Below are 55524 nucleotides of genomic sequence, written 5' to 3' on the forward strand. Positions count from 1 at the left end.
GGGCCGGTGTCGAACGGCCTTTCCGACAGGGCCGCAGGATAATCAAATCTGGTTTTCACGAAGGCTGTCCGGCTCATCTGAAATTAGCGGACTATTACAGTTTCGTGACGGTGTTTCCTCGGCCCGTGGTTGCACCGACTGTTCTGCGCGCACGGCGCAAAAGAAAGGCCCGCACGGTTGCGGGCCATTTCCGGAAATCTGTGCGGGCCGGTTCAGTGCAAGACCACGCGCGTCCCGTTGGGCACACGGTTGTAAAGGTCGATCACATGCGCGTTGATCATTCGCACACACCCGTTTGAAACGCGGGCCTCGACCGTGTGCGGTTTTGGCGTACCGTGGATGCGCAGGTAGGTGTCGCGCCCACCGCTGTAGAGATAGAGCGCACGCGCCCCCAGCGGGTTCATACCCCCGCCGGGCATGCCGCTTGCGTGTTGTGCGTATATCTCGGGCTCGCGGCGGATCATGGCCTTGGTCGGTGTCCAGCTTGGCCATTCGGCCTTGCGGCGGATGGTGAAGGTCCCGGCGGTGTAGCGGCCTTCTTGGCCGATGCCGACGGGATAGCGGATCGCCTCTCCGCCCGGAAGGATCCAGTAGAGCGCGAATTGGCCGGGATCGACGTGGATCTCGCCCGCCTGAAAGCCGTCCTTGACCGGCACGATGCGCGGTTGCAGATGGGCCGGCACCTGATAGGTGCCGGTGGCGGAAAGGGCAGGGCCGGCAGCGAAAGCGGCGGCACCGGTAAAGAGTAATGTGCGACGGTCCATGAGTGACATGGCAGTGTCTCCCTGATGAATAGGTTCGCAAGCGTAACGCACCAACTGGGCAAAAAGTTGCGAACGCGTTCACCGGAGTGTCTGAAAGTGCGCCTGCGCGGACTGTCGTGGAGAAGGACAGGAGGCGACGAGTCGCGTGCGGTCGAACGAAAAAAGGCCCCGAACCTTTCGGTCGGGGCCTTCGATTTGCTCAGAAAGCAGGACGCGGGATCAATCCGCGGTTTCTTCTTTCTTGATCTCTTCGCCGGTTTCCTGATCGACGACTTTCATCGACAGGCGCACCTTGCCACGGTCATCGAAGCCCAGAAGCTTGACTTTGACTTCCTGACCTTCCTTCAGAACGTCCGAAGGGTGGTTCAGGCGGCGGTTTTCGATCTGGGACACATGGACCAGCCCGTCGCGCTTTCCGAAGAAGTTCACGAAGGCGCCGAAGTCCACGATCTTGACCACGGTTCCGGTGTAGACCTTGCCCTCTTCGGGTTCGGCCACGATGGAATAGATCATGTCGTAGGCTTTCTTGATCGCGTCGCCGTTGGGGCTGGCGATCTTGATGATGCCGTCGTCGTTGATGTCGACCTTTGCACCCGAAACCTCGACGATCTCGCGGATGACCTTGCCGCCGGATCCGATGACTTCACGGATCTTGTCGGTGGGCACCTGCATGGTTTCGATGCGCGGCGCGTGGACGGAGAATTCCGCCGCACCGGTGATCGCCTTGCTCATCTCGCCGAGGATATGCATCCGGCCATCTTTCGCCTGCGCGAGGGCCTTTTCCATGATCTCGGGTGTGATGCCCGCAACCTTGATGTCCATCTGCAGCGACGTGATCCCGTTTTCGGTCCCCGCCACTTTGAAGTCCATGTCGCCAAGGTGGTCTTCGTCACCCAGAATGTCCGACAGGATCGCGTAGGATCCGTCTTCTTCCAGGATCAGACCCATGGCCACACCGGCCACGGCGGATTTCAGCGGCACGCCCGCGTCCATCATCGACAGGGAGCCACCGCAGACGGACGCCATGGAGGACGAGCCGTTGGATTCGGTGATCTCGGACACGACACGGATGGTGTAGGGGAAATCCGTTGCCGCAGGCAGAACCGCCTGAAGCGCACGCCATGCCAGTTTCCCGTGACCGATCTCGCGACGTCCCGGAGGGCCCACGCGACCCACTTCGCCAACCGAATAGGGAGGGAAGTTGTAGTGCAGCAGGAAGTTGGATTTGAATTTGCCGTGCAGCGCGTCGATGAACTGTTCGTCATCGCCGGTGCCCAGCGTGGTCACAACCAGACCCTGCGTTTCACCACGGGTAAACAGGGCAGAGCCGTGGGTCCGCGGCAGGATGCCGGTCTGGCTGACGATGTCGCGGATCTCGTCGGTGCGACGTCCGTCGATACGCTTGCCGGTCTTGACCACGTCACCGCGCAGGATCGACGCTTCGAGCTTCTTCATCGCGGAGCCGAGGTTGCCGTCTTCCAGCTGCTCTTCGGTCAGCTTGCCCTTGATGGTCTCGCGGGCGGCGGCAACGGCCGTGGTGCGCTCCTGCTTGTCGGAGATCGCGAAGGCCTTGCGCATTTCGTCCTCGCCTGCGGCTTTCACGGCCTCGAAGAGGTCGGAATAGTCGGGCGCCTGGAAATCGAACGGCTCTTTCGCGGCGTCTTCGGCCAGATCGATGATCAGGTCGATCACCGGCTGGATCTGCTCGTGCGCGAATTTCACGGCGCCCAGCATTTCGGCTTCCGTGAGCTCGTAGGCTTCGGATTCCACCATCATCACCGCGTCCTTGGTGCCTGCGACCACAAGGTCAAGGCGCTGGTCGGGGTTCAGACGCAGATCCTGCATGTCGTCGACGGTGGGGTTCAGGATGTAATCGCCATCCTCGTATCCCACGCGGCAGGCGGCGATCGGGCCCATGAACGGCGCGCCCGAAAGGGTCAGCGCTGCGGAGGCTGCGATCATCGCGACCATATCGGGGTCGTTGACCAGATCGTGGCTCAGCACGGTGCACATCACCAGAACTTCGTTCTTGAAGCCGGGTGCGAACAGCGGGCGGATCGGCCGGTCGATCAGGCGGCTTGTCAGTGTTTCCTTCTCGGTGGGGCGGGCCTCACGCTTGAAGAAACCGCCGGGGATCTTGCCCGCAGCGTAGTATTTCTCGTTGTAGTGAACGGTCAGCGGAAAGAAGTCCTGACCGGGCTTTTGCTGGCGGGCAAAGGTGACGTTGGCCATCACGCTCGTCTCGCCGTAAGTAGCGATCACCGAGCCGTCTGCCTGGCGGGCCACTTTTCCTGTTTCGAGTGTGAGCGTCTCTTCGCCCCACTGCATGCTTTTCTTCGTTTCGTTAAACATCATCGTTTCCTTGTCGGCCCATTGGCCATTTCATAGGGGCCGTATTGCCCCTGACCGCGGTATCTTCTTTTGACGGCGCTGCGGTCCGGGCGCCGGCTTTCAGATCCCTCGCGCATACAGGACTTGCAGTCTCTTGGAAAGAGCGGCGGATCGCCGCCCGCTGATTGGTTGGCAAAGATTAACCCTCAACCGCTGCGGGAATGGTATTATCGGGTAGAATCGCCATGGGAGGGACATCATGCGACAGGACTGCAACCGCGATATCTTTGCCGAGGAAATCGCCGACCTTGAAGCGCGGATGAAACGCGCGGAGCCGTACAAGCGCGACCATCTGCGCGCCGACGTGCAGGAAATGATCTGCAAGCTGATCGGCAACGGCGACACGGTTCCGCGCCGCCTGCGCGACATGAACCGCACGCTCGAGGATGAGGCTTTCGAGGACATCTTTGAGAATATGCCGGTCTGACCGCAGGCCGCGCGCCGACATACCGAGGGTTTTGATCGTTCGGCAAACCTGCGCTATCCATCACCCTCGTGGGGAATTCAGGGTATGGGCGCCGGATGACAAAACAAATCTTCAGGTTTGCCTTCTGGCTGCTGGCGCTGCTGGGCCTTTTCAACATCTTCCAGGCGCTTTGGCTCTATCTGAGGCGTCTCCACGGCGCCGCCCATGATGCGCCAGCGGTCCCTGCCTAGTCTCCCATCGTGGGAAAGTAGTTCTCGCACACGCCCTCGCGGTGGACGTCCGCCGTGGAGCAATGAAGCCCCCCGCCAAAGGCGTAGGCATCGCGCAGCTCGACTTCCACGACTTCCATGCCCAGCTTGTCCATCTGCTCGGCCTGATAGACCTCGGATTTCTCCACACAGACGGTTTTGGGGTCCAGCACCAGAACATTCATGCTGAGCCAGACCGATGAATAGCACAGCGGCGGCGGCTGGTTGTGTGTGGGCTGCGCTGCATCCACTATTTCCCAGCCGTTGCGTTCGAACAGGGCGCGCTGTTCCTTCGGCAGGCGGCGCTGCGGATTGTTGAGGATCAGGCCCGGCCGCAGCGGCGTGAAGGTCGCGTCGATATGGATGGGATAGGGATCGCCGGGAAAGTTCACGGCGTGAACGCGGTGGTCGGGGAAGTGCCTGCGCAGCCACTCGATCCCCTTGAGGTTGGTGGTGAACCCGTGCTGCACCACCAGATCGCGGCCGAAACGCAAGACGTCGGCGGCGTCGAAGAGCGGCTCTTCCTCGGTTGTGACAAAGAACTTTTCGGCGGCCCATTCCAGCCGCTTCGCTTCGCCGATCTTCTCGGACAGGTAGTCGGGATGGTAATCGGCATCGGTCAGCCGCGGCTTGGGGGCGGCCTCGTGCCGGAAATTCGGGTCCTCGTTCCAGTATTGCTGCAACAGCGGGCGGTAGTTGAGGTATTCGAACCAGCGGCAGCGGTAGCTCATGGTCGCTTCGAGTATTTCCGAGCCGACCGTCAGCAGCACGTCGCGCGGCGGCATGCAGCCGAACTGGCTTTCGGTGTGAAAATCCGGTGTGGTGACCGGCATCGCATGGTCGATCGGCGTGGGGCGGTCCACGCGGATGCCGCGCCGCTCAAGCTGGGCCGCGAAGCTGTCCAGCAACTCGTTCGCGCGGTCGATGCTCTCTTGCGGGCGGCGGCCCCACTGGCCGCGCATGTCGCTGTCTTCGGGCACTTTCGCGTCCAGCGCGGGTTCTGCCGGGGGAATGTGGCAATCGTCGGCACGGCCCACGATGACGTGTTTCAGCGGATCCCATTCGTTCCAGCTGTTGACGATCGTTTTCTGCATGGCGCGGTCCCCCAAAGATGCATCTGGTTTCGCCTTTAGGGTGGTTCACGGGCCCGCGCAAGCGCCGCGATTGCCGTTGCGTCAAAGACGTGCAACGCTGGCGCAAAATACCGGGAGATGATTATGGAATTGTGGGAAATGACAGCCACGGATGTGGCGCAGCGGGTGGCGGCAGGCGATGTCACCGCACGGGCCATGACCGAAGCGGCGCTGGCGCGCATGGACGCGGTCAACCCGGCGATCAACGCCGTGGTGGCGCGCAACGACGACGAGGCGCTGGAAGCCGCCGATGCCATCGATGCGGCGCGTGCGCGCGGGGATGCGCTGGGCCCGATGGCGGGTGTGCCGGTCACGACGAAGGAAAACGTAGACCAGCGCGGGTTTCCCACGACCAACGGCCTGCGCGTCCAGAAGGATCTGATGGCCGAGGCGGACAACCCGGTTGTGTCGAACCTGCGCCGTGCGGGCGCGGTGATCATCGGACGCACCAACACGCCCGCGTTTTCGCTGCGTTGGTTTACCCGCAACGATTTGCGCGGGCACACCAAGAACCCGCACAACCCCGCGATCACGCCGGGCGGATCTTCGGGCGGGGCCGCATCGGCCACGGCGGCGGGCATTGGCGCGATGGGCCACGGTACGGATATCGGCGGGTCGATCCGCTATCCCGCCTACGCCTGCGGGCTTCAGGGCATTCGCCCGACCATGGGGCGTGTCGCGGCCTGGAACCCGTCGTCGCCGGACCGCCATATCGGCGCGCAGCTGATGGCGGTTTCTGGCCCGCACGCGCGGTCGGTGGCGGATGTGCGGCTGACACTGGAAACGATGAGCGTCTCCGACCCGCGCGATCCGTGGCATATGCCGGTGCCGCTGGACCGTGGTGCCTATCCCAAACGCGCCGGATTGTGCGTCTCGCCCGAGGGGCTGGCCACGCAGCCGGCTGTCGAACAGGCGCTGCGGGATGCCGCCGACCGCCTGAAAGATGCCGGTTGGGAGGTGACGGAAGTGGAAAGCCCGCCCTTCCGTGAACCCGCCCGCCGTCAGGCGCAGCTGTGGCTGGCGGAAATGGCGCGCGGATCCCGTGCGGCCTTCGATAAGGAAGCGAACGCCGACGCCATGCATGTTCTGGCCGAGATGCAGAAACTCACCCCGGAACCGGACCTGAACGATGTGCTGGATGCGTTGCAGGCGCGGGTCGGTTTTCTGCGCACATGGGAAGAGTTCCTCGGGCGCTATCCGGTGCTGATCTGCCCCGTGTCCGCCGAGCCGCCGTTCCGGGATCTGCTGGATCTGGAAAACTTCCCGCGCGTCATGGAGGCGCAGCTGACGCAGGTGGGCCTGCCGCTGATGGGATTGCCGGGGATGTCCGTCTTTACCGGTTTCGGGACCGGAGAGGCAGGGCATGTTCCGCTCGGCGCGCAGCTGATCGGCGGGCGCTTCCGTGAGGATATCCTTCTCGATGCCGCCGCGGCGATCGAGGCGCGCAGCCCCGCGATTTCTGTCGTCACGCCCTGACGTGGCTGCCGCCGGCGCGTGGGACCATGCCCCGGCGCAACGAAAAACCGCGCGCCCCGGAAGGGACGCGCGGTTCAAATCCGTGCGAAAGGCGCGCGCGTTTAGCGGCGGATGCCCAGACGCTTGATCAGGTCCTGATAGCGCGCTTCATCCTTGGACTTCACATAGTCGAGAAGCTTGCGGCGTGTCGCGACCATCTTCAGAAGGCCACGGCGACCGTGGTTGTCCTTCTTGTGGGTCTTGAAGTGTTCGGTCAGCGTCGTGATGCGCGATGTCAGCACGGCGACCTGCACTTCTGGGGAACCGGTATCGCCTTCTTTGGCGCCGAATTCCTTGATAAGACGTGTCTTTTCTTCAGCAGTAATCGACATCGGGGTCTCCTTTGAAAGGTTGGTGTGATGGCGCAGGCCGGGATGTCGTCCAGCGCAGGCCCATGGAGTACGCCCGCGCGAATCCGCAGACGATGGGGGCGTATAGGAGGATTCTGTGGGGATGGCAAAACCTTATTGCCGTGCCGGTCAGCTTTCCGGTGCAAGCCCGAGGGTGACGGCGCTGCTGAGCGGGATGAGCGACAGGTCCTCGGGGGCGAGGCCGGTGCCCGCGATGCGCGCCACCACCTCGCCGTCCATCAGCACCAGATCGCGCCCGGCGTCGTCGGGATCGCCGTAAATCTCGATCAGCGGCTCCTCTGCCTCCGGGTCACTGTCGTCCCAGACCAGCAAGAGGCTGTCTTCTTCGGGTGCGAAATCGATCAGGTCGGTCGCGTCCCCGCCGGATATCCAGTCGCCCAGCACGATCCGGTCCGCGCCGGTCCCTGCTGTAACGATATCGCAGCGCCCGGCCAGAAGGGTATCGTCACCACCGCCGCCGTTGAGGAAATCCGCCGCATCCGTATCGGCCCCGTCCGCGCCCCGCATCGCGCCGTTGAGCAGATCGTTGCCCCAGCCCCCGAAGAGCGTGTCTGCCCCGGTGCCCCCCTGCAGCGTGTCATCGTCCAGCCCGCCGTGCAGCACGTCGTCGCCACTGCCACCATCGAGCAGGTCATCGCCCGCCGATCCTGTCAGCAGGTCGTTCCCGTCGTCCCCGAACAGCACATCATTGGCGTTATGCCCGATCAGGTCGTCATTGGCTTCGCCGCCGGAGAGGGTGTCTGTTCCGTCTTCGCCGTGAAGCGTGTCCTCGCCCGCGTTTCCGCTGAGGGTGTCGTTGCCATCCTGCCCGCGCAATTCGTCGTTGCCGTTGCCGCCTGTCACAACATCCGCGCCCGCCCCTGCGGCGATGCGGTCGTTGCCGTCGGCGCCCTCGATCACGTCATCACCATCGCTGCCTTCGGTCAGCAGGATCATATCCTCGGGGCTGAGGATCAGCGGACCAAGGTCTGCGGCATCGTCGCCGCCGCGCGGATCATAGAAGGTTTCCCCGTCCATCACGGTGTCGGGCGCGGCACCGGCCCGGAACGCGGTAAAATCCAGCGGCGCGGAGGTGGCCGTGACGTCACCGGCCTGCGCCAGCATATCGCCCGCCTCGGGTGCGGGGCCGGCGTCTGCCGTTCCGTCGTCTGCTGTATTTTGCGGGTCGATGAAGGCGAAGGTGCCGACCGCCATCAATCCCATCAATCCGGCAAGCCAGAGCATCCCTTTATCCCCTTTCGGCGCACCCGCGCGCCAGTTTCATAAACACAGATTTGTGCCGAATCGTCAAAAGACTAAGGGTAAAAGGGTTAACGTCAGGTGCCGGTGGGCGCCGCGGGCCATGGTTGCGGCGCGGCGCTGTAGGGCAGGTAGAGCGGATGGCGCGGATGGCCGTGCTTTGTCAGCCCCAGATGGTGCAGGAGGTGCCCTGCCGCACGCAACCTGTCGGCGACACGGGCGCCCTGATCGCGGTGCGCGCCGTGCACACCCCAGGCGGCGATGATGGTGTCCGCCCAGGATGCCGCCTCCAGCAGGGCGGCGGTGTTGCCGGTGCCTTCCGGTTCGGGGTGGGCCTTCATCTCGCGCGGGTCCGTGGCGCGCAAGGCAAAGATATTGGCCGCGCAGAAACCGCCGAAGCCCAGCCGCCGCGCGCGTTGCTCGCAGCGTTCGATGGTTGGATCGTTGGCGACCTCGGTCGCTGTGGACGGATTGAGCATGACGAAAAGCACGCGGTCGCGGGCGGGATCCCAGACGCGCGTCAGGCTGTATCGGTAGGCCTCGCAGGGCGAATAGACCGCCGTCGAAGGCGCGTCGCCCTTGGTATGGGTGCGGGTGATCATGGGACTGTCCTGCCAGAAAGCCGTAGCGTTGCAAACCGGCGGCGGGGATCAGGCGGTGTTGAACACTCTTGAGGGGTGCAGTTCGGCCCCTTTGAGCCGTCCGACGGCGACCGCACGGCCCTCGTAGGAGGCCCAGCATTCGTCGCCGTATTCCACGCCGTCCGCAAAAACCATGCCGGGGTTGCCGTTGCGCAGGCGCGTGGCGCCCTCGCTCGAGGCGGTGACCTCTGGCAGATCCTCCAGCCCGGTTTCCAGCGGCAGAAGATGTGCATCCAGATCGGGCGTGCGGGCCGCGGCCTCGACCTGATCCAGCGTCAGCGCATCCTCGACCGAAAAAGGCCCCGACCAGACGCGGCGCAATTCGCGCACGTGACCGTAGCAGCCCAGCGCCTGACCCAGATCGCGCGCGATGGACCGCACATAGCCGCCCTTGCCACAGACCATTTCCAGCGTGACGTGATCGGCGTCGGGCCGGTCCACCAGCAGCAGGCTCTCGACGAAAAGAGGGCGGGCGGCGATTTCCATCTCCTCGCCGTCGCGGGCGCGCTTGTAGGCACGCTGGCCGTCGATCTTTACCGCCGAGAATTGTGGCGGCACCTGTTCGATATCCCCGACGAACTGCTGGAGCGCCTCCTTGATCGCGCCGTCGTCGGGACGGTCGTCGGAGGAGGCGATCAACTCGCCCTCGGCATCGTCGGTGTTGGTTGCCTGCCCCAGTCGCACGGTGAACGTATAGGCCTTCAGCGCGTCGGTGATGTAGGGCACGGTTTTCGTGGCCTCTCCGAACGCGATGGCCAGCACGCCGGTCGCGTCGGGGTCCAGCGTTCCGGCGTGGCCTGCCTTGTTCGCGTCGAAAGCCCAGCGCAATTTATTGACCACGGCGGTAGAGGTAAGACCGGCAGGTTTGTCGATCACGACCCAGCCGCTGATATCGCGGCCCTTGCGTTTACGTCCCATGAAGAATGGCTCCTGATGCTGGTGTGCGCCCTCTTAGCGACTGCTGCGCGGGCTGCAAGGGGTCAGCGCGCGGCTTCGATCACGCCGACAATGGGGCCAAGCGCGCCGAAACCGATGTCGTTGCGCATCAGGCCGGGGGCGCGGACCCGCGAAATGTTGCCGTCGAAGTACAGCGCCTGATCCAGCCCCAGATGGTCGCGGAAAAGCCGCCCGAATTCGTGAAACGTCACCGGCGCATTCGAGATGGCGAAGGTCGCCGTCTGCCCGTCCGCATCGGTGCCGACACCATTGCGGATATACCGCGATGTGGAATTGCGCAGGAAGCGCGGATGCAGATCCCCGTCAATCACCAGCATCGGCCCCGATTGGGTGGCGTGCAGGCACTGCGGATTTTCGGCGGCAAAGCGCAGTGTCTCTATCACGCGCGCGCTGCCTTTCTCGATGCAGAAGACCCCGTTGGGCAACAGACCGAAATTGCCCGGCCCCTCGCTGGTGACGAGATCGCGCAGCATCTTGCCGTTCTCGATATAAAGCCCGACCGGCGCGCGATCTTCGTGGTACATGCCCGCGTTCATCGCAAAGCCAAGGCCGCGACCCGTCGCCTCGAGCGACTTGTCCAGCGATCCGAAATATCCGTAGGGGGTGTCCGCCTCGTCATAGAGAAAGAGCGACAGCTGTTCGCGCCGCAGATCGACGGTGCAGATCACGTATTCCACACGATCAAAGGTTTCTTCGCGGCAATCGGCGGCACCGGCCGCGCCCGCGCCAAAGGCCCAGAGCATCAGCAGGGCGCACAGCTGCTTCACGGCGTTTCCGGGTCGTCGTCGCCCGCTTCGGCATCGCGGCGCACCACGTCCTGCGACAGCATCCGGCGGGTTTCGTCCATCTGGTCGAAGGTCCGGTCCAGCTGGAACCGCAGGTCGGGCGAGAATTTCAGCGTCAGTTTCCGGGCCACTTGCCGGCGCAGTTCGGCCTTGTTGCGGGCCAGAAGCTTCAGAAGATCCTCCTGCCCCTTGCCGCCGAGCGGCAGCACATAGGCGGTCGCGATCTTCAGGTCGGGCGATACGCGCACCTCGCCGACCGTGATCGACATCGCGTTCAGGTCGGAATCGTGAATATCCCCGCGCTGGAGCACTTCGCTCAGCGCGCGGCGGATGGTTTCGCCAACCCGAAGCTGTCTTTGGGACGGGCCCGCGCCGTCATGAAACTTGTTCTTTGCCATGCGCCCCATCTAAGCGGTCCGATCCTCTTTGCCAAGCGGTTCGCCGTGCGGTAAACCGCGCTGGCACAGCAGCGGGGGCAGACCATGGCAGACACGACAGCGATAACGATCACCGGCGTTTCGGGCCGCATGGGCCGGATGCTGGTCAGCGAAGTGCTCGCCCACGACAGCCTGACGCTCTGCGGGGCCGTGGAGCGTGCGGGTCATGACTGGATCGGTCAGGATCTGGGGCTGGCGCTGGGCGGTGCCGCGCTGGATATAAAGGTCACCGACGATGCTGCCGCAGCGATTGCCGCCTGCGATGCCGTGATCGATTTTACCGCCCCCGCCGCGACGCTCGAATTCGCCCGTCACGCCGCTGACGCGGGTTGCGTTCACGTGATCGGGACCACCGGGATGAGCGACGCGGAAATCGCAGAGCTTGCCACGCCCGCGCAGCGTGCAACCATCGTGCGGGCCGGGAACATGAGCCTCGGGGTGAACCTGCTGGTGCAGCTGACCAAACAGGTCGCCGCCGCACTGGATACGGATTTCGACATCGAGATCATCGAGGCCCACCACAACCGCAAGGTCGACGCGCCTTCGGGCACGGCGCTGATGCTGGGTGAAGCCGCCGCCGAGGGGCGCGGTGTCAGCCTGTCGGACGTGCGCGATGCGGGCCGCGACGGCATGACAGGGGCCCGCCGGGCCGGCGACATCGGGTTCAGCGCGATTCGCGGCGGCGATATCGTGGGCGAGCATGATGTGATGTTCGCGGGCGCGGGCGAGCGGATCATCCTGCGCCACGTCGCCTCGGACCGCAGCCTCTTCGCGCGCGGCGCGCTGAAGGCCGCACTCTGGGGGCAGGGCAAGGCGCCGGGCGAATACGACATGCTGGATGTTCTGGGGCTGAAGTAGTCCCGGGCGGGCGCAGCAGGGCAGGAAAAACAGCCCGGGATGAAACCAATCCGGCTGACGCTACGTATATCAGGGTAAGGATTTCGACACAGGAGTCATACCATGATGAACAAGATGCATCTGGCCGCCGCCGCTCTGGCGCTTTGCGCGGCCCCCGCTGCCGCCGAACTGTCCAAGATCGACAGCGCCGCCGATTTCAAGAACATCGTGACCGGCAAAACACTCACCCGGCCTTTGGTAAAGCTGGAAGTCAGCCCCGACGGCGCAATTTCGGGTCAGGGCGCGGCCTGGGCCGTTTCGGGCCAATGGACGTGGGAAAACGGATATTTCTGCCGCAGCCTTGAATGGGGCGGCGACGATCTGGGCTACAATTGCCAGGAGGTCAGGGTCTCGGGCGACCGGATCCGGTTCACCTCGGATCAAGGGACCGGTGACAGCGCGGAGTTCACGCTGCGCTGAGGCGTCCGGGCGGGGGCGCGTCGCGTCCCCGGCAGCGCGTCAGAAATCGATCGCGATTCCCTTCTTCTCCCAATCGCCGTAGCGCACGGGTTCGGGCCCCTGACGGCCGCCCAGTTCGGGCGGAAGATCAAGGGCTTCGGCCTGCGCGCGCCGCTCGGCGGCTTCGGCCAGCGCCCGCTGTGCGGGCGGCGGCAGGTCCGGACCGGGCTCCGGCTGGGGCGGGATCGGGTTATCGGGGATCGGTTTCTCGTTGGGCGATGGCTTACGGGCCATGGTGTCCTCCTGTTACGGCTACACTTGATATATCGCGCACAATCGCCCAGACAACCGCCAGACCCCGCTCAGGAAAGGCGCATCCATGTCCCAGACACCCGACCAGCCCGGCGTCGATGCCCGCAGATCGGCCGTTTTCCTGCTCGATCAGGTGCTCGGCGAAGGCAAGCTCATGTCCGAACTTCTCGGGGCAGGGGTGCTGGACCGTCTCGCGCCCGAGGACCGCGCCCGTGCGCAGCGTCTGGCGCAGGATACCCTGCGCGGGCTTGAGCGCGCTGACCGCATCCTGCAACGCCACCTGAACAAGACCCCGCCGCTGACCGTGCGCAATGTCCTGCGCGTGGGCACCTTCGAGCTGTGTACCGGCGGGGCCGCCCACGGCGTCGTCAACACGATGGTGTCGCTGGTTGCCGGTCACAAACACTATGGCCACCTCAAGGGGCTGACCAACGCCGTGCTGCGCAAGGTGGCGGACGACGGCGAAGCGGCATGGTCCGCCCGCCGTGCGCCGCGCCTGCCGAAATGGCTGCGCAACCCGCTGGTCGAGGCATGGGGCAGCGATGCGATGATCGCGATGGAACAGGCCCATTTCCGCGCCGCGCCGCTGGACCTGACCGTGAAGGCCGATCCGGAGGGCTGGGCCGAACGTCTGGGTGGGACGGTCTTGCCAACCGGAACGGTGCGGGTCGCTGCGGGCGGACAGGTGTCGGCCCTGCCGGGCTTCGACGAGGGCGCATGGTGGGTGCAGGACGCCGCGGCGGCCCTGCCCGCGCGCATTCTGGCCGCCGTGCCGGGCGAACAGGTTCTCGATCTCTGCGCCGCCCCCGGCGGCAAGACGATGCAGCTGGCCGCGACCGGTGCCGAGGTTCTGGCCGTGGATGACAGCCACGCGCGCATGCAGCGCCTGAAGGAAAACCTTGCCCGGACCGATCTGAAGGCGCGGACCTTCATCAAGGACGTGCGCCAGTTCAAGGGCGAATTCGACGCGATCCTGCTGGACGCGCCCTGTTCGGCGACGGGCACGATCCGCCGCCACCCCGACCTGCCCTTTGCCAAGGACGGATCGGAGTTCGGCGATCTCATCGCGCTTCAGGAAGAGCTTCTGGATCACGCGTGGTCGCTGCTCAAACCCGGAGGGCGGATGGTGTTCTGCACCTGCAGCCTGCTGCCGGACGAAGGCGAGGTGCAGATCGACGAGGCGCTGGAGCGCCACGGTGACATGACTGTCGACCGCGCGGCGCTGGATCTGCCCGGTATCGACCCGGCGTGGATCACGCAGGAAGGCGGATTGCGCCTGCGCCCGGATTTCTGGGCGGAGGCCGGTGGCATGGACGGCTTCTACATCGCCTGCCTGCGCAAGGGCTGAAGCACGCCGTCGGGCGGCGTCGGCACGGCCAGATAGGCGCTGGCCGGAATTTGCACGAGGCCCCGCAGATCCAGCGCCACGCGGTCCGCAGGGTCTAGGGCGTCGATCGCCTCTTCCACCGCATCCGCGACCTTGCGGGGGTCCACCACATCGGCGCAGATATAGGGCAGGCCGGGGGTGGGCGCTGTGCGCTCAAGAACTCTCAGTTGCGTGGCCACCGGCGAATGACGCGCCAGCAGACGCCATGTCTGAGCGTCCAGCGCGGCAAGATCGGCTTGGCCCTCGGCGACCAGATGCGCTGACAGCGCGTGCGCGCCGCTGCGCAGGTGGCGGGCAAAGCGGAATCCACTTTCGCCCAGATGCGCATGAAGCGCCGCGAAACCCGATTGCGAGAGCGCATCGTTATAGGCCAGCGTGCCGGTCGCGAAATCCGCGATCTGGGCCCTCGGATCGTCCGCGCGGACCACGATCACCGATTGGTAGTATCCCGGTGGGCAGCCCGGCAGCCCGTAGTCCGGTGTGCCGACCAGATGCACCATGTCGTGCAGGCGCGTGCGGTAGGGCATCCCGCAGGTCTGGCCCAGCACCAGATCGGGCGCGCGCCAGACCGCGAAGGGATCGCCCTCTTGCGCAAGCGCCGCCGGTGCGTCGATCCCGCGCCGCCGCAACCCCGCGCGGATCGCGCGCCAGTAGCGTTGCAGCGCGCCGTCTATCGCCGGGTGCGTATACATCATCAGGCTGGCGATCATCGCGTCTTTCCTCCCCGGGCATCCTCGCGCGCCCGGTTCTGCATCGCAAGAGCAGGCGGTTTGCCGGGTGCGGCGCGGTTGCCGGTCGTCTTCCGCCGAAAAGCGGTGACACCCTGCATCCCAACGGTTAGGATTTGGCCGAGCGCCGCAGAGCGACTGAGGCAGAGTATATGACCCAATTTCCCCGCTTGAATGCGCGTCTGACGCATTTGCTGAACCAGTGGCACGCACGCGCCGCCACCCGGGGACGTGCCGAGGCCCGCGGCTTTGTCTCTTCGCCCGAACCGCGCACCATCGGGGCCTTCGCCAAGGGCCGGCAGCTGGTGGCGGGGAATTTCCTGTTTGCGGGCAGTCTGGTCACCGCTCCGTCGCAAAGCCCGTGGGAGATCGAGCCGCCCGACGGCGCCTTTGCCGCCGCGCTGCACGGGTTTTCGTGGCTCGACGATCTGGCTGCCGTGGGCGACGCCCCGTCGCGGCGCGCGGCACAGACGTGGCTGTGGGACTGGATCGACCGCTACGGGCAGGGGCGCGGCCCCGGCTGGACGCCCGACCTGACAGGCCGGCGCCTGATCCGCTGGATCAACCACGCCATATTCGTCCTGCACGGGGGCGGGCCGAACGCACCCGACAGCGACGCGTTCTACCGCTCTCTGGGCCAGCAGACGCGATTCCTGTCAAAGCGCTGGCACGCCGCTGCCCCCGGCCTTGCCCGGTTCGAGGCGCTGACCGGCCTGATCTACGCGGGCCTGTCGCTGGAGGGGATGGAAACACTCGCCGATCCGGCGATCAAGGCGCTGGCGCGTGAATGCCAGACGCAGATCGACGCGCAGGGGGGGCTGCCCACGCGCAATCCCGAAGAATTGCTGGATGTCTTTACCCTGCTGACATGGGCCGCTGCCGCACTGGCCGACGCGGGGCGCGGCACGCCGCGTCCGCATCTCGAAGCGATCGAGCGGATCGCGCCCACCCTGCGCACGCTGCGTCACGCCGATGGCGGGCTGGCACGGTTCCACGGCGGCGGTCGCGGGATGGAAGGGTGGCTCGATCACGCGCTGGCGGCCTCGGGCATCCGTGGCAAGCAACCGTCGGGCCTGTCGATGGGATACGCGCGCCTGTCGGCCGGCCGCACCAGCATCATCATCGACGCCAGCCCGCCGCCCACGGGCGCCGCGTCGGCCAATGCCCATGCGTCTACCCTCGCGTTCGAACTGACATCGGGGCGGCGCCCGCTGATCGTGAACTGCGGCTCGGGCGCGTCCTTCGGGCTGGCGTGGCGACGCGCGGGGCGTGCGACACCGTCCCATTCCGCGCTCAGCCTTGGTGGCTATTCCTCCGCGCGGCTTGATGAGCCCGACAGCTACAGCGGGCGCGAAGCGCTGATCGACGGGCCCACGCATGTGCCGGTGGAAATCTCCCCGGTCAGCGACGGGATGAAGTTCGAGGGCGGGCACAATGGTTACGTCCTGACGCACGGTCTGACCCATGCGCGCACGCTGGAGCTGACGAACGATGGCCGTGCGCTGGCCGGAGAGGATATGCTGCTGGCGCTGGAGGATATCGACAAGCGCCGCTTCGACCGCGCGCTCGATCGCACCAAGCTCAAGGGGATCGGCTTCGAGATCCGGTTCCATCTGCATCCAGAGGTCGACGCCACCGTCGATCTGGGTGGCGCGGCGATTTCCATGGCGTTGAAATCCGGTGAAATCTGGGTCTTCCGCCACGATGGCACGCTGCAACTGCGGCTCGAACCCGGTGCCTATCTGGAGGCGACACGGCTTAAACCGCGGGCAAGCCAGCAGATCGTTTTGACCGGAAGGGCGATAAAACCGGCCACGCGGGTCCGCTGGTCGTTGTCAAAAGCGCAGGAAACTGCGATTGGCGTGCGTGATCTGGAACGCGACGACCCGTTCCTTGACGATGTCTGACAAACAGGAGCCCCTTCCATGGCCGACCTCGCCCCGCTCAAGCGCGCCCTTCTTTCCGTTTCCGACAAAACCGGTTTGGTCGATTTCGGCCGTGCCCTCGCCGACAGAGGTGTCGAACTGCTGTCGACCGGCGGGACCGCCAAGGCATTGCGCGATGCGGGCCTGACGGTCCGCGATGTGTCCGAGGTGACGGGCTTTCCCGAGATGATGGACGGGCGGGTCAAGACCCTGCACCCTGTGGTCCACGGCGGCCTTCTGGCCCTGCGCGACAACGACACCCATGTCGCTTCGATGGACGAACACGGCATCGGCGCGATCGATCTGGTGGTGGTCAACCTCTACCCGTTCGAGGAAACCGTGGCCAAGGGGGCCGAATACGCCGAAGTGATCGAGAACATCGATATCGGCGGACCCGCGATGATCCGCTCGGCGGCCAAGAACCACGGCTTTGTCAGTGTGATCGTGGACGTGGAGGATTACGCACCGTTCCTCGACGAGCTTGCGGCCAATGACGGGCAGACGACCTATGCGATGCGCCAGCGGCTCGCGCAGACGGCCTATGCCCGCACCGCAGCCTATGACACCGCCGTCAGTTCGTGGATGGCGGATGCGGTCGGCGGCACGCCGCGCCGCAGAACCTTTGGCGGCACGCTGGCGCAGACCCTGCGCTACGGCGAGAACCCGCACCAGCAGGCGGCATTCTATACCGACGGCACGTCGCGCGCGGGTGTGGCCACGGCCCGCCAGCATCAGGGCAAGGAGCTGTCCTACAACAACATCAACGACACCGACGCCGCCTTCGAACTGGTCTCGGAATTCGCGCCGGAGGACGGACCGGCGGTGGCGATCATCAAACACGCCAACCCCTGCGGTGTGGCGCGCGGAAAGACACTGGCCGAAGCCTATACGCGCGCGTTCGATTGCGACCGCACCTCGGCTTTCGGGGGGATCATCGCGCTGAACCAGACGCTGGATGCCGAAACCGCCGAGGCCATCACCGGCATCTTTACCGAAGTCGTGATCGCCCCCGACGCCACGGCCGAGGCCATCGCGTTGTTCGAGAAAAAGAAGAACCTGCGCCTGCTGACCACCGGCGGGCTGGCCGACCCCACGGCTGCACGTCTGGCCCCGCGCCAGGTGTCGGGCGGATGGCTTGTGCAGGACCGCGATACCGGCCGGATCAGCCCCGATGATCTGAAAGTCGTCACCAAACGCCAGCCATCGGATCAGGAACTCAGCGACATGCTGTTTGCCTGGACGGTTGCGAAACACGTCAAATCCAACGCGATCATCTACGTCAAGGATGGCGCGACCGTGGGCGTTGGCGCGGGCCAGATGAGCCGCGTGGACAGCACGCGCATCGCCGCCCGCAAGGCCGTCGACATGGCCGAAGCGATGGGCCTGCCCGCGCCCCTGACCCAAGGGTCCGTGGTGGCGTCGGACGCGTTCTTCCCCTTCGCGGACGGCCTTGTCACCGCAGCCGAGGCCGGGGCCACCGCGCTGATCCAGCCCGGTGGATCCATGCGCGACGAAGAAGTCATCGCCGCTGCGGATGCGGCGGGGCTTGCCATGGTGTTCACCGGCATGCGCCATTTCCGTCACTGAGGCCGGCAGATGCGCTTAGTCTTTTCCAGCACGCTTCTGGCCTTCCTGATTGATCAGTTCTCCAAATACGCGGTGATCCACTCCATGGGTCTCGCGCGGGTGGGCAGCATCGACGTGCTGCCACCGGTGCTGAATTTCCGCTACGGCGAAAACCGGGGGATCAATTTCGGGCTCTTCGACGGCAGCAGCGACGCCAGCCGCTGGTTTCTCATCGTGCTGGCGCTGGTGATCTGCGCTGCGGTCGTGATCTGGGCCTACCGGTCCGCGACCCGCGAAATCACGCAGCTCAGCGCGGGGTTGCTGATCGGCGGGGCGCTGGGCAATGTGCTGGACCGTCTGGTCTACGGATATGTTCTGGATTTCCTCAATGTATCGTGCTGCGGGATCAACAATCCCTTCGTCTTCAATGTCGCCGATATCTTCATATTCGTCGGGGCCATCGGACTGGTTTTCTTTGCCGACGGCGATAAACCCCGCGGCGGCGCCAAAGGTAAAAAAGCCGGGTGACATTGCGCCCCCGCCTGCGATACTGGTGGGCAATGGCGAAGCTGGAGGCCCTTCATGCGTAAACTTGCCCTGCTGATCGTGCTGCCCGTGCTCGTCGCGGGATGCGCAAACGTCGGCCTGCGCGATCTTCGGTCGAACTCCAAAGGACCGGACGAATTCGGCATCCAGCCTGTCGCGCCGCTCGAAGAACCCGAAAGCTTCAGCGCGCTGCCAGCCCCCACGCCTCAGGGCACGAACCGTGCGGACCGGTCGGCGCTCGCCGAAGGGGCGCAGGCCTTTGGCGGCACCCTCGACAGTGCCAATGCGCCGGTTCCGGCCAGCGATGGCGCGCTTGTGCAGCACGCGAGCCGTCTGGGCGTCGCCCCCGATATCCGTCAGCGGCTTGCCGAAACCGATGCGGAATTCCGCCGCCGCAAGGCGCGGTTCACCCAGTACCGGATCGTGCCCGTGGACCGCTACAACCAGGCCTACAAACGCGAGGCGCTGGACGCAGAAGCAGAACTGAACCGCTGGCGCCGCGCGGGCGCGCGCACCCCCTCTGCACCGCCCCTGAACTGAGCCATCCGATTACATCTGTGTCATCTTGACCTTCTTCGCTTGAACAGCGGCGCGGGGCACGTACCTATGGCAAACACGATCCGTCATTCCGGTTACTGAAGGACCCGCCCATGCTGCGATTTCTCCGCTCTACCGCCCTTGCAACCGCCCTTTTGCTGCCTGTCGGCGGCGCGGCCCTGGCCGATGCGACCAAGGGGGTGACCGACTTTACACTCGACAACGGGATGCAGGTGGTGGTGGTCGAAGACCACCGCGCGCCGGTGGTGCAGCATATGGTGTGGTACCGCGCCGGATCGGCGGATGAGCCAAAGGGCTCGTCGGGCGTGGCGCATTTTCTTGAGCACCTGCTGTTCAAGGCCACCGACAAGCTGGAGGCCGGCGAGCTTTCGGCGACTGTCGCGGCGAACGGCGGGCGCGACAACGCCTTTACCAGCTACGATTACACGGCCTATTTCCAGCGCATTGCCGCTGACCGGCTGGATCTGATGATGGAGATGGAAAGCGACCGGATGAAAAACATCCGCCTGACGCCCGAAAACATCGCCACCGAACGCAATGTCATCATCGAGGAACGCAACCAGCGCACCGAGAACAGCCCGCAGGCGCTCTTCGGCGAACAGATGCGCGCGGCGCAGTACCTCAATCACCGCTACGGCACCCCGATCATCGGCTGGATGCACGAGATGGAAGAGCTCGACCTCGATGATGCGCTGTCGTTCTACGATCTCTATTATTCGCCGAACAACGCGGTGCTGGTGGTGTCGGGTGACGTGGACCCCGAAGAGGTGCGCACCCTCGCCGAGGAACATTACGGCAAGATCCCCGCGAACCCCGCGCTGCCCGACCGGCTGCGCACCGAAGAGCCGCGCCAGAACGCCGAGCGCCGCGTGATCTTTCGCGATGCGCGGGTGGCGCAGCCCTATGTGATGCGCAGCTATCTGGTGCCCGAGCGCGACAGCGGGGCACAGGAAACCGCCGCCGCCCTGACGATCCTTGCCGAAATCCTCGGCGGGGGCACGACAAGCTATTTCGCCGACAAGCTGCAGTTCAGCGAACCCACTGCGACCTACACCAGCGCGTGGTATTCGGGCGTGTCGCTGGATGACACGACCTTCGGCATGGTGATCGTTCCCAGCGACGGCGTGAGCCTTGCGGACGGCGAGGCGGCGCTGGATGCAGCACTTGCGCAATTCATGCAGGACGGTGTGGACGCCGACCAGCTGGAGCGCATCAAGCTGCAGATCCGTGCCTCCGAAATCTACGCGCAGGACAATGTCGACGGCATTGCCAACCGCTACGGGCGTGCGCTGACCTCCGGTCTGACGATCGAGGACGTGCAGAACTGGCCCGATGTGCTGGATGCCGTGACCGCAGAAGACATCATGGAGGCCGCCCGCCTGCTGCGCCGCGAGGCGTCGGTGACAGGCTGGCTGACCACCCCAGAAGGAGTGACCCAATGATCCGTTTCGCCGCCGCCGCCTTCGGCCTTCTCACAGCTGCCGCCGTGCCCGCGTGGGCCGAGGTGGAGATACAGGAAGTGACCTCTCCGGGCGGGATCAACGCCTGGCTGGTCGAGGAACATTCGCTTCCCTTCGTGGCCCTGGAAATTGCCTTTGTCGGCGGCACGTCGCTTGACGAGGAGGGCAAGCGCGGGGCGGTCAACATGATGACCGGCCTGCTGGAAGAAGGGGCCGGCGACATGGATGCCCGTGCCTTTGCCCGCGCGACCGAGGCGCTGGCGACCTCTTTCGGGTTCTCGTCGAGCCCCGAGGAGGTGACGATTTCCGCCCGCTTACTGACCGAGAATTTCGACGCCTCCGTGGCGCTCTTGCGCGATGCGATCCAGAACCCGCGTTTTGACGAAGCCGACATCGAACGGGTGCGCGCGCAGGTGCTGTCGGGCATCGCGTCTTCGGCGCAGGATCCCAATGAGATCGCGCAGCGCACCTTCGCCGAGATGGCCTATGGCGCACATCCCTACGGAACCCCCGAAGAGGGCACGGCCGAGTCCGTCGCGGCGCTGACCCGCGATGATCTGGTGCAGGCCCATCGCAACACGCTGGTGCGTGACCGTGTGCTGGTCGGGGCCGTCGGGGACATCACCCCCGAGGAGCTTGGCCTGATGATGGACGCGCTGCTGGGCGAGCTGCCGCAGAGCGGCCCGACGCTGCCGCCCGAAGTCGTGCCGCTGATCGAGGGCGGGACGACCGTCGTCGATTTCGACACGCCGCAATCGGTGGCGCTGTTCGGCCAGCGCGGCATCGGTATCGACGACGATGACTACTTTGCCGCCGTCATCCTCAACCAGATCCTTGGCGGAGGGTCTTTCGAAAGCCGCCTGATGGAAGAGGTGCGCGAGAAGCGCGGCCTGACCTACGGGGTCTATTCCTATCTCTATCCCCGCGATCTGGCCAATGCCTACATGGGGTCGGTGAGTTCGGCCAATGACCGCATCGCCGAGGCGGTGTCGGTGATCCGCGACGAATGGGCCCGTGCTGCGGAGGAGGGCGTGACGGAAGAGGAGTTGCGCGATGCGAAGACCTATCTGACCGGGGCCTATCCGCTGCGCTTTGACGGCAACAGCACGATCGCGGGCATCCTCGTGGGGATGCAGATGATCGGGCTCGACCCTGACTACGTGAAGACCCGCAACGAGCGGGTGGAGCGTGTGACCCTCGCCGATGTCCAGCGCGTCGCCGCAGAGCTGCTGGAGCCCGAGAACCTGCATTTCGTCGTCGTGGGCAAGCCCGAGGGGCTGGAAACGACGACCACCACCGACTGACACCGCACACCGCTGGCCAAGCTATGTGCGGCGGATGCCGAGTGATCGGACCCTTGAGGGTCCGATCGTGAGTTTATTGGCAAAATGGAGACGCGGTGTCGCGCGCCTATTCGCCGTAGGGGATCCAGATGTTCTTGATCTCTGTGGCGGCTTGCAGGAAGCGCTTGAGATCCGGTTTGTGCCAGTCGATGCCGCTGCCGTTCTGGACCCATGTGCGTTTGAGATTGGTGGCAGAGCCTGCCTCGATCACGCGGTCGAGGGCCGGGTCGCCGAAGCTCCAGACCGCGTCGACGTCCATGTGGCGCGCGAGCGTGTCTGCGGTGTCCTTGTGTGCGCCGGTCAGGATGTTGACGACGCCCGCCGGGACATCGGAGGTTTCCAGCACCTGAACGAAATCCGTCGCGGCGAGGGGAAACGGTTCGGACGCGTGCAGGATCACCCGGTTGCCCATGGCGATGGCCGTGGCCATGCAGGTGACGAGGCCCAGAAGCGGTGCATCAGCCGGGCAGAGCGCGCCGATGACGCCCACCGGTTCCTTCATTGCCAGCGCAACGCCGCGGATCGGCACGCCGTGGACCTGACCGTCGTATTTATCGGCCCAGGCGGCGGCGCTGAACAGCGTGTCCACCGCGGCCTCGACTTCGCGCTTGCCGGTCTTGCCGCCCTGCATGGTATCGAGCCGGTCGGTGAAAGCCTCCGCGCGGGCGGCGAGGTTTTCCGCGATGTAATAGAGGATCTGGGCGCGCAGGTGGCCCGTGGTTCTGGACCACGCCTTTGCGGCATGGGCCGCTTCGACCGCGTTGCGCACATCCTTGCGGTTGGCAAGGCTGGCGTGCCCGAGAAGCGCACCGCCCTTGCCCCAGACAGGGGAGGAATAGCCGCCGTCGGGGCGCGCCTGTTTGCCGCCGATGTAGAGCTTTGCGGTCCGGTCGACCGCGTCGGACGGCGCCCCCTCCCCCTGCATCGGAGCCGGAGCCTTCAGTTTTTTCGCGGGAGCCTTCTGCGTGGTGTAGGCCGCGAGCCCTTCCCATCCCCCCTCGCGACCGAAGCCGCTTTCGCGCACGCCTCCGAAACCGGCGGCCGCGTCCATCAGGTTCGTTCCGTTCACCCAGACAATGCCCGCGGCAAGTTTCGGCGCGATATCGAGGGCGAGATTGATGTTCTCGCTCCACAGGGTCGCGGCCAGCCCGTAGCGGGTGTTGTTGGCGATCTCGACCGCCTCGGCGGGGGTGCGGAACGTCGTGGAGACGAGGACCGGGCCAAAGATTTCTTCCTGCATCAGCGTATCGGCGGGGTAGAGACCGCTGATCAGCGTCGGCGGGTAGAAGCTGCCCTCCTGCGGGAGTTCACAGGCGGCGACATGGGTGTCGCCTGCCGTGTTGGCATCCACGAGGCTTCGGATGGTCTCAAGCTGTTTGGGGTCCACGATCGCGCCGACGTCGATGGATTTGTCGAGGGGCGAGCCGACGCGCAGCTTGTCCATGCGCGCGCGCAGCTTGGCGTGGAAAAGGTCGGCGACGGGTTCATGCACCAGAAGGCGCGAGCCGGCGCAGCAGACCTGTCCCTGGTTGAACCAGATCGCGTCCACCAGCCCTTCGACCGCTGAATCGATATCCGCGTCGTCGAAGACGATGTAGGGCGATTTGCCGCCCAGCTCCAGCGTCAGCGCCTTGCCGGAGCCTGCTGTCGCTTCGCGGATACGACGGCCCACGGCGGTCGAGCCGGTGAAGGCGACCTTGTCGACCTCGGCCGCGACCACCATCTCGCCCACGGCCCCGTCGCCGGTCACGATATTGACCACGCCCTTCGGCAGCCCGGCCTGACGGCAGATATCTGCAAAGAGCAGGGCGGTCAGGGAGGTGTATTCAGCGGGCTTCAGCACCACGGTGTTGCCCATGGCCAGCGCGGGCGCGACCTTCCACGCCAGCATCAGGAGAGGGAAGTTCCACGGGATCACCTGACCGCAGACGCCCAGGGCGCGGGCATCGGGCAGTTCGCTGTCCATCAGCTGGGCCATGCCCGCGTGGAAATAGAAATGCCGTTGTGCCAGGGGGATGTCGATGTCGCGCGCTTCGCGGATGGGTTTGCCGTTGTCGAGGCTTTCGAGCACCGCGAAGAGGCGGCTGTGCTTCTGCAAGAGCCGCGCGACGGCGTAGAGCACGCGCGCCCGCGCGGCACCGCCCGCGCTTTCCCATTTCGGCTGGGCACGGCGCGCGGATTTCACGGCGGCGTCCACATCCGCCTGCGTGGCTTGTGTCAGATGCGCGAGAACCCCGCCGGTGGCCGGATTGCGGCTTTCGAAGGTTTCGCCCGGGTCGGTCATCGCCCCGTCGATGAAATGCCCGAAGCGTCCGCCCTGATCCTTGATCCAGGCCAGCGCCTCGGCGGCGGATTCGGGGGCGGTGCCATAGTCCATGGTGGTGAAGATATCGCTTACGGTCATGGGAAAACCCTTTGGTCGGAGGGGCTTATCTGGGGTGTTAACCAAAAATAAACCATATTATTCAATGCGTTGGTTCCCTGCGGGGAACCCTGCGTCAGCTTGCGGCGTGGCGGTATCCGGCGGAATAGGCGCCCGAGACATGGTGTTCGAGCTGCCGTTCGATATCACCCAGCAGGGACGACGCCCCGAAGCGGAAGAGGTCTGGCATGAGCCAGCGGTCGCCGAGCTCTTCCTTGATGAGCGCCAGATAGGTGATCGCGTCCTTGGCCTTGGAAATCCCGCCGGCGGGTTTGTAGCCGACGCGGAAGCCCGTGCGCTGGTAATAGTCGCGGATCGCGCGGATCATCACCAGCGTGACCGGCAGCGTGGCGTTCACGCTTTCCTTGCCGGTGGAGGTCTTGATGAAATCCGCTCCCGCCATCATGCAGACCAGCGACGCCCGCGCCACGTTGCGCAGGGAGCCAAGCTCGCCCGTGGCGAGGATCGCCTTGACGTGCGCAGGGCCGCAGGCCGCGCGAAAGGCCTTCATCTCGTCGTAGAGCGCCTGCCAGTCGCCGCTGAGCACGTGGCGGCGCGAGATCACGATGTCGATCTCATCCGCGCCCGCCGCGACGCTCTGTTCGATTTCGGCCAGACGCAGTTTGAACGGCGACAGCCCGGCGGGAAAACCGGTGGAGACTGCGGCCACCGGGATGCCTGTGCCGCGCAGCGCCGTGACCGCGGGGCCGATCATGTCGTGATAGACACAGACCGCGCCCACGGTCAGCCCGGGCATCCCGAGCTTTTCCAGCGTGGCCTGCGCGACCGGCTGGCGCGCCTTTGCGCAGAGCCGCCCGACACGCCGCGCGGTATCGTCCCCGGACAGGGTCGTCAGGTCGATACAGCTGACGGCTTTCAGCAGCCACGCGGCCTGATACTCTTTCTTCACCGACCTGCGCGCAGGCAGAGAGGCCGCGCGCCGCTCGATCGCCGAGGTATTGGCCTGCGCGGCAAGCACCCAGTTGAGGTCGAGCGGTAGCCCGGCGTTACGCGGCTCTGTCACCTGTGGCAGCTGTGAGCCCGAGGTCGTGGTGGCAGTATCCTGCGTTTGTGAGGGTGTGTCGGCCATGTCGGCACCTTCCGGGTTCAGAATTTCAGATCCGCAAACTCGCACAGTGCGGGCCGGCCTGACAAGGGCATGGCCGTAGCGTCATCAACTGCCGCGGTAGGTGGAATATCCGTAGGGCGACAGCAGCAGGGGCACATGGTAATGCGCGGTCGGGTCGGACATCCCGAACCGGATCGGAATTACATCCAGAAAGCGCGGCTGCGCCGCTCCGTCGCCTTCGCGGTCCAGATAGGCGCCCGCATCGAAGACCAGCTCGTACACCCCCGGCGAGAATGCTTCCGCCGGCAGGATCGGCGCATCTGTCCGCCCGTCCGCGTTGGTCCGGGTCCGTGCGACCTCGTGACGGGTGTCACCGTCGATGCGAAACAGCGTGATCCCGATCCCCGCCGCAGGCATGCCCCGTGCCGTATCGAGAACGTGGGTGGTCAGATATCCGGTCGCCATTGTCGCGCATCCTTTCGCACTCGGGTCCGGTCGGTGGCCCGTCTGGCCTGTCAGATTGCGCTGATTCGGCCTTTTGACAAGCGATTCGTCGATTTCTGTCCATGTGATTCGTTTTTGCTTTGACCCGCGAATCACTCTTTGCCTATATCTGGTGCCAGACTTATCGAAACAGGGCCGCTGTGACATCAGCGGCTATATCTGGTGGTCGATGTCCGGGGGAATGATGATCCGATGTGCAGCAACGACAGCCTTGATTTGCGCCGCGCTGACTGCGCCCGTGACGGGCGCAGCGCAGGATCTGGCACCGGTCCGGCCCAGCGGTACACCGATTGAAAAGGTGCAGGATCCTGCGGTAGCCGCTGCCGAGGTGGCGCGGTTTGTCGCCGTGGCTTCCCGATGCGACCCCGAATACATCGATACCGTCCGGCCCGGCGACGGCCCGGGCGACACCGCACTCCAATTCCACGGAAGGCCCGGCGCGCCCCTGCGCGTTCTTTATGCCATCCGTGACACGCTCCAATCGCCCGACATGCTCCAGACAGGCCAGCGGTTAACAATACCCAGCTGAAAATATAACAAGAAACGCTTCAGTGACACTCGGGCGAGCGGCGGGCCGGATACCCAAATCCGGCCCGCACGTCATTTCAGGGGCCGCGCTTTGCAAATTGCGGCGAGGCCTGTTTCAGGGCAGATTGCCAGCGCAAACAGACCAAGGCCCAGATCCATGAACCGCTATCCCAGAGATTTCACCGGCTACGGTGCCAATCCACCCGATGCCAAGTGGCCGGGCGGTGCGCGGATCGCGGTGCAATTCGTCGTGAATTACGAAGAGGGCGGCGAGAATTCCATTCTCCACGGAGACGCGGCATCCGAAGCGTTCCTGAGCGAGATCGTCGGTGCGCAGCCGTGGCCCGGCCAGCGCCACTGGAACATGGAATCTATCTATGACTACGGCGCGCGGGCCGGGTTCTGGCGGCTGCACCGCCTGTTCACCGGCGCCGGTATCCCCGTTACTGTCTACGGCGTTGCCACGGCACTGGCGCGCGCGCCCGAACAGGTCGAGGCGATGCAGGGCGCGGGGTGGGAAATCGCCAGTCACGGTCTGAAATGGATCGACTACCGCGACCACGAAGAGGCCGACGAACGCGCCGACATGGCCGAGGCGATCCGCCTGCATGCCGAAGTGACCGGAGAGGCGCCGCGCGGATGGTACTGTGGACGTACCAGCGCCAACACGGTCCGTCTGGCCGCTGCGACGGGCGTGTTCGACTATATTTCGGATACCTACGACGACGATCTGCCCTACTGGACGGACATCGCCGGAACCGATCAGCTGATCATCCCCTATACGCTTGATTGCAACGACATGCGGTTCGCTACCGCGCAGGGGTTCAACTCGGGCGACCAGTTTTTCACCTATCTCAAGGATACCTTCGACTCGCTCTATGCCGAGGGTCGCGAGGGCGCGGCCAAGATGATGTCGGTCGGGCTGCATTGCCGTCTGGTGGGCCGTCCGGGCCGGATACAGGCGCTGAGGCGCTTCGTCGAGTATATCGGTACCTTCGAAGGCGTCTGGACCCCGCGCCGGATCGACATCGCCAACCACTGGCGTGCGACCCATCCGCCGCAGCCAAGCGAGCGGCCCAGCCGTCTGGCCGCAGGCGATTTCGTCGCCCGCTTCGGCGGCGTCTACGAACACTCGCCCTGGATCGCCGAGCGTGCCTTTGCGCTTGAACTTGGCCCCGCCCACGATAGTGCCGCCGGGGTGCACAGCGCGCTGGCGCGGGCGTTCCGCTCAGCCAGCGAAGCAGAGCGTCTGGGCGTGCTGAAAGCGCATCCCGATCTTGCGGGCAAGCTTGCCGCCGCACAGCGCCTGACCGCCGACAGCACCGCCGAACAGGCGAGTGCGGGCCTCGACGCGCTGACCGACGCCGAGCGCGCGCGTTTCACCGAACTCAACGACGCCTATACCGCCAAACACGGCTTCCCCTTCATCATCGCGGTCAAGGATCACGACAAGGCGGGCATCCTGCGCGCCTTCGAGGCCCGTCTCGCCAACGATACGGCGACGGAATTCGCCACGGCCTGCAAGCAGGTCGAACGGATTGCCCGCCTGCGGCTGGAGGCGATGCTGTGACCTATGCCTTCCCCCCCGGTGGCCTGCCGGATCAAAGCGTGTCACCCGAAAGCACGGCGATTTTCACCGAAGCCTACGCGGTTCTGCCCGCATCGACGCAGCGCGACATCGTCACCAGCTTCCTGCCGGGATGGCAGGGGATGCGGATGTGGGTTCTGGCCCGCCCCCTGTCGGGCTTTGCCGAGACCTTCAGCCAATACGCCGTCGAGCTCCAGCCCGGCGGTGGCAGCCTGACCCCCGAGGCGGACCGCGACGCCCAATCGGTGATCTTCGTCACCCACGGGCAGCTGCGGCTGACCATCGGCGCCGAGCGGCACAGCCTGGAGCCGGGCAGCTATTGCTACCTGCCCGCCGGTGCGATCTGGACCCTCTTCAACGAGGACGATGCAATCGCCGGCTTCCACTGGGTCCGCAAGCGGTGGGTGGGGGCCGAAGGCGTCTTGCCCCCGCTGCCCATGGTCACCCACGACCGCGATGTGCGCCCGATCCCGATGCCCGAAACCAATGGCGTCTGGGCGACGCAGCGCTTTGTCGACCCGCTGGACCTGAGCCACGACATGCACGTCAACATCGTCACCTTCCAGCCGGGGGGGCGCATCCCCTTTGCGGAGACCCATGTGATGGAACACGGGCTCTACGTGCTTCAGGGCACGGCGGACTATCTGCTCAACCGCGACTGGGTCGCGGTCGGCCCGGGGGATTTCATGTGGCTGCGCGCCTTCTGCCCGCAGGCCTGTATCGCCACCGGCGATACGCCGTTCCGCTATCTTCTCTACAAGGACGTGAACCGTCACATGCCGCTATGAGCCGCGAGATCCGCAGCCGGACACTGACCGCCGAAGCCTTCGCGCCTTTCGGGGACGTGCTCGACTGTTCCGGCGCGCCGGACCGGATCATCAACGCGGGCCTCTGCGGACGCTGGCACGACCGCGCGACGCTCGATTTCGGGCCGGAGGGCCGCGCCGGTATCAGCCTCTTTCGGGCCGAACCGCGCAGCCTGCCCTACCGTTTCGACCTGCTCGAGCGGCACCCCGAAGGCAGTCAGGCGTTTCTGCCGCTACACGCCGACCCCTTTCTCGTGATCGTAGCCCCCGACGTGGACGGGGCGCCCGGCAGCCCGCTGGCATTCCGCACGGCGCCGCATCAGGGTGTCAACCTGCACCGCGGCACGTGGCACGGGGTGCTGACACCGCTGTTTGGCTGCGGCTTGTTCGCCGTCGTGGACCGCATCGGCGCTTCGGCCAATCTGGAAGAATCCTGTCTCGATCGGCCCTGGGTGGTGACCTCATAGCGAATACCAGCCCCCGGCAAGACGCCATCACTGGCGCAGGCGCACCGACCACATGTGGCGGCAATATTTTCCTTCCCGCAACATCTTCGACCATCATGGCGGTGGCCCTGACCGTGCCAGCAGTATGCATGTGGTCCTGTTTCTCGCGTGCGGCGCGACCGGTCGTGACACGATCTTTCTGCGGCTGGTCGCGCCCTATCTGGCTTAGCCACCCTTCGAACTGGTCACCTTCAACGCGATCCGCGTATCCCGCGCGGTTCACGGCAATTACGCCGCTGCCCCATGGCTTCGGCTCCGCGCCGCCATCTCCCTTCCGCCTGCCGCAACGTCCACCTGTCGGTCTTGCACTGGTCGGGCCTCCATTTTGCCCATAAACTCAATCCCGCAGGTGCCACGGGCGCACCATCCGCGCAGGAGCCTTCATGTACGATCTCGCCGCCTTCTCCGCATGGATCGAATTCGCGGTCCGCTGGCTGCATGTCATTACGGCCATCGCATGGATCGGCAGTTCATTCTACTTCATCGCGCTGGATCTTGGCCTTCACCGGGACCGCAACCTGGCCAGCGGCGCCGGTGGCGAGGAGTGGCAGGTCCACGGCGGGGGCTTCTATCACGTCCAGAAATACCTCGTGGCCCCCGCGCAGATGCCCGACGATCTCGTCTGGTTCAAATGGGAAAGCTATTCCACATGGCTTTCGGGATTCGCACTTCTGGTGCTGGTCTACTACCTCGGCGCGGAGTTCTATCTGGTCGATCCGGCGGTCGCCGATCTGGCGGTGTGGCAGGCGGTAGCGATCTCCCTGGGCTCGCTGGGCTTCGGCTGGATCGCCTATGACCGTATCTGCAAAAGCCGCTTCGGAAATGACAGCACCCGGCTGATGCTGCTGCTCTACGTGATCCTCGTCGGGATGGCCTATTTTTACACCTCGGTCTTTTCGGGGCGCGCGGCGCTGCTGCATCTCGGCGCGTTCACGGCCACGATCATGTCCGCGAACGTCTTCTTCATCATCATGCCGAACCAGCGGATCGTGGTGGCCGATCTCAAGGCGGGCCGGGTGCCGGACGCGAAATACGGGCGTATCGCCAAACAGCGCAGCACCCATAACAACTACCTGACCCTCCCGGTCATCTTCCTGATGCTCAGCAATCACTACCCTCTGGCCTTCGCGTCCGAGGCGAACTGGATCATCGCAAGCCTCGTTTTCCTCATGGGCGTCACCATCCGCCACTATTTCAACGCGATGCACGCCCGGCAGGGCAGCAAGCACTGGACGTGGCTGGCGACGACGCTGATCTTCATCGCGATCATCTGGCTGTCCACGGCGCCGATGTTCCGCGCCGCGGAGCCGCAGGAGGCGCAGGGCGCCGCGCTGCGGTTCGCGCAGGCGGAGGGCTTTGACCAGGTGCACGATATCGTGCTGGGCCGCTGTTCGATGTGCCACGCGGCAGAGCCCGCCTGGGACGGCCTTCTGTGGCCGCCGAAAGGTGTCCGGCTGGAAACCGAGCACCAGATCGCGATGGCGGCAAGGCAGATCTATCTGCAGGCCGGTCTGACCCACGCCATGCCACCGGCAAACCTCAGCTATATGCGCGCCGAAGAGCGCGCGCAGATCGTCGCATGGTATCGCGCCGCAACCGCGAATTAGCTGGGGATAAGGCGCGGCGCCGCCTAGCGGAATCGCCCAAAGCCATGCTAGGTTTAGCGTTATGGCACATGTAGACCCCAATATAAGCGCTCCACAGCCCGTGATCCGGCAACTCGATGAGGCGGCGATAAACCGTATCGCCGCCGGCGAGGTGGTCGAGCGTCCGGCCTCTGCGGTCAAGGAACTGGTCGAGAACGCGATCGACGCGGGTGCGCGGCGCATCACCGTGGAATACGCCGACGGCGGCAAGACGCTGATCCGGGTCACCGATGACGGCTGCGGCATCGCGGGCGCGGATCTGCCGCTCGCGCTGTCGCGTCATGCCACGTCGAAGATCGACGGATCGGACCTTCTGAACATCCACTCCTTCGGCTTCCGGGGAGAGGCGCTGCCGTCCTTGGGCGCCGTGGGGCGGTTGACGATCACCAGCCGTGCGGCGGGCTGTGACGGCGCCGAAATCGCGGTCAGCGGCGGCCAGCCGGGCGGTGTCAGACCGGCCGCGCTGTCGGGCGGGACGGTCGTGACCCTGCGGGATCTGTTCTACGCCACGCCCGCGCGGCTGAAATTCCTGCGCACCGATCGCGCCGAAGCGCAGGCCATCGGTGACGTGATCAAGCGGCTGGCCATGGCCGAGCCGTTCGTGCGCTTCGTGCTGACCGATGTGTCCGGCGGGGGCAGCCGCGAAGTGTTTCGCGCCGAGGCAGAGCAGGGGGATCTTTTCGACGCGCTGCACGGGCGGCTGCGTCAGGTGCTGGGGCGTGATTTCGCCGAGAACGCCCTGCCGATCGACGCCGAGCGGGACGGGTTCCACCTGACCGGTTTCGCGGCGCTGCCGACCTATTCGCGCGGATCTGCGGTGCAGCAGTATCTTTTCGTCAACGGGCGACCGGTGAAGGACAAGATGCTGATCGGCGCGTTGCGCGGGGCCTATTTCGACTTTCTGAGCCGCGACCGGCATCCCGCGGCTGCGCTTTTTGTCGATTGCGATCCGACGCTGGTCGATGTGAACGTGCATCCCGCGAAGTCCGAAGTGCGGTTTCGCGAGCCGGGTGTGGTGCGCGGGCTGATCGTCTCGGCCCTGCGTCACGGGTTGGCAAATGCGGGACACAGGGCGTCGACGACGGTGGCGGATGCGACGCTGGGCGCGATGCGGCCCGAACCGGTGGGACAGGCCCGCATCTACCAGATGGACCGGCCCGGTGGCGGCGCGCGTGCTGCAGACCAGACCTTTCAGGCACCTGCCTCCCCCGGGTTTGCCGAGATGCAGGGCGCGTGGGCGCGGGTGGAGAGCCCGCGCGAGGAGCGGCCGCAGGCCAGCGAGGAGCCCACCGATAGCCCGCTCGGCGCAGCGCGCGCGCAGGTCCACGAAAACTACATCGTCGCCCAGACGGCGACCGGGATGGTCATCGTGGACCAGCACGCGGCCCACGAACGTCTGGTCTACGAGAAGCTCAAAAAGCAGATGGCCGATACCGGCGTGGCCGCTCAGGCGCTGCTGATCCCCGAAATCATCGAACTGTCGGGTCATGACAGGGCGACGATCCTCGGGGTTGCAGAAGATCTCGCGCGGTTTGGCCTCGGCATCGAACCCTTCGGGGGGGATGCCATCGCGGTGCGCGAAACCCCTGCGATCCTTGGCGAAGTCAATGCGGAAGCGATGATCCGCGATATCCTGGACGAGCTCGAAGGCGAGGGCGAAAGCCTGCTGGTACAGGCCCGGATCGAGGCGATCCTGAGCCGCGTCGCCTGTCACGGATCGATCCGGTCGGGCCGCCGGATGCGCGCCGACGAGATGAACGCGCTCTTGCGCGAGATGGAAGCGACACCCCATTCGGGCCAGTGCAACCACGGCCGCCCGACCTATGTGGAACTGAAGCTCAGCGATATCGAACGGCTGTTCGGGCGAACATGAGCGCGATGCCAGACCTCGCGGCGGACCAGATCGTGCTCCTCGGCGGGGGCGTCCTCGCGATCATTCTCGCTTTGCTCGTGCTGATGCTCCTCCGCCCGGCGCGGCTGCCCGCAGAGGTGGTCAACCAGCTGCACCACCTCGGGGCAGGACAGGAACGGCTGCGGGGGAACCTGCAGACCGTGTCCGAAACGCAGGCCAACGCCCAGACCCAGCTTGTCCAGAGCCTCGAGGCGCGGCTGGCAACCGTCCAGCTGCAAATGCAGCAGCAGCTGGCCCAGATGCAGGAGCGGACCAGCAAGACCCTCCACGGCAGCGCCGAGCGCACCACCACCAGCCTGACCCAGCTTCAGGAACGTCTGAAGGCCATCGACCGCGCACAGGACAACATCACCAAGCTGTCGGGCGATGTCCTGTCGCTTCAGGATATCCTGAGCAACAAGCAGACGCGCGGCGCCTTCGGCGAGATCCAGCTGCGCGATATCGTCTCCAAGGCCCTGCCGTCCGACAGCTACGCCTTGCAGGTCACCCTGTCGAACGGGCGCCGCGCGGATTGTCTGATCGACCTTCCCAACCCGCCGGGCCCGATCGTGATCGATGCGAAATTTCCGCTCGAAGCCTATGAGGCGCTGCACCGCGCCAGCACCGATTGGGAACTGAAGCAAGCCGTCGCCAACATGCGCAGCCACGTGCGCAAACACATTCGCGACATCGCGGAGAAATACATTCTGGAGGGCGAGACAGCCGACGGGGCGCTGATGTTCCTCCCCTCCGAGGCCGTCTATGCCGAGCTGCACGCGAATTTTCCCGAACTGGTGCGCGAAGGGTTCGACGCCCGTGTCTGGATCGTTTCCCCGACAACCTGCATGGCCACGCTCAACACCATGCGCGCGATCCTGAAAGACGCGCGGATGCGCCAGCAGGCGGGCGAGATCCGCAAGACGCTGGCGCTGTTGCACCGCGACGTAGAGCAGGTGGTCGAGCGGGTTGGCAAGCTCGACACCCATTTCCGTCAGGCCCGCGCCGATCTGGACGGGATCGGAACAGCCGCCGAACGCGCCGGAAAACGGGCCGCGCGTCTGGATAATTTCGATTTCGAGGAGCTGTCCGAAGACGAAGGATCCTCCCCGATTCCCCTTCAGCCCGCGAAAGGACCGGTTTCATGACAGACAGCGTAGACATCAGCGGAATGACCCTGGATGCCATTCGCGCCACCCACGCGGAACTTGGCGGGGACATCATTCGCACACCCAGCCTGCCGCTGCGCAGCGCGCTGGTGTCGCGGATGCTCGACGGCGGGACGGTGACGCTGAAGATGGAGTGTTTCCAGCACACCGGCACGTTCAAGGCGCGCGGTGCGCTGGCCGTGGCGCGCAGCCTGGATGACGACCAGCGGGCCCGCGGTGTGACAGCGGCGAGCGCCGGGAACCACGCGATCGCGGCTGCCTGGGCCGCGCGCCGGGTCGGTGCCTCCGCGAAGGTCGTGATCCAGTCGAACGCCAACCCGTTTCGGGTGGCAAAGGCACGCGAAGAGAACGCCGAAGTGGTGATGAAGGCGCCGGGGGCGGAAACCTTCGCAGAGGCGGACCGGCTTGTCGCCGAGGAAGGCCGATTTTTCATCCATCCATTCGAGGGGCTGAACACATCGCTCGGAACGGCGGGTGTCGGTCTTGAGATGATGGAGGATGCCGGGCCCCTCGACGCGGTTGTCGTGTCCATCGGCGGCGGTGGCCTGATCAGCGGGATCGCCGCAGCGGTCAAGCAGATCAACCCCGGCTGTGCCGTCTACGGGGTGGAACCGCAGGGCGCCAACAGCATGTCGCAATCCTTGCATGCGGGCAAACCCGTGCATCTCGATAGGGTCGATACAGTTGCCGACAGCCTTGGCGCGCCGATGGCGCTGCCGTTCGGCCACGCGCTCTGTTCGGCCTATGTCGACGACATCGTGCAACTGGATGATGACGCGATCTGCGCCGGCATGGTGGCCTTCGCCCAAGAGGCGAAGCTGGCCGTGGAGCCCGCCGCCGGTGCAGCCCTTGCGGCAGTCATGGGGCCGCTGCGCGAACGGCTTGCGGGGCGCAGGGTGGGCGTTGTGGTCTGCGGCGCGAACATCGACGCCGAAGGGTATCTGAAGCTTCTGAGCCGCGGGATGGCGCCCTTCGCGGCCTATTCAGAGGGCTGAACCCGTCTAGATCCGGGCGAACTTCTGCCAGATGCGCGGCAACAGCCCCTCGAAACGCAGGGGCGCGTCCGTGACGGCAAGGCAGATACAATCCTCGTGGATATCCGCCACGGGAACGTGGTGCACATCGGCGTCGGCGATTTCCACATCCCCGCGCGCGAAATAATCGTCATCGTCCTGAAAAGCGCCTTTCAGGACCATCGTCATTTCGGTGCCGTTGTGGCCGTGATCCGGCATTGCCGCTCCGGCGGGAATGAACAAAAGCCGTGCCGTCGCGCTGCGCGAGGTTTTCAGGATCGCCTGTTTCACTCCCATGCCAACGGGCCGCCAGCGAATACTGTCGAGATCCCCGCCCACGTAGGACCGCAGCGGCGCGGGTAGGCCGTCCGATACCGGGGCGCTGCGGGTGGGGGCGACGGGTGCGGCATCGTCGAGCCGCGCCAATGTGCGCGCAAGGCTGTCTTCGGCCACCTCAACGGCGTCCGCCTTGTTGTCGAGCAATGTGCCGCCGACGGCATCGAGCGCCTCTGCCGCCGCGCGGCAGGTATCGCACAGCGACAGGTGTGTGGCGGCAATCAGGTTGAACGCTTCGGGCAGCGATCCTGCGGCGTAGGCCATCAGCGTGGCATCATCGAGGTGATGTTTGATCTTGTGGTGTGTCATGGTCGGTTACTTCATAGCGTGGCGCAGGCGGTCGAGCGCGAGACGAATACGGGATTTGATCGTGCCCAATGGCAGACCGGTGATTTTGGCGATTTCGGATTGGCTCATTTCGGAGAAATAGGCCTTGTTGATCAGATCCCGCTGCGCTTCGGGCAGGGCCGACAGGGCGTCGGCAAGGCGGGCGGTCTCTTGTTGTAATTCGATAACGTCGGACTGATCCGGTTCCGGCTCTGGCCCCCACGGCAGATCCTCGGGTTCGGGCCGGCGGTCACGGCGCAAGAGGTCGATGCGTCGATTCCGCGCAATCGTGAAGATCCAGGTGGCGACAGAGGCGCGGGTCGGGTCGAACTGGTGGGACTTGCGCCAAAGCGTCGTCAGCACGTCCTGCGCACATTCCTCCGCGGTGGTGGCATCGGCGCCGGATTTCATCAGGAAGCCTTTGATCCGGGGGGCAAAATAATCGAACAGGCGCGCGAAAGCATCGGTGTCGCGCTGATCGCGGATCCGTATCATTTCATCCACCCAGGGGGCGGTGTCGGAAGGCTCCGTCTTGCGGTCTTGCACGTGTTCTCGCCCCGGAGCGGTTGTGCGCGCCACCTTGATCGGAGCAGCCTGTCGGCTACTTCCCGAGACAGCAGGACGCGAAGGTGAATGTTCCGTGCAAGTTAACATGTCAGGGGTACGCGACAAGTGGCACCTTGGATCAATAAAGAAATCTGAAACTCATTTACATCCAGAGCCGTATCTGACCCGTATAGCCCTCTGAAGATTGTACCGATACAGGACCGAACCAGTTTATGCCGTTTGAAGCGCCGACCGAAGCCTACACTCCTTCCGCCCCGAAAACCCGTAGTATCGCAGTGATCGGGGCCGGCATCTCGGGGCTCGGTGCGGCGCACAAGCTGGCACCCGACAACCGTGTCACCCTGTTCGAGAGCGAAAGCCGCCTTGGCGGTCACGCCCGCACCAAAATCGCGGGCAAGAACGGTGACCAACCGGTCGATACCGGGTTTATCGTTTTCAACTACGCAAACTACCCCCATCTGGCGGACTTGTTTTCGGAGCTTGAGGTTCCGGTGGTGAAGTCCAACATGAGTTTTGGTGCGTCCATCGACGGCGGGCGTCTGGAATATGCGCTGACCAGCCTGAACGCGATGTTCGCGCAGAAACGCAATCTGGCGAACCCGCGCTTCATCGCGATGCTGCGCGACATCATGCGGTTCAACGCGCGGGCATTGCAAATCGCCAATGCCGACCGGTCCCTGACGATACGCGATTTCCTGTCGGTGCTCGGCACCGGTGCGTATTTCCGCGATTACTACCTGCTGCCGCTCTCGGGGGCGATCTGGTCGACACCGACAGAGCAGATCATGGATTTTCCGGCCCATGCCATGATCCAGTTTTTCGAAAACCATGCGCTGCTGAACTATTCCGGCCAGCACCAGTGGTACACGGTCGAAGGCGGATCCATCTCTTACGTGACGCGGATCGAAGCCGCGATGCGGCGCAACGGGGTCGATATCCGGTTGGGTGCCGCCGTCGAGGGCGTGCGCCGCAACGCGCTGGGGGCCGAGGTCAAGACATGGGGCGGGGAGTGGGAACGCTTCGACGAGGTGATCTTTGCCACCCATTCCGACGACACGCTGAACATGCTGAGCGATGCGACACCCGCCGAGCGCGCCGCGCTGGGCGCCATCGCCTACCAGCCGAACGAGATCACCCTGCACGCGGACACCGGCATCATGCCCAAGCGGCGCGCCACATGGGCCTCGTGGATCTATTCGGAAGATCGCGATGCGCGGTCCGACCGGATCGATCTGACCTACTGGATGAACTCGCTCCAGCCGATCCCGATGGACGATCCGCATTTCGTCACCCTGAACACCAAGCGGACGATCCGCGAGGAGCTGATCTATGACCAGACGGTTCTGCGGCACCCGGTCTATGATCTGGCGGCGCTGGATGCGCAGGCGCGGTTGCGCGCCATGAACGGCACCGACCACACGTGGTTCTGCGGGGCATGGATGCGCCACGGCTTCCACGAGGACGGGCTGGCCAGCGCGATTTCGGTTGTCGACGCGCTTCAGGGGGTCGGCACACAGGCGCTTGCTGCGGAATGACGGCAACGGTCGATCATATCGCCGGACAGACCTACCACGGTCGCAAGGGGAGGGTGGAAAACGCCTTTCGCTATTCCGTGGACTACCTGCTTCTGGACGCCGAGGCCGAACTTGCCACGCCGGGCCTTTTCGCGCGCAACCGCGCGGGGGTGACATCGCTGCACGACAGCGACCACGGCGGGCAACCGGGCCAGGGGCGCGGTGCGGCATGGGTGCGTGACGTGTTGCGCGATCACCAGATCTCCGGCGTGGCCGAGGTGGCGCTGCTGGCGCAACCGCGCGTGTTTGGCCATGTGTTCAATCCGGTCAGTTTCTGGCTGTGCCGCAACGAGACAGGCGACCTGATCGCGGTGATCGCCGAAGTGACAAATACCTACGGGGACAGGCACAGTTACCTGTGCTGCCACTCCGATCAGCGCCCGATTGCGCCGACGGACGAGTTGACCGCCACGAAGATCCTGCATGTCTCGCCGTTTCAGCCGGTCGAGGGGTCGTATACCTTTCGCTTCGATATCAACGACCGCCGGATCGGCATCTGGATCGATTACGGCCGCGATGGCGGTGGCCTTGTCGCGACACTGACGGGCAAACGGCAGCGGCTGACCAACGGGTCGATCCTGAAGGCGCTGCTGCGCAGGCCCTTCGGTGCGCGCCGGGTGCTGGCGCTGATCCACTGGCAGGCGCTGAAATTGTGGATCAAGCGTGCGACCTTCCGCGCCCGCCCGACGCCCCCCGGCAACGAAATCAGCAAGGGATGACAGCATCGGTTCCCGAACGGTTGCCTGCCTACGCCCTCTTCGCGGCGTTGCTGGCCTGTGCGGGGCTTCCGATCTATATCCACGCGCCGAAATTCTACGTTGACGAATTCGGCGTTTCGCTGACGGCGCTGGGCGTGGTTCTCTTCGGGCTGAGACTGCTGGACGTTGTGCAGGATCCCCTGCTGGGGCGTCTGTCGGAACACCTGCGTGACAGGCGCGCGACGGCTGTGGCTGTGGGATGTTTCGTGATTGCGGCGGCGATGATCGGCCTCTTCGCCGTCGATCCGCTGTTTTCACCGATGATCTGGTTCGCGGTGATGCTGACGCTGGTGTTCTCGGCCTTCAGCTTTCTGACGATCTGCTTTTATGCGCAGGGTGTGGCCAAGGCCGACCGCATGGCCGGGCAGGGGCACCTGCGCCTTGCCCGCTGGCGCGAGACCGGTGCCCTCCTGGGGGTATGCGTGGCGTCGGTGGCGCCGGTTGCGCTCGGGGTGGTGATGGATGCGCCCTTTGCGGGGTTCGCCGTGGGGTTCGCGATACTCAGCGCCGCGTCCGTATTTGCCATGCGCCGCGAGTGGGTGCGCGCGGACGTCCCCGACGGCACTGGCTTCGGCGTGGTGCTGCGCGACAGATTGGCGCGATGGCTGCTGGTGATCGCCCTTTTCAATGCCGCTCCCGTCGCGGTCAGCTCGACCCTGTTTCTGTTCTACGTCGAAAGCGCGCTTGAGGCGCCGGGATACGAGGGGCCTCTGTTGCTTCTGTTCTTCCTGTCGGCGGCGGGGGCCGCGCCGCTGTGGGGATTGATGGCCGAACGTTTCGGCGCGCGGCATACCCTGCTGGTTGCGATGGTTCTGGCGATATTCGCCTTCGGCGGGGCGCTGTTCCTGGGGCCTGGCGACGTTCGGTGGTTTGCGGTGATCTGCGTGGCATCGGGGGCTGCCATGGGCGCCGATCTCACTTTGCTGCCCGCCCTTTTCGCGACCAGAATGGCACAGATTTCCCCTTCGGCGGCCGAAGGCTTCGGGCTTTGGTCATTTGTGTCGAAGTTCACTCTCGCACTGGCAGCGGCGGTTCTGCTTCCTATGTTGGAAGGGGCCGGGTTCAGAAGTGCAGCAGCAGGTGCTGCGCCAGCAGACGCGATCGATTTGCTGCGGGTTCTCTACGCCGGGGTGCCTTGCGTACTTAAATTGGCAGCGATTTTCATGCTGTTGCGACTGAGAGACGATGAGGTTGGAAATGAGTGACGAAATATTTTTCTTTCTGTTGGGAGGCGTGCTGATCGTCCTTGCGACAATCGCCCGTGTGCGCCTTGCCAGCTTCATCTCGCAGAGCGGTGACGACTATAGCGGAGAGTATCCGCTGTTTAAGATCAAGGAGCACCTGAACGGAAAGATGACCTGCGACGGCGTGATCTTCGGACCGCTGGGGCGCGTGACCAGCACGTTCACGGCAGATTTCGACGTCAGTTGGGACGACAACAAGGGCACCATCCGCGAGCGGTTCACCTATCAGGACAGCTCGACCCAGGAACGCGAGTGGACCCTCGACGTGCGTGCCGACGGGACATTCGACGCGCTGGCCGACGACGTGCCCGGCGTCGGGCGCGGAGAGATTTCCGGCCCTGCGGTCTTGTTCCGGTATCCCATCACCCTGCCCGAAAACAGCGGTGGCCACACGTTGCGCGCCTTTGACTGCATGTATCTGACCCCGACAGGCACCATCGTGAACCGAAGCCAGTTCCGGAAGTTCGGGTTCAAGGTTGCCGAACTTGTCGCGACAATCCGCAAGAAGGAGAAGACATGACCGATTGGAACGGAAAGAGGTATTGGCTGGTCGGGGCAAGCGACGGTCTGGGCGAGGCTTTGGCCGGCGTGCTCAGCCGCGCGGGCGCTCAGGTCGTGCTTTCGTCGAGATCGGAAGACAAATTGCGCGCGGTCGCCCAGAAGCTGCCGGGCAAGAGTGACGTCGTGGCCATGGATGTGGCCGACAACGACAGCGTCAAGGCAGCCGCCAAGCGGGTCGGTGAAGTGGACGGGGTCGTGTTTCTGGCCGGGGTGTACTGGCCCTTCGGCGCCAAGGACTGGGACGCCGATCAGGCCAACGCCATGGCGGATGTGAATTTTACCGGGTTGATGCGGGTCATGGGGCAGGTCGTGCCCGCCATGGTCGAGCGCGACGCGGGTCATATCGTGATCACGTCGAGCCTGACGGGGTTCCGTGGGTTGCCGAACTCAATCGGCTATACCGCGTCCAAGGCCGCGACGATGTCGCTTGCCGAATGCATGTACGCCGATCTGCGCAAGACCGGTGTGAAGGTGCAGGTGATCAACCCCGGCTTCATCAAGACGCAATTGACCGACAAGAACGATTTCAGGATGCCTTTCCTGATGCAGCCCGACGAGGCCGCCCGCGAGGTGTTCGAGCATATGAACACTGACAGGTTCAAGAAAAGCTTTCCCTGGGCATTCTCCTTGGTGTTCCGGCTGAGCCAGTTCCTGCCCGATTCGCTCTATTACCGGATTTTCAGCTAGGCTGATCCTATGGCGCGGCCCCCGGAGGGGCCGGCTTGCTGGACTGGGGTGCTGTCCGGTACCGTTTGTCCGATCTCTTGCGCTGCGTTTGGTGCGGCTGTTTCGCAGTGAGTTTAGGGGCAAAATGGAGAAACGGGTGGTTTGTCAGATCAGGCCGTCGGCCTTGAGGCTGGCGACGCTTGGCCGGGCCGCCATGCGGTCCATGAAGGCCGCGATGCGCGGAAACTGCGAGACATCGACGCCGTCGCCGCCCAGCCAGTTGCAGACAACGAAAAGATATGCGTCCGCTACGGTGAGGGTGTCGCCGCAGACGAAATCGCCGCGGAATGCCTGCGTTTCGATGTAGGCGGCGCAGGTGGCCATGGTCTGCGGGACTTTCGCGGTCATGTCCGCGTGGCTTTCGGCGCGGTCGGCCCAGCGGGCGCCGCGCATCTTATGCGCGTGGGCCACGTGCATCGTGGAGGCGAGATAGTACATCACCGCGCGCATATGCGCCGCCTCGACCGGGGTCTCGGGCACCAGACCGGCGCCGGGGGCGATGGCCGCGACGTAGTCGAGGATCGCACCGGTTTCGGTCAAAAACGTCCCGTCGTCGAGCACCAGCGCGGGCACCCGTCCCTTCGGGTTGAGATCGAGATAGGGCTGTCTGGTCTGTTCGGCCGTCGCGAAATCGACGCCCACGCGCTCGTGCGGCAGATCGGCCTCGAGAAGCGCGATTGCGACCGCGATGGAGATGGTGCCGTTGGCGTAATATAACTTCATGTGAACCCTCAGATGTTTGTCCGGCTGAGCTGGCGGTCGGCGCGGTCGAGATGCGGTGTGGCGTTGAACAATGTCGGGCTGAGATGGTCGCCGATCGGGAAAAGCTGGTGCAGCGACGTGTGGAAGATCGCGATGGCGAGCCTTGCGGTCTGCGGCACGTCCAGCGACATCCGCTGGCCCATCACATTCGCGATCAGCCCGCCGGATGTCACCACGAGGGCGGTGCCGCCCGTGCCGGCGATCTCGTCCATGGCGTCGCGGATCCGGTCCTGGAACGCGGTGTAGGTTTCCGGGGCGCCTTCGATGCGGTCCGCCCTCCAGTGGTCGAAGACGAGCGGCAGATGGGTGATGAACTGCTGCTGTTCGGTGGGAAACGGGATGCCGTGCTGTTCGCGCAGAAGACCCGCAAGCGTGAAATACTCAAGCTCGTTGAGGCGCGGATCGCGGATCGGTTCGATATCCATCGCCATGCCCTCGGCGGTTTCGATATGGCGGCGCAGGGTGCCGGTATAGAGCCGTTCGTGGTGCTGGCCCGTGCTGCGCAGATGCTCGCCCAGCCATGCCGCCTGCCGGTGCCCCAGATCGCTGAGGCGGTCGTAGCTGTGTTCATCCGTTGCGGTCGAATTCGCCTGGCCGTGGCGGATGAGGGTGATTGCGGACATGATCGGTGCTCTTTTGCGGTGATGCCCCGTTGATAGACGCGCCGGATCAGGTGCGAAAGAGGCTTATCGGAAACACGGGTCTGCATCGGGGACGCATTCGCGCGGACGAGCGTCGTGATTTGGCCTTTCGCCGCCACGGGTCACGGTTAGATACTGTCGTGAGATTTGGGAGATGCGCGATGTCGGAAAAGGTCACCTTCACGCTCGACGGAGAGACTGTCGAGGCAGAGGCCGGTATGACGATCTGGGAGGTCGCCAACGGGCGCGGCCTGAAGATCCCGCATCTGTGCCACAAACCCGCACCGGGATACCGCCCCGACGGCAACTGCCGCGCCTGTATGGTGGAGATCGAGGGCGAGCGGACGCTGGCGGCGTCCTGCATCCGCGAGCCCGCCGAGGGCATGGTCGTCACCACCAACAACGCGCGCGCCGAGAATGCGCGCAAGATGGTGGTCGAACTGCTTCTGGCGGACCACCCGGAGCGCGCGCAGGCGCATGACCGCTCCAGCCACATGTGGGACATGGCCGAGCTGAACGGTGTCCACGAGAGCCGCTTTCCCAAGCTGGAAGACGGGCGCATTCCGCTGCTGGACGACAGCCATGTGGCGATGAGCGTGAACCTCGATGCCTGCATCCAGTGCGGGCTTTGCGTGCGCGCCTGCCGCGAAGTTCAGGTGAACGATGTGATCGGCATGGCCGGACGCGGCCACGATGCCTTTCCGGTGTTCGATATGTCGGACCCGATGGGCGCGTCGACCTGCGTGGCCTGCGGCGAATGCGTTCAGGCCTGTCCCACCGGTGCGCTGATGCCCGCGACTGTCGTGGACGCGGAGCAGCGCGGCGACAGCGCCGATTTCGACAGCGAAGTCGAAAGCATCTGCCCTTTCTGCGGTGTCGGCTGTCAGGTGTCGATGAAGATCAAGGACGGGCGGGTCAAATACGTCGAGGGGATCAACGGCCCCGCGAACGAGGGGCGGCTCTGTGTCAAAGGGCGGTTCGGCTATGACTACATCCACCACGACCACAGGCTGACCAAACCGCTGATCCGGCGCGACGATGCCCCCGCCAAGGGGCTGAACGTCGATCCCGGCAACTACCTCGAGGTTTTTCGCGAGGCGGAGTGGGACGAGGCGCTGGACCGTGCCGCGACCGGGTTGCAGGAGATCGGCGGCACCGGTGTTGCGGGGTTCGGATCGGCGAAATGTACCAACGAGGAAGCCTATCTGTTCCAGAAGCTGATCCGGCAGGGCTTTGGGCATAACAACGTCGATCACTGCACGCGCCTGTGTCACGCCTCGTCGGTTTCGGCGCTTCTGGAGAACGTGGGGTCTGGCGCTGTCACCGCGACCTTCAACGAAATCGAGAATGCCGATGTCGCCATCGTGATCGGGGCCAACCCGATCGAGAACCACCCCGTCGCCGCCACTTTTTTCAAGCAGTTCACCAAGCGCGGTGGCAAGCTGATCGTGATGGATCCGCGCGGGCAGGCGTTGAAACGCTTCGCCTACCAGATGCTGCAATTCCGTCCGGGCACGGATGTGGCGATGCTCAACGCGATCATGAACGTGATCGTGGAGGAAGAGCTGTACGACCGGCAGTACATCGAGGGCTATACCGAGAATTGGGAGGCCGAGCGGGCACACCTGAAGGATTTCACGCCCGAGAGGATGTCCGAAGTCTGCGGGATCGACCCCGAAACCCTGCGCGACGTCGCACGGACCTTCGCGGGGGCGAAGGCGGCGATGATCTTCTGGGGCATGGGCGTCAGCCAGCATATTCACGGCACCGACAATTCACGCTGTCTGATCAGCCTTGCGCTGATGACGGGCCAGATCGGGCGCCCCGGTGCCGGGTTGCACCCGCTTCGGGGGCAGAACAACGTGCAGGGCGCGTCGGACGCGGGGCTGATCCCGATGTTCTTGCCCGACTACCAGTCGGTAACGGACGAAGGCGTGCGCGCGGCCTTTACCGAGGTTTGGGAGAGCGGCGATTTCAGCGCGGAACGTGGGCTGACGGTGACGGAAATCCTCGATGCGGTGCATCAGGGGGATATCAGGGGGATGTATATCCTCGGGGAAAACCCCGCGATGTCCGATCCCGATGTGGAGCACGCCCGCGATGCGCTGGCCAAGCTCGACCATCTGGTGGTGCAGGACATCTTCCTGACCGAGACGGCGAATTTCGCCGACGTGATCCTGCCCGCAAGTGCTTTTGCCGAGAAGGCGGGAACCGTGACCAACACCAACCGCCAGGTCCAGATGGGCCGGCCTGCCGTGTCGCCCCCGGGCGATGCAAGGCCCGATTGGTGGATCGAGATGGAACTGGCCAAACGGCTGGGTCTTGGCTGGCATTACGACGGCCCCGCGGAGATCTTTGCCGAGATGAAGCGGAGCATGAAATCGCTGGACAATATCACTTGGGACAGGCTGGAGCGGCAGAATGCGGTGACCTACCCGTCGCTGAGCCCCGAAGACCCCGGTCAGTCGATCGTGTTTGCCGACGGGTTTCCGCGTGCGGACGGGCGGGCCCGCTTTACCCCCGCCAGCATCATCGCGCCCGACGATACACCGGATTCGGAATATCCGATGATCCTGACCACGGGGCGGCAGCTGGAGCATTGGCACACCGGTTCGATGACGCGGCGGTCGAAGGTTCTGGACGCGGTGGAGCCGGAGGCGAACTGTTCGCTGCATCCTTCGACGCTGCGCAAACTGGGCGTGGAGCCGGGGGGATTCGTGCGTCTGACCACCAAGCGCGGCAGCATCGAGATCATGGCGCGGATGGACCGGGCGGTCGCCCCCGACATGGTGTTCCTGCCCTTCGCCTATGTCGAGGCGGCGGCGAATATCCTGACCAATCCGGCGATTGATCCCTACGGCAAGATCCCCGAATTCAAATTCTCGGCGGTCAGGGTCGAGGCCGCGCAGGATGCCGTTGCCGCCGAATGATCCGGTTGAGCGGCGTTGCCGCACAGGATACTTCTCTTGCTGACGAGGGGCGCTGCCCCTCGAGCTCCCCGGAGTTTAGGGGCAAAATAGAGAAGGACCCTCCATGCAGATCAACGGCGAACGCTTTCTGAAAGATCTTCACGACCTGCGGCAGATCGGCGCCGCCGGCGTCGGCAAGGGCGTCGTGCGCCCGGCGTATTCGGAGGCCGACGTGGCCGCGCGGCGCTGGCTGGCCGGGCGGATGCGCGAGGCCGGTCTGCGCGTCGAAATGGACCCGATGGGCAATCTGTTCGGTCTGGCGGAGGGGAAGTCGATCCTGATCGGGTCGCATTCGGACAGCCAGCCCGAGGGCGGATGGCTGGACGGGGCGCTGGGGGTTGTCGCGGCACTGGAAGTGGCGCGGGCGGCGGCAGAGGCAGGCGGGCCTGCGGTATCGGTCGTGTCCTTTCAGGATGAAGAGGGACGTTTCGGCGTAACGACGGGATCTGCGGTCTGGTCTGGGCATCTGTCGCAAAGCGATGCCGACGCGCTGACCGATCACAGGGGCGTGGCGCTGGGCGAGGCCCGCAAGGTGCTGGCGGAGGATGTGACCGGTCCGGTGGATGCCGCGCAGTTCACCGGCTTCATGGAGTTGCACATCGAACAGGGCCCGACCCTCGATACCGCCGGGGAAACGATCGGGGTGGTGTCGGATATCGTCGGCATCCGCGACATGAACATCACCTTCGCGGGGCAGCAGAACCATGCGGGCACCACGCCCATGCACCTGCGCAAGGACGCGTTTCAGGCCGTTGCGGCCTTTACCACCGAATTGCAGAACCGGTTTGCCAATGTGGTCACCCCCGCCACGGTGTGGACCATGGGCCACGTCACACTGCACCCCAATGCGTCTTCCATCGTGCCCGGCCGGGCCGTATTTTCCATGCAGTGGCGCGACGGGGATGCCGACAGGCTGGGGCGGATGGAGGCGATCATTCGCGATCTTGCGGCGGAAATCGCGGCTGCGCGCGGGCTTGAGGTTTCGTTCGGTGGCATGCTGGGGCTTGAGCCCGTGGCGATGGATGCCCGTTTGCGCGCAGCGCTGGAGGCTGCGGCGGCGCAGGTCGCACCGGACCGCTGGCGGATCATGCCGTCGGGTGCCTTGCACGACGCGACGAATGTATCGCGCCTGATGCCTGTCGCGATGCTGTTCGTGCCCTCCATCGGCGGGATCAGCCACGCTTTCGAGGAAGATACTGCCGAGCACGATCTGGTCGCCGGTGTGGATGTTCTGGCCCGGGCGGTTGCCGGTCTGCACGACAGCTGAGCCCGGGGATGTCAGCGCGTCAGATCCACGCCACGTCGCCCAGAAAGATATATCCCGCGCCGTAGATCGTCTTGATCAGCTGCGGGTTCTTGGGGTTCTCGCGCAGTTTGGTGCGCAGACGGCTGATGCGCACATCCATCGCGCGGTCGAAGCTTTCGGAGGCTGCACCGCCGAGGCTTTCCTGCATCTGGGCGCGGCTGATCAGGCGTTTGGGCGCTTCGAGGAAGAGCCGCAACACTTCGCCTTCGGCATGGCTGAACGGGGTTTCCGCGCCGGTTTCGTCTTCGAGCGTGTAGCGGTCGAAATGGGCGATCCACCCGTTGAAGCGCGCGGTGCTGCCGTTACGCTGCGCGGGCCGGTTGCCGCGCAGGCGGGCGCGGATGCGGGCCACGACCTCGGCCGGTTCGAAGGGTTTCGAGATATAGTCATCGGCGCCGAGTTCGAGGCCGGTCACCCGGTCCTGCACCTGTGCGCGCCCCGAGATGATGATCACGATCGCGCCCTTTTCGAGCGCGAGCCGGTGCACTAGCGTCAGCCCGTCCGTATCGGGCAGCGACAGATCCACAAGGCAGACATCCGGTGTGCGCTGCGCCAGTGCGGCCTCGAACGCGCGGGCACGGCCGAAGCACTGGGTTTCGAAGCCCGCCTCTTCGAGCACATCGGACAGGAGCGTGCGAATTGCCGGTTCATCGTCGAGGATGCTGATGAGGGGGCGATCGGCCTCGGTCATTGGGCGGCCAGGTCGCGGGCGTGCAGCAGCGCGCCGAGATCGCCGCGTGTGAACGGTTTGCGCAACACAGGCGCGTGCCGCTGCGCGCGCAGGAAAAGCGGATGGTCCGGTGGCAGCGAGGTCATCAGCACCAGCGCCGGCCCCTGCGGCCCCAGACGCGCGGCGAGGTCGATGCCGGTCGTGCTGCCTTCGAGTTGGATGTCGGAGAGGACGAGCGCGATATCGGGAAGACTGGCGAGCAGGGCTGCTGCCTCGTCGGCGCTGGCGGCCTCGATCACGGAATGGCCGAGTTCCATCAGCATGTCGCGCACCAATGCGCGCAGGTCGTCGCGATCCTCGACCAGAAGCACCAGCCCGCCGGAGACTGCTACCGCCGCGCGATAGGGCAGGCGCAGGGTGACACAGGCCCCCTCGGCGGTATTGGCAAGCCGCAGATCGCCGCCGGCCAGTTTCGTCATGTCATAGACCATGGGCAGGCCCAGACCGGTGCCTTCGGCGCCCTTGGTGGTGAAGAACGGGTCGAGACCGTGCTCCAGCGCTGAAGGGGAAAAACCGGGGCCCGTATCGTGGACCTGCCATTCGATCCAGGTGTCGTGGACGCGCCGGACGGCAAGCGTGATGCGGCCTGAAGTGCCGATCGCATCGCGCGCGTTCAGGATCAGGTTCAGCAGGCTGTCCTGCGCCATGCCGGGATCGAGGAAAACCGAGCCGATGTCGGGCGCGACATCGAGCGCAAGCGATATGCCCGGCGGCAAGGTCGGCGCGGCCAGTGTCGCGAGATCCTGCATCAGCGTGCATACGTCGATCGTGGCGGGTCTGAGGGTGCGCCGGTCGGTGATTTGCGAAATGCTGCTCAGGAGCGCACCGCCGCGGTGGGCGGCGGCAAGCGTGCCGTCGATCAGGCCGGTGGCCTCTGCCGGCATGTCGGGCAGACCGGCGAGCCGCGATTGCAGACCAAGAATGATCGTCAGCAGGTTCGAAAAATCATGCGCCACACCCGAGATCATCTGCCCCGCCAACGCGCGCCTGCGGGTCTGCTGAAGCGCCATGCGGGTCTGGGTTTCTTCGGTAACATCCATCGACAGGATATAGACGCCACCGGCGTTGTCGGGCGTGAAGGCCGTGCGGATCCTGCGGCCCACATCAGGGTCGGTGAATTCCTTGACCGAGGCGTCGCCGCCGTAGGCCGCTTCGAGGATCGGTTCGATCCGGCCATAGGTCTGCGGACCGAGCACATCGCGGATGTGCAGGCCCAGAATATCGGGCGGTGTGCCGGGGATGATCTTGGACAGGCGCTGGTTCGAATAGGTGTAGGTCCCGGCTGCATCGACGTGGGCGATATGGGCGGGCATCATTTCCGTGGTCAGCCGCGCGCGCGCCTCGGACGCGGTCAGCTGCCGGCGGGTTTCTTCAAGCATTGCGACCATGGCGGCGAGTTCGCGGTTGGTCTGAGCCAGTTGCTCGGCATGGGTCAGCAACTGGTCGCTGAGCACACCCGCACGGGTGCGCAAAAGCGCCTCCTGCGCCTTGTAGGCCGAGATATCGGTATAGACGGTCACCCAACCCCCCGAGGGGAGCGGCGATCCCTCGACCGAGATGGTCCGCCCGTTGGCGCGTGTCCGTTCCATATAGTGCGGACGGAAGGCGCGGGCCTGTTCGATCTTTTCCGTGACGAAGGCCCCGATATCGCCGACGTCACCGTATTCGCCGCTTTCGGCCAGATGCCGGATCGTGTCGGCGAAGCTGGCACCCGGTGTGACCAGCCTGTCGGGCAGCGCGAACATTTGCTGGAAAGGCGCGTTCGATACCACCAGCCGCAGTTTGGAATCGTAGATCGACAGGGCCTGACCGATCAGGTTCAGACCGGCGACCGTCATATGTTTGGTATCTTCGTCGCTGAGCTGCATGGGCGCAGTTTGCACCCCGCGCGGAGGCTGTCAAAGCCCCATTGGTCGCCGTTACAATTCGCAAGGATTGAGCAATGTTCAGGAAAACGTTGACGGACAGGGTGTTCTGGCCATTCTGATGGACAGTAAATCGCGCAAAGCGATCTCTCGCCGAAAAAAGGCGGGGCTTGGGAGGACGAAATCTTTGACCACACGTGAAAGCTCTTCGGGGCATCCTCAGTCGATACCAGGGTTATTGCACCGCAACGCGAAGCTATACGCGAATGCGCCCGCCTACCGTGAAAAGGAATACGGTATCTGGCAGAGCTGGACCTGGTCGCAGACCCGTGACGAGGTCGAGGCGCTGGCGTTGGGTCTGATGGATCTTGGCATCAACGAGGGGGATTTCGTGGCCGTGATCGGTCGCAACCGTCCCTACCTCTACTGGGCGATGATGGCCGCGCAGATGTGTGGCGCGGTGCCCGTGCCGCTGTATCAGGACGCGAACGCCGAAGAGATGGCCTATGTGATGAACCACTGCGGCGCGCGGTTCGCGGTGGTCGGCGATCAGGAGCAGGTCGACAAGATCATCGAGGTGCAAGAGCAGCTGCCGGACTTCGAGCGGATGATCTATCTGGATCCGCGGGGCCTGCGCAAATACGACCACGCGGCGCTCGACCAGTACGAAACCCTTCAGGACCGCGGGCGCAAGGCGCGCGATACGCATATCAAGGAGCTTGAAGCGCGGCAGGCCAAGCTGGATTACGACAGCACGGGCGTGATGCTGTATACCTCCGGCACGACCGGCAAGCCCAAGGGCGTGGTGCTGTCCAACCGCAATGTGATCGAGACGGCGAAATCGTCGTCCGAGTTCGACAGCCTGCGCCAGAGCGACGATATTCTGGCCTATCTGCCGATGGCTTGGGTGGGCGATTTCATCTTTTCCGTCGGACAGGCGCTCTGGACGGGGTTCTGCACGAACTGCCCCGAGAGCGAGGACACGATGCAGACCGACCTGCGCGAGATCGGGCCGACCTATTACTTTGCCCCGCCGCGCGTGTTCGAGACGCAGCTGACCAATGTGATGATCCGCATGGAGGATGCGAGCCGTTTCAAGAAATGGCTGTTCGACACCTTCATGGCGCATGCGCGCAAGGTCGGCCCCGCGATCCTCGACGGCAAGAAGGTCAGCTTTGGCGACCGGCTGAAATACAAGCTGGGTGAATATTTCATCTACGGGCCGCTGAAAAACACCCTCGGGTTCAGCCGCGTGCGCGTGGGCTATACCGCCGGGGAGGCGATCGGACCCGAAATCTTCGATTTCTACCGCAGCCTCGGGATCAACCTCAAACAGCTCTACGGCCAGACCGAGGCGACGGTGTTCATCACCGCGCAGCCCGACGGCGAAGTGCGCAGCGACACGGTGGGCGTGACCTGCCCCGGCGTGGAGCTCAGGATCGAGGAGAGCGGCGAGGTTTTCTACCGCTCGCCGGGGGTGTTCGTGGAGTATTACAAGAACCCCGAAAGCACGGCCGAGACGAAGGATGCCGAGGGATGGGTGGCCACGGGCGATGCGGGCTTCATCGAGCCGGATACCGGCCACCTGCGCATCATCGACCGTGCCAAGGACGTGGGCCAGATGGCGGACGGCAGCCTCTTCGCGCCCAAATACGTCGAGAACAAGCTGAAATTCTTTCCCAATATCCTTGAGGCGGTCGTGTTCGGCAACGGGCGCGAGGAATGCACGGCCTTCATCAACATCGATCTGACGGCGGTGGGCAACTGGGCCGAGCGCAACAACATCGGCTATGCCTCCTATCAGGAGCTGGCGCGCCATCCGCAGGTGATGGACACGATCCAGGCCCACGTCGAGGCGGTCAACGAGAGCGTTGCGCAGGACGAGATGCTGTCGGGCTGTCAGGTGCACCGCTTTGTGGTGCTGCACAAGGAGCTGGACGCCGACGACGGCGAGCTGACACGCACGCGCAAGGTGCGCCGCAAGATCATCGGCGAGAAGTTCGATGACATCATCGCGGCGCTCTATGACGGTTCCGACCGCGTGTCGACCGAGACCGAAGTGACCTACGAGGACGGGCGCAAGGGGTCGATCAAGGCGACGCTGGAAATCCGCACCGCCAAGACAGTGCCGGTCACGCCCAAGAAGATGGCTGCCGAATGAGGCGTGCTGGGTCTGACGGCGGACGCCGCGCGGCTGCGCCGACGCCCCGCCTGCGTGCCCGCGCTGGCCGCGTGGCCGGTGACAGCGCGGGATCGAGTTTAGTTTGCAAAATGGAGACTGGGGACGCCGCGTGAAGGAAACCGCTGAGAGCTACGTCACCGAGGACGGCCGCACGATCGGCCCCGTGGTCATGGAAATGAAGAACATCACCCTGCGGTTTGGCGGGGTCGAGGCGATCAAGGATATCTCCTTCGATATTCGCGAGGGCGAGATCCGCGCGATCATCGGGCCGAACGGGGCCGGCAAGTCTTCGATGCTTAATGTGATTTCGGGGTTCTATTCGCCGCAGGAGGGCGAGGTCTGGTACAAGGGGGCGCGCCGCCCGGCGATGAAGCCGTTCCAGGTTGCCCAGCAGGGGATTGCGCGGACCTTCCAGAACATCGCGCTTTTCGAGGGGATGAGCGTTCTGGACAACGTGATGACCGGACGGCTGACGCATATGAAGACCGGCATGCTGGCGCAGACCCTGTGGAAGGGGGCGGCGGAGCGCGAGGAGATCGAGAACCGCGAGGTCGCGGAGAAGATCATCGACTTCCTCGAGATCCAGGCGATCCGGAAAACACCGGTCTCAAGGCTGCCCTACGGTTTGAAAAAGCGGGTCGAGCTGGCGCGGGCGCTGGCGGCGGAACCGACGCTGCTGTTGCTGGACGAGCCGATGGCGGGGATGAACGTGGAGGAGAAAGAGGACATGTCGCGCTTCATCCTCGATGTGAATGACGAATTCGGCACGACGATCGCGTTGATCGAGCATGACATGGGCGTCGTCATGGACCTGAGCGACCGCGTCGTGGTGATGGATTACGGCCGCAAGATCGGTGACGGATCCCCCGACGAGGTGCGCAACAACCAAGAGGTGATCGACGCCTATCTGGGGGTGGCGCATGACTAATCCGAGAGGTCTGATGACCGCCCTGATCGCCGGTCTGTGGCTGTCCGGCGCTGCCGGGGCGCGGGCGGAGACGGACGTTCCGATCCTCGACGGTCTGGGACCGGTCAAGGTTGAGGCTGATGGCTCCCTGTCGGCCTGCGATCATGGTCTGTGCGGGAATCGAGATGTATTCCTCAGGTTTGCAGAACCGGACGCGGCCGCACCTGTGCTTTTGCGGAGCTCCTCCCCCATGGGCGATGCGGCTGACAATCCGGAGGTCGTGGCCTGGGGCAACGCGTCCCCCGGACGGTTCAGCGATGCGGCATTCGGCAAAATGCGCGACCGGATCGATGGTCAGGTTAATGACCGGCGGCCGGGGCAGGAAATCATGACCACGGATACCCAGGGTACCTCGCCGGGATGCGGATGGAACGGTACGCCGTACAATCCAGCCCTTGCGCTGGATCAGGAGCCCGGGCCGGTGTTCATGGACCTGCTTGCCTCGGGTCGCGGGAACACATGCGAAAGGGAGCAAAGCTGATGCCCGAACAACTTGCCTTTACAATCGAAGTCTTTCTGAACGGGCTGATGGCCGGGGTGCTTTATGCGCTGGTCGCGCTGGGGTTCGTGCTGATCTACAAGGCGTCCGGCATCTTCAATTACGCGCAGGGGGTCATGGCGCTGTTCGCGGCGATGACGCTGGTCGGCATCCAGAACGGGCAGGTGCCGTTTTCCCACCTGATCAACGCGATCTTCGGCACCGATGTCCACAAGTTCGGCTGGTCGGTGCATTCCTTCCTCGCCATCATCCTGACTGTTTTCGTGATGATCCTTCTGGCCTGGGCCGTGCAGCGGTTCGTTTTCCGTCATCTGGTGGGGCAGGAGCCGATTATCCTGTTCATGGCGACCATCGGTCTGGCCTATTTCCTCGAAGGGGTTGCGGATCTGATGTGGGGGTCCGAGCTGAAGGCGCTGAACGTCTGCGCGGCCGATGGTGTCTGCCTGCCGCAGGGGCTGAACCTGTGGATCGACGAGACCACGTTCAATACCTTTGGCTACGGGTTCTTCATCGACAATCTGGACATCGTCGCCTCCATCGTTGCGGCCGTGCTGGTGATCGGGCTGGTGATGTTCGCGCAATACACCAAGCAGGGGCGCGCCATGCGGGCCGTGGCGGACGACCATCAGGCCGCTCTGTCGGTCGGCGTATCCCTCAATTTCATCTGGATCCTTGTCTGGTCGCTGGCGGGGTTTGTCGCACTGGTTGCCGGGATCATGTGGGGCGCGAAATCGGGGGTCCAGTTTTCGCTGTCCCTGATTGCGCTGAAGGCACTTCCGGTGCTGATGCTGGGCGGATTTACGTCCATTCCCGGGGCCATCGTCGGCGGGTTGATCATCGGGGTGGGTGAGAAGCTGTTCGAGTTCCTGATCGGCGCGCCCTACCTCGGCGGCGCGACAGAGAACTGGTTCGCCTACATGCTGGCGCTTTTGTTTCTGGTGTTCCGCCCGCAGGGCCTGTTCGGGGAGCGGATCATTGAGAGAGTTTAGCGTGGGGTTGGCACCGATGACGCGTGCCGGGCGCATGTCCGGCATGGACACAGAAGGGTGCGCATGGATTGCGCACCGGGGGGAGAGATAAATGTTCTACCGTGAAGCAGGCGATTTCTCGACGACCTACGCCGAGGACCAGCAGACCTTTCCGATCAAGTTCGACCGCTACCGGTATTACGTGGTGCTGTTCATCGCGATCTTCGTGGTGCCTTTCGTCATCAACGACTATTGGGTCAACTCCCTGCTGCTGCCCTTTCTGATCTACGCCATCGCGGCCATCGGATTGAACATCCTCGTGGGGTATTGCGGTCAGGTGAGCCTCGGGACCGGGGGGTTCATGGCTGTGGGGGCTTACGCCTGTTACAAGTTCATGACCGGTGTCGACATCTGGTGGGGCGGCGAACTGCTGTTCCAGTTGCCGGAGTTCAATATCGTCTTTTCGGTCATCATGGGCGGCGTGATGACCGCGCTGGTGGGGGTGCTGTTCGGACTGCCGAGCCTTCGCATCAAGGGGTTCTACCTTGCCGTGGCGACGCTGGCGGCGCAGTTCTTTCTGGTCTGGCTCTTCAACCGTGTCTCGTGGTTCTACAATTACTCGGCCTCGGGCCAGATCAACGCGCCCGAGCGGGATATCTTCGGCGTGCTGATCACCGGCCCCTCGACGCAGCCCTGGGCGACCTATCTGTTCTGCCTGTTCTTCACGATCGTCTGTGCCGTCGTCGCGCGCAACCTGACGCGGGGGTCCACGGGGCGCAAATGGATGGCGATCCGCGATATGGACATCGCTGCCGAGATCATCGGGGTGAACCCGCTGCGCGCCAAGCTGACGGCATTCGCGGTGAGTTCGTTCTTCATCGGTATCTCAGGCGCGCTGTTCTTTTCGGTCTATCTGGGCGCGGTCGAGGTCGGCGAGGCCTTTGGCATCCAGAAATCGTTCCTTGTGCTCTTCATGATCATCATCGGCGGGCTCGGCAGTATTTTCGGCTCTTTCGCGGGGGCGGCGTTCCTTGTGCTGTTGCCAGTTCTGCTGAAGGTGGTCGGCGTGGATTGGCTGGGCTGGCCCACCGACATCGTGGCGCATCTTCAACTTGTGATCGTGGGTCTGCTGATCATCGTTTTCCTGATCGCCGAGCCGCATGGCATCGCGCAGCTGTGGCGCGTGGCCAAGGAGAAACTGAGATTGTGGCCATTCCCGCACTGACGCGGGACGCCACGAAAAGAAGGTGGGGCAAACCCCACCCGTCCACATTCGGGTAAAATCCAAGGGAGGAAATACCGATGAAATATAAACTGGGAACCATGGCCGTCGCCGGCCTGATGGCCGCAAGCCCCGTCATGGCGGATCTTGTC

The 55524-nt window shown here is 64.6% G+C and carries 54 protein-coding genes (2 of these 54 running past the window's edge); 33 read left to right on the forward strand and 21 right to left on the reverse strand.

The genetic code is table 11. The features are described from left to right. From ABMC89_RS12920 to pnp, 3 genes are all read right to left on the reverse strand, one after another. A protein-coding gene (locus ABMC89_RS12920; RefSeq protein ID WP_349568341.1) for a hypothetical protein crosses the window boundary here: on the reverse strand, nt 1–59 show its beginning. 196 nt of this gene lie to the left of the window's left edge; 59 of the gene's 255 nt are visible here — the first part of the coding sequence; it begins with the start codon at nt 57–59; the stop codon falls past the left edge of the window. Nucleotides 60–212: 153 nt separating this feature from the next. After that, the gene (locus ABMC89_RS12925) at nt 213–773 is read right to left on the reverse strand and encodes a L,D-transpeptidase (RefSeq protein WP_349568342.1); all 561 of its coding nucleotides are present in this window, start codon (nt 771–773) and stop codon (nt 213–215) included. Between the two features lie 210 nt (nt 774–983). Next, nucleotides 984–3116: a polyribonucleotide nucleotidyltransferase gene (gene pnp / locus ABMC89_RS12930; protein WP_349568344.1), complete on the reverse strand. Its 2133-nt coding sequence runs from the start codon at nt 3114–3116 to the stop codon at nt 984–986. Between the two features lie 238 nt (nt 3117–3354). Here pnp and ABMC89_RS12935 point away from each other — a divergent pair, with 238 nt between their 5' ends. Beyond that, on the forward strand, nt 3355–3582 hold the full coding sequence (locus ABMC89_RS12935; RefSeq protein ID WP_349568346.1) for a hypothetical protein: 228 nt from the start codon (nt 3355–3357) through the stop codon (nt 3580–3582). Nucleotides 3583–3677: 95 nt separating this feature from the next. Then, nucleotides 3678–3812: a hypothetical protein gene (locus tag ABMC89_RS12940; protein ID WP_349568348.1), complete on the forward strand. Its 135-nt coding sequence runs from the start codon at nt 3678–3680 to the stop codon at nt 3810–3812. Here ABMC89_RS12940 and ABMC89_RS12945 read toward each other — a convergent pair. After that, nucleotides 3809–4924, reverse strand: coding sequence for a serine/threonine protein kinase (locus tag ABMC89_RS12945; protein WP_349568350.1), 1116 nt, complete (start codon nt 4922–4924; stop codon nt 3809–3811). The genes ABMC89_RS12940 and ABMC89_RS12945 overlap by 4 nt on opposite strands. Before the next feature lie 123 nt (nt 4925–5047). Here ABMC89_RS12945 and ABMC89_RS12950 point away from each other — a divergent pair, with 123 nt between their 5' ends. Beyond that, nucleotides 5048–6439, forward strand: coding sequence for an amidase family protein (locus ABMC89_RS12950; protein WP_349568352.1), 1392 nt, complete (start codon nt 5048–5050; stop codon nt 6437–6439). Nucleotides 6440–6540: 101 nt separating this feature from the next. On the opposite strand, the gene rpsO is transcribed toward ABMC89_RS12950, so the two are convergent. From rpsO to rbfA, 6 genes are all read right to left on the reverse strand, one after another. Next, entirely contained in the window at nt 6541–6810 is a 270-nt protein-coding gene (gene rpsO, locus ABMC89_RS12955) for a 30S ribosomal protein S15 (RefSeq protein ID WP_349568354.1), read from the reverse strand. A 147-nt stretch (nt 6811–6957) separates the two neighbouring features. Next, nucleotides 6958–8073 carry a calcium-binding protein gene (locus ABMC89_RS12960; protein WP_349568356.1) on the reverse strand — a complete coding sequence of 372 codons (1116 nt, stop codon included), beginning with the start codon at nt 8071–8073 and terminating at the stop codon, nt 6958–6960. Nucleotides 8074–8165: 92 nt separating this feature from the next. Continuing rightward, nucleotides 8166–8690, reverse strand: a complete 525-nt coding sequence (locus ABMC89_RS12965) for a DUF1643 domain-containing protein (protein ID WP_349568358.1) — start codon at nt 8688–8690, stop codon at nt 8166–8168. Between the two features lie 48 nt (nt 8691–8738). Continuing rightward, nucleotides 8739–9647, reverse strand: a complete 909-nt coding sequence (truB, locus tag ABMC89_RS12970; RefSeq protein ID WP_349568360.1) for a tRNA pseudouridine(55) synthase TruB — start codon at nt 9645–9647, stop codon at nt 8739–8741. A 62-nt stretch (nt 9648–9709) separates the two neighbouring features. After that, nucleotides 9710–10453 (reverse strand): phosphodiester glycosidase family protein, encoded by a 744-nt coding sequence (locus tag ABMC89_RS12975; protein WP_439655650.1) that lies wholly within the window; start codon nt 10451–10453, stop codon nt 9710–9712. Then, the gene (gene rbfA, locus ABMC89_RS12980) at nt 10450–10869 is read right to left on the reverse strand and encodes a 30S ribosome-binding factor RbfA (RefSeq protein ID WP_349568362.1); all 420 of its coding nucleotides are present in this window, start codon (nt 10867–10869) and stop codon (nt 10450–10452) included. The genes ABMC89_RS12975 and rbfA overlap by 4 nt, the downstream gene beginning before the upstream one ends. A gap of 84 nt (nt 10870–10953) precedes the next feature. Between rbfA and dapB the strand changes: the two genes are divergently transcribed. Together dapB and ABMC89_RS12990 are read left to right on the forward strand one after the other, a co-directional pair. Continuing rightward, nucleotides 10954–11766 (forward strand): 4-hydroxy-tetrahydrodipicolinate reductase, encoded by an 813-nt coding sequence (gene dapB, locus ABMC89_RS12985; RefSeq protein ID WP_349568364.1) that lies wholly within the window; start codon nt 10954–10956, stop codon nt 11764–11766. A gap of 102 nt (nt 11767–11868) precedes the next feature. Continuing rightward, entirely contained in the window at nt 11869–12225 is a 357-nt protein-coding gene (locus ABMC89_RS12990; protein WP_349568367.1) for a dihydrodipicolinate reductase, read from the forward strand. 39 nt (nt 12226–12264) lie between these two features. On the opposite strand, the gene ABMC89_RS12995 is transcribed toward ABMC89_RS12990, so the two are convergent. Then, nucleotides 12265–12450, reverse strand: a complete 186-nt coding sequence (locus ABMC89_RS12995) for a DUF1674 domain-containing protein (RefSeq protein WP_349568636.1) — start codon at nt 12448–12450, stop codon at nt 12265–12267. A 133-nt stretch (nt 12451–12583) separates the two neighbouring features. Here ABMC89_RS12995 and ABMC89_RS13000 point away from each other — a divergent pair, with 133 nt between their 5' ends. After that, nucleotides 12584–13864, forward strand: coding sequence for an RsmB/NOP family class I SAM-dependent RNA methyltransferase (locus tag ABMC89_RS13000; RefSeq protein ID WP_349568369.1), 1281 nt, complete (start codon nt 12584–12586; stop codon nt 13862–13864). Here ABMC89_RS13000 and ABMC89_RS13005 read toward each other — a convergent pair. Further along, nucleotides 13837–14613 carry a phosphate/phosphite/phosphonate ABC transporter substrate-binding protein gene (locus ABMC89_RS13005; RefSeq protein ID WP_349568371.1) on the reverse strand — a complete coding sequence of 259 codons (777 nt, stop codon included), beginning with the start codon at nt 14611–14613 and terminating at the stop codon, nt 13837–13839. The genes ABMC89_RS13000 and ABMC89_RS13005 overlap by 28 nt on opposite strands. Nucleotides 14614–14783: 170 nt before the next feature. Here ABMC89_RS13005 and ABMC89_RS13010 point away from each other — a divergent pair, with 170 nt between their 5' ends. From ABMC89_RS13010 to ABMC89_RS13035, 6 genes are all read left to right on the forward strand, one after another. Continuing rightward, nucleotides 14784–16538: a heparinase II/III family protein gene (locus ABMC89_RS13010; RefSeq protein ID WP_349568373.1), complete on the forward strand. Its 1755-nt coding sequence runs from the start codon at nt 14784–14786 to the stop codon at nt 16536–16538. Between the two features lie 18 nt (nt 16539–16556). Next, nucleotides 16557–18143: a bifunctional phosphoribosylaminoimidazolecarboxamide formyltransferase/IMP cyclohydrolase gene (purH, locus tag ABMC89_RS13015; RefSeq protein WP_349568375.1), complete on the forward strand. Its 1587-nt coding sequence runs from the start codon at nt 16557–16559 to the stop codon at nt 18141–18143. A 9-nt stretch (nt 18144–18152) separates the two neighbouring features. Then, complete coding sequence (gene lspA, locus ABMC89_RS13020) at nt 18153–18650, forward strand: signal peptidase II (protein WP_349568377.1); 498 nt, start codon at nt 18153–18155, stop codon at nt 18648–18650. Nucleotides 18651–18704: 54 nt separating this feature from the next. Then, complete coding sequence (locus tag ABMC89_RS13025; protein WP_349568379.1) at nt 18705–19208, forward strand: DUF3035 domain-containing protein; 504 nt, start codon at nt 18705–18707, stop codon at nt 19206–19208. Nucleotides 19209–19318: 110 nt separating this feature from the next. Beyond that, nucleotides 19319–20668, forward strand: a complete 1350-nt coding sequence (locus ABMC89_RS13030; RefSeq protein ID WP_349568381.1) for a M16 family metallopeptidase — start codon at nt 19319–19321, stop codon at nt 20666–20668. Continuing rightward, nucleotides 20665–21990: a M16 family metallopeptidase gene (locus ABMC89_RS13035; protein ID WP_349568383.1), complete on the forward strand. Its 1326-nt coding sequence runs from the start codon at nt 20665–20667 to the stop codon at nt 21988–21990. Before ABMC89_RS13030 ends, ABMC89_RS13035 begins: the two co-directional genes overlap by 4 nt. A gap of 106 nt (nt 21991–22096) precedes the next feature. Here the strand turns inward: ABMC89_RS13035 and ABMC89_RS13040 are convergent, their stop codons facing one another. The 3 genes from ABMC89_RS13040 to uraH form a co-directional block, all read right to left on the reverse strand. Beyond that, nucleotides 22097–24433, reverse strand: coding sequence for an aldehyde dehydrogenase family protein (locus ABMC89_RS13040; RefSeq protein WP_349568385.1), 2337 nt, complete (start codon nt 24431–24433; stop codon nt 22097–22099). A 94-nt stretch (nt 24434–24527) separates the two neighbouring features. Next, nucleotides 24528–25541 (reverse strand): deoxyribose-phosphate aldolase, encoded by a 1014-nt coding sequence (gene deoC, locus ABMC89_RS13045; RefSeq protein ID WP_349568387.1) that lies wholly within the window; start codon nt 25539–25541, stop codon nt 24528–24530. A gap of 84 nt (nt 25542–25625) precedes the next feature. After that, nucleotides 25626–25985, reverse strand: a complete 360-nt coding sequence (gene uraH / locus ABMC89_RS13050) for a hydroxyisourate hydrolase (protein WP_349568389.1) — start codon at nt 25983–25985, stop codon at nt 25626–25628. Between the two features lie 73 nt (nt 25986–26058). Between uraH and ABMC89_RS13055 the strand changes: the two genes are divergently transcribed. The 8 genes from ABMC89_RS13055 (at nt 26059) to ABMC89_RS13090 (ending at nt 35150) form a co-directional block, all read left to right on the forward strand. Next, complete coding sequence (locus ABMC89_RS13055) at nt 26059–26553, forward strand: LysM peptidoglycan-binding domain-containing protein (RefSeq protein WP_349568391.1); 495 nt, start codon at nt 26059–26061, stop codon at nt 26551–26553. 156 nt (nt 26554–26709) lie between these two features. Further along, entirely contained in the window at nt 26710–28122 is a 1413-nt protein-coding gene (gene puuE, locus ABMC89_RS13060) for an allantoinase PuuE (protein ID WP_349568393.1), read from the forward strand. Next, nucleotides 28119–28928: a bifunctional allantoicase/(S)-ureidoglycine aminohydrolase gene (locus tag ABMC89_RS13065; RefSeq protein WP_349568395.1), complete on the forward strand. Its 810-nt coding sequence runs from the start codon at nt 28119–28121 to the stop codon at nt 28926–28928. The genes puuE and ABMC89_RS13065 overlap by 4 nt, the downstream gene beginning before the upstream one ends. Next, entirely contained in the window at nt 28925–29413 is a 489-nt protein-coding gene (locus ABMC89_RS13070) for an ureidoglycolate lyase (protein WP_349568397.1), read from the forward strand. Before ABMC89_RS13065 ends, ABMC89_RS13070 begins: the two co-directional genes overlap by 4 nt. Nucleotides 29414–29835: 422 nt before the next feature. Beyond that, on the forward strand, nt 29836–31059 hold the full coding sequence (locus ABMC89_RS13075) for a urate hydroxylase PuuD (protein ID WP_349568399.1): 1224 nt from the start codon (nt 29836–29838) through the stop codon (nt 31057–31059). Between the two features lie 61 nt (nt 31060–31120). After that, complete coding sequence (gene mutL, locus ABMC89_RS13080; RefSeq protein WP_349568401.1) at nt 31121–32971, forward strand: DNA mismatch repair endonuclease MutL; 1851 nt, start codon at nt 31121–31123, stop codon at nt 32969–32971. Beyond that, nucleotides 32968–34134, forward strand: a complete 1167-nt coding sequence (locus tag ABMC89_RS13085; RefSeq protein WP_349568403.1) for a DNA recombination protein RmuC — start codon at nt 32968–32970, stop codon at nt 34132–34134. The genes mutL and ABMC89_RS13085 overlap by 4 nt, the downstream gene beginning before the upstream one ends. Further along, nucleotides 34131–35150: a pyridoxal-phosphate dependent enzyme gene (locus tag ABMC89_RS13090; protein WP_349568405.1), complete on the forward strand. Its 1020-nt coding sequence runs from the start codon at nt 34131–34133 to the stop codon at nt 35148–35150. The genes ABMC89_RS13085 and ABMC89_RS13090 overlap by 4 nt, the downstream gene beginning before the upstream one ends. Nucleotides 35151–35156: 6 nt before the next feature. Here the strand turns inward: ABMC89_RS13090 and ABMC89_RS13095 are convergent, their stop codons facing one another. Beyond that, a complete protein-coding gene (locus ABMC89_RS13095) occupies nt 35157–35813 on the reverse strand; it encodes a ChrR family anti-sigma-E factor (RefSeq protein ID WP_349568407.1) in 657 nt (218 codons plus the stop codon). Between the two features lie 6 nt (nt 35814–35819). Beyond that, nucleotides 35820–36326 carry a sigma-70 family RNA polymerase sigma factor gene (locus tag ABMC89_RS13100; protein ID WP_349568409.1) on the reverse strand — a complete coding sequence of 169 codons (507 nt, stop codon included), beginning with the start codon at nt 36324–36326 and terminating at the stop codon, nt 35820–35822. Nucleotides 36327–36610: 284 nt separating this feature from the next. On the opposite strand from ABMC89_RS13100, the gene ABMC89_RS13105 reads away from it, so the two are divergent. Genes ABMC89_RS13105 through ABMC89_RS13125 form a run of 5 tightly spaced genes read left to right on the forward strand, consistent with a single transcriptional unit; the run spans nt 36611 to nt 41222 of the window. Then, nucleotides 36611–37933 (forward strand): NAD(P)/FAD-dependent oxidoreductase, encoded by a 1323-nt coding sequence (locus ABMC89_RS13105; protein ID WP_349568411.1) that lies wholly within the window; start codon nt 36611–36613, stop codon nt 37931–37933. Then, the gene (locus ABMC89_RS13110) at nt 37930–38691 is read left to right on the forward strand and encodes a DUF1365 domain-containing protein (RefSeq protein ID WP_349568413.1); all 762 of its coding nucleotides are present in this window, start codon (nt 37930–37932) and stop codon (nt 38689–38691) included. The genes ABMC89_RS13105 and ABMC89_RS13110 overlap by 4 nt, the downstream gene beginning before the upstream one ends. Then, nucleotides 38688–39935, forward strand: coding sequence for an MFS transporter (locus tag ABMC89_RS13115; RefSeq protein ID WP_349568415.1), 1248 nt, complete (start codon nt 38688–38690; stop codon nt 39933–39935). Before ABMC89_RS13110 ends, ABMC89_RS13115 begins: the two co-directional genes overlap by 4 nt. Beyond that, entirely contained in the window at nt 39928–40494 is a 567-nt protein-coding gene (locus ABMC89_RS13120; protein ID WP_349568417.1) for a DUF3833 family protein, read from the forward strand. The genes ABMC89_RS13115 and ABMC89_RS13120 overlap by 8 nt, the downstream gene beginning before the upstream one ends. Continuing rightward, nucleotides 40491–41222 carry an SDR family NAD(P)-dependent oxidoreductase gene (locus tag ABMC89_RS13125; RefSeq protein ID WP_349568419.1) on the forward strand — a complete coding sequence of 244 codons (732 nt, stop codon included), beginning with the start codon at nt 40491–40493 and terminating at the stop codon, nt 41220–41222. The genes ABMC89_RS13120 and ABMC89_RS13125 overlap by 4 nt, the downstream gene beginning before the upstream one ends. 144 nt (nt 41223–41366) lie before the next feature. Here ABMC89_RS13125 and ABMC89_RS13130 read toward each other — a convergent pair whose 3' ends face one another. Together ABMC89_RS13130 and ABMC89_RS13135 are read right to left on the reverse strand one after the other, a co-directional pair. Beyond that, entirely contained in the window at nt 41367–41984 is a 618-nt protein-coding gene (locus ABMC89_RS13130; RefSeq protein WP_349568421.1) for a glutathione S-transferase family protein, read from the reverse strand. Nucleotides 41985–41992: 8 nt separating this feature from the next. Then, nucleotides 41993–42646, reverse strand: coding sequence for a histidine phosphatase family protein (locus ABMC89_RS13135; protein WP_349568423.1), 654 nt, complete (start codon nt 42644–42646; stop codon nt 41993–41995). A 179-nt stretch (nt 42647–42825) separates the two neighbouring features. On the opposite strand from ABMC89_RS13135, the gene fdhF reads away from it, so the two are divergent. Beyond that, on the forward strand, nt 42826–45594 hold the full coding sequence (gene fdhF / locus ABMC89_RS13140) for a formate dehydrogenase subunit alpha (RefSeq protein WP_349568425.1): 2769 nt from the start codon (nt 42826–42828) through the stop codon (nt 45592–45594). A gap of 103 nt (nt 45595–45697) precedes the next feature. Continuing rightward, complete coding sequence (locus ABMC89_RS13145; RefSeq protein WP_349568427.1) at nt 45698–46900, forward strand: hydantoinase/carbamoylase family amidase; 1203 nt, start codon at nt 45698–45700, stop codon at nt 46898–46900. Between the two features lie 19 nt (nt 46901–46919). Here ABMC89_RS13145 and ABMC89_RS13150 read toward each other — a convergent pair whose 3' ends face one another. Both ABMC89_RS13150 and ABMC89_RS13155 read right to left on the reverse strand, forming a co-directional pair. Further along, complete coding sequence (locus ABMC89_RS13150; protein ID WP_349568429.1) at nt 46920–47630, reverse strand: response regulator transcription factor; 711 nt, start codon at nt 47628–47630, stop codon at nt 46920–46922. Further along, complete coding sequence (locus tag ABMC89_RS13155) at nt 47627–49537, reverse strand: PAS-domain containing protein (RefSeq protein ID WP_349568431.1); 1911 nt, start codon at nt 49535–49537, stop codon at nt 47627–47629. Before ABMC89_RS13155 ends, ABMC89_RS13150 begins: the two co-directional genes overlap by 4 nt. A 184-nt stretch (nt 49538–49721) precedes the next feature. Here ABMC89_RS13155 and ABMC89_RS13160 point away from each other — a divergent pair, with 184 nt between their 5' ends. From ABMC89_RS13160 to ABMC89_RS13185, 6 genes are all read left to right on the forward strand, one after another. Further along, entirely contained in the window at nt 49722–51695 is a 1974-nt protein-coding gene (locus ABMC89_RS13160; protein ID WP_349568433.1) for an AMP-binding protein, read from the forward strand. Nucleotides 51696–51825: 130 nt separating this feature from the next. After that, nucleotides 51826–52644: an ABC transporter ATP-binding protein gene (locus ABMC89_RS13165; protein WP_349568435.1), complete on the forward strand. Its 819-nt coding sequence runs from the start codon at nt 51826–51828 to the stop codon at nt 52642–52644. Next, nucleotides 52637–53164 (forward strand): hypothetical protein, encoded by a 528-nt coding sequence (locus ABMC89_RS13170; protein ID WP_349568437.1) that lies wholly within the window; start codon nt 52637–52639, stop codon nt 53162–53164. Before ABMC89_RS13165 ends, ABMC89_RS13170 begins: the two co-directional genes overlap by 8 nt. Further along, nucleotides 53164–54171, forward strand: a complete 1008-nt coding sequence (locus ABMC89_RS13175; RefSeq protein ID WP_349568439.1) for a branched-chain amino acid ABC transporter permease — start codon at nt 53164–53166, stop codon at nt 54169–54171. The genes ABMC89_RS13170 and ABMC89_RS13175 overlap by 1 nt, the downstream gene beginning before the upstream one ends. 91 nt (nt 54172–54262) lie before the next feature. Next, entirely contained in the window at nt 54263–55375 is a 1113-nt protein-coding gene (locus ABMC89_RS13180) for a branched-chain amino acid ABC transporter permease (RefSeq protein WP_349568441.1), read from the forward strand. Nucleotides 55376–55452: 77 nt separating this feature from the next. Further along, nucleotides 55453–55524 carry the 5' portion of an ABC transporter substrate-binding protein gene (locus tag ABMC89_RS13185; protein WP_349568443.1) on the forward strand. The gene runs 1212 nt beyond the window's last position, so the window shows 72 of its 1284 coding nt (coding positions 1–72); the start codon lies at nt 55453–55455; the stop codon falls past the right edge of the window.

Origin of the sequence: Sulfitobacter sp. HNIBRBA3233, assembly GCF_040149665.1 — a bacterium.
GTDB lineage: Bacteria > Pseudomonadota > Alphaproteobacteria > Rhodobacterales > Rhodobacteraceae > Sulfitobacter > Sulfitobacter marinivivus.

What these genes read in the sequence shown, in the direction of transcription:
- ABMC89_RS12925 (WP_349568342.1), bottom strand. Translation starts at nt 773, where the DNA reads ATGTCACTCATGGACCGTCGCACATTACTCTTTACCGGTGCCGCCGCT.
- pnp (WP_349568344.1), bottom strand. Translation starts at nt 3,116, where the DNA reads ATGTTTAACGAAACGAAGAAAAGCATGCAGTGGGGCGAAGAGACGCTC.
- ABMC89_RS12935 (WP_349568346.1), top strand. Translation starts at nt 3,355, where the DNA reads ATGCGACAGGACTGCAACCGCGATATCTTTGCCGAGGAAATCGCCGAC.
- ABMC89_RS12940 (WP_349568348.1), top strand. Translation starts at nt 3,678, where the DNA reads ATGACAAAACAAATCTTCAGGTTTGCCTTCTGGCTGCTGGCGCTGCTG.
- ABMC89_RS12945 (WP_349568350.1), bottom strand. Translation starts at nt 4,924, where the DNA reads ATGCAGAAAACGATCGTCAACAGCTGGAACGAATGGGATCCGCTGAAA.
- ABMC89_RS12950 (WP_349568352.1), top strand. Translation starts at nt 5,048, where the DNA reads ATGGAATTGTGGGAAATGACAGCCACGGATGTGGCGCAGCGGGTGGCG.
- rpsO (WP_349568354.1), bottom strand. Translation starts at nt 6,810, where the DNA reads ATGTCGATTACTGCTGAAGAAAAGACACGTCTTATCAAGGAATTCGGC.
- ABMC89_RS12960 (WP_349568356.1), bottom strand. Translation starts at nt 8,073, where the DNA reads ATGCTCTGGCTTGCCGGATTGATGGGATTGATGGCGGTCGGCACCTTC.
- ABMC89_RS12965 (WP_349568358.1), bottom strand. Translation starts at nt 8,690, where the DNA reads ATGATCACCCGCACCCATACCAAGGGCGACGCGCCTTCGACGGCGGTC.
- truB (WP_349568360.1), bottom strand. Translation starts at nt 9,647, where the DNA reads ATGGGACGTAAACGCAAGGGCCGCGATATCAGCGGCTGGGTCGTGATC.
- rbfA (WP_349568362.1), bottom strand. Translation starts at nt 10,869, where the DNA reads ATGGCAAAGAACAAGTTTCATGACGGCGCGGGCCCGTCCCAAAGACAG.
- dapB (WP_349568364.1), top strand. Translation starts at nt 10,954, where the DNA reads ATGGCAGACACGACAGCGATAACGATCACCGGCGTTTCGGGCCGCATG.
- ABMC89_RS12990 (WP_349568367.1), top strand. Translation starts at nt 11,869, where the DNA reads ATGATGAACAAGATGCATCTGGCCGCCGCCGCTCTGGCGCTTTGCGCG.
- ABMC89_RS13000 (WP_349568369.1), top strand. Translation starts at nt 12,584, where the DNA reads ATGTCCCAGACACCCGACCAGCCCGGCGTCGATGCCCGCAGATCGGCC.
- ABMC89_RS13005 (WP_349568371.1), bottom strand. Translation starts at nt 14,613, where the DNA reads ATGATCGCCAGCCTGATGATGTATACGCACCCGGCGATAGACGGCGCG.
- ABMC89_RS13010 (WP_349568373.1), top strand. Translation starts at nt 14,784, where the DNA reads ATGACCCAATTTCCCCGCTTGAATGCGCGTCTGACGCATTTGCTGAAC.
- purH (WP_349568375.1), top strand. Translation starts at nt 16,557, where the DNA reads ATGGCCGACCTCGCCCCGCTCAAGCGCGCCCTTCTTTCCGTTTCCGAC.
- lspA (WP_349568377.1), top strand. Translation starts at nt 18,153, where the DNA reads ATGCGCTTAGTCTTTTCCAGCACGCTTCTGGCCTTCCTGATTGATCAG.
- ABMC89_RS13025 (WP_349568379.1), top strand. Translation starts at nt 18,705, where the DNA reads ATGCGTAAACTTGCCCTGCTGATCGTGCTGCCCGTGCTCGTCGCGGGA.
- ABMC89_RS13030 (WP_349568381.1), top strand. Translation starts at nt 19,319, where the DNA reads ATGCTGCGATTTCTCCGCTCTACCGCCCTTGCAACCGCCCTTTTGCTG.
- ABMC89_RS13035 (WP_349568383.1), top strand. Translation starts at nt 20,665, where the DNA reads ATGATCCGTTTCGCCGCCGCCGCCTTCGGCCTTCTCACAGCTGCCGCC.
- ABMC89_RS13040 (WP_349568385.1), bottom strand. Translation starts at nt 24,433, where the DNA reads ATGACCGTAAGCGATATCTTCACCACCATGGACTATGGCACCGCCCCC.
- deoC (WP_349568387.1), bottom strand. Translation starts at nt 25,541, where the DNA reads ATGGCCGACACACCCTCACAAACGCAGGATACTGCCACCACGACCTCG.
- uraH (WP_349568389.1), bottom strand. Translation starts at nt 25,985, where the DNA reads ATGGCGACCGGATATCTGACCACCCACGTTCTCGATACGGCACGGGGC.
- puuE (WP_349568393.1), top strand. Translation starts at nt 26,710, where the DNA reads ATGAACCGCTATCCCAGAGATTTCACCGGCTACGGTGCCAATCCACCC.
- ABMC89_RS13070 (WP_349568397.1), top strand. Translation starts at nt 28,925, where the DNA reads ATGAGCCGCGAGATCCGCAGCCGGACACTGACCGCCGAAGCCTTCGCG.
- ABMC89_RS13075 (WP_349568399.1), top strand. Translation starts at nt 29,836, where the DNA reads ATGTACGATCTCGCCGCCTTCTCCGCATGGATCGAATTCGCGGTCCGC.
- mutL (WP_349568401.1), top strand. Translation starts at nt 31,121, where the DNA reads ATGGCACATGTAGACCCCAATATAAGCGCTCCACAGCCCGTGATCCGG.
- ABMC89_RS13085 (WP_349568403.1), top strand. Translation starts at nt 32,968, where the DNA reads ATGAGCGCGATGCCAGACCTCGCGGCGGACCAGATCGTGCTCCTCGGC.
- ABMC89_RS13090 (WP_349568405.1), top strand. Translation starts at nt 34,131, where the DNA reads ATGACAGACAGCGTAGACATCAGCGGAATGACCCTGGATGCCATTCGC.
- ABMC89_RS13095 (WP_349568407.1), bottom strand. Translation starts at nt 35,813, where the DNA reads ATGACACACCACAAGATCAAACATCACCTCGATGATGCCACGCTGATG.
- ABMC89_RS13100 (WP_349568409.1), bottom strand. Translation starts at nt 36,326, where the DNA reads ATGATACGGATCCGCGATCAGCGCGACACCGATGCTTTCGCGCGCCTG.
- ABMC89_RS13105 (WP_349568411.1), top strand. Translation starts at nt 36,611, where the DNA reads ATGCCGTTTGAAGCGCCGACCGAAGCCTACACTCCTTCCGCCCCGAAA.
- ABMC89_RS13110 (WP_349568413.1), top strand. Translation starts at nt 37,930, where the DNA reads ATGACGGCAACGGTCGATCATATCGCCGGACAGACCTACCACGGTCGC.
- ABMC89_RS13115 (WP_349568415.1), top strand. Translation starts at nt 38,688, where the DNA reads ATGACAGCATCGGTTCCCGAACGGTTGCCTGCCTACGCCCTCTTCGCG.
- ABMC89_RS13120 (WP_349568417.1), top strand. Translation starts at nt 39,928, where the DNA reads ATGAGTGACGAAATATTTTTCTTTCTGTTGGGAGGCGTGCTGATCGTC.
- ABMC89_RS13125 (WP_349568419.1), top strand. Translation starts at nt 40,491, where the DNA reads ATGACCGATTGGAACGGAAAGAGGTATTGGCTGGTCGGGGCAAGCGAC.
- ABMC89_RS13130 (WP_349568421.1), bottom strand. Translation starts at nt 41,984, where the DNA reads ATGAAGTTATATTACGCCAACGGCACCATCTCCATCGCGGTCGCAATC.
- ABMC89_RS13135 (WP_349568423.1), bottom strand. Translation starts at nt 42,646, where the DNA reads ATGTCCGCAATCACCCTCATCCGCCACGGCCAGGCGAATTCGACCGCA.
- fdhF (WP_349568425.1), top strand. Translation starts at nt 42,826, where the DNA reads ATGTCGGAAAAGGTCACCTTCACGCTCGACGGAGAGACTGTCGAGGCA.
- ABMC89_RS13145 (WP_349568427.1), top strand. Translation starts at nt 45,698, where the DNA reads ATGCAGATCAACGGCGAACGCTTTCTGAAAGATCTTCACGACCTGCGG.
- ABMC89_RS13150 (WP_349568429.1), bottom strand. Translation starts at nt 47,630, where the DNA reads ATGACCGAGGCCGATCGCCCCCTCATCAGCATCCTCGACGATGAACCG.
- ABMC89_RS13155 (WP_349568431.1), bottom strand. Translation starts at nt 49,537, where the DNA reads ATGCAGCTCAGCGACGAAGATACCAAACATATGACGGTCGCCGGTCTG.
- ABMC89_RS13170 (WP_349568437.1), top strand. Translation starts at nt 52,637, where the DNA reads ATGACTAATCCGAGAGGTCTGATGACCGCCCTGATCGCCGGTCTGTGG.
- ABMC89_RS13175 (WP_349568439.1), top strand. Translation starts at nt 53,164, where the DNA reads ATGCCCGAACAACTTGCCTTTACAATCGAAGTCTTTCTGAACGGGCTG.
- ABMC89_RS13180 (WP_349568441.1), top strand. Translation starts at nt 54,263, where the DNA reads ATGTTCTACCGTGAAGCAGGCGATTTCTCGACGACCTACGCCGAGGAC.